We start from the raw sequence: 57,671 nt of genomic DNA, 5'->3' as shown, positions 1-57,671 counted from the left end.
TTATGAGCGGTTTACCGACCGGGTCGAACCGTTCGGCATCGATGAATCCTGGCTGGATGTCACCGGTACGCTGCACCTGTTTGGCGGCGACGCGAAAGCATTGGCCGACACCATCCGCCGGACGGTGCGCGAGGAGACCGGGCTCACCCTGTCGGTGGGAGTCAGCTTCAACAAGATATACGCGAAACTGGGCAGCGACTACCGCAAGCCGGATGCGACCACGGTCATTTCCCGAGAAAATTACCGGGAGATCGTCTATCCGCTGCCGGTGACCGATCTGTTGTATGTGGGCCGCTCAGCCGCGCAGACCCTGCGGGCATTGGGTATCCGCACGATCGGCGAGCTGGCGGGGTTCGACCGGGCGCTGCTGGCGCGGCGGCTGGGCCGGATGGGGGAAGCGCTGCACGACTATGCCGCCGGGCTAGACGATTCCCCGGTGCGCTCGGCTTACGACGAGCGGGAGGTTAAGAGCGTTGGCAACGGCATGACCTTCCGCCGCAACCTCGTCAGCGAGCGGGATGTGCGCGCCGGCGTGATGGCGCTGTGCGACAGCGTGGCCACCCGCCTGCGCCGCGCGGGGCTCGACTGCCGGGTGCTCCAGATCCAGGTGCGCTCGCCCGATTTCCGCACCATTTCCCGCCAAAAGCAGATGGCGCGGCCCACCCATCTGGCGGCTGAGCTGTTCGATGGGGCGATGGAGCTGATCCACGCCTCCTGGAAGGAGGGAACGCCCATCCGGATGCTGACCGTGACGGGGGAGTCGGTGACGCCCCAGGGTGAGGCGGAACAGCTTTCCCTGTTCGACGGGTGGGAGGACGGCCGGCGGGAGCGGCTCGACCGGCTGGAGCACGCAATGGACCATATTCGGGACAAGTTCGGCCGTGAGGCCATCCAGCCGGGCAGCGCCATCGGGAACGACCTCGGTTTGGAACACCGCAAGCCGATCAATAAAACCAAACGATATGAAGGAGGAACCGCGGAATGAACCGCAAAAAACTGCTGGTGATCGTGGATTATCAAAACGACTTTGTGAGCGGAAGTCTGGGCTTTCCCGGGGCGGAAGCGCTGGAGGGGATTCTCTGCGCCAAAATCGACGACGCGCACGCCAATGGGGACGACATCATCTTCACAATGGATACCCATCTGGACGACTACCTCTACACCCAGGAGGGGAAGAAACTGCCGGTGCCGCACTGTATCCGCGGCACGCAGGGCTGGAACCTCTACGGCAGGGTCGCGGAGCTGGCGGAGCCCCACCCGCTGCTTGAGAAAAACACCTTTGGCAGCAAGGTGCTGTTTGGATACCTGCTGCAGGCGCCCACCTACGACGAGATCGAGCTGGCGGGCCTGGTCAGCAACATCTGCGTGATCTCCAACGCGGTGATCGCCAAGGCGGCGCAGCCCGAAGCGCGTATCGTAGTGGACGCGCGGGCGACCGCTGCGCCGGATAACGCGATGAACGAAAAGGTGCTCGACGTGATGGAGGGGCTGCAAATCGAGGTGACCAACCGGGCGTGAGACTGGGGCAAAAAAACGGGGCGCTTGCCGCCGCGCACGGCGATGGGCGCCTCGTTTGACAATCGAAGGGAGCGATATTTTATGAGACTGCTGAAGAAGGAACTCGATTTGGAGGGCTGCGAAACCCTGTACCATCGCGCCTTCTCCGAACAGATGCTGCGGGAGGACTTCGAGGTGCGGGCCGGCCGATGGTGGGTTGAGGACGGCTGGCTGGTCGGCCAGAATCGGGACAATTTTGCCGCCATGATCATCTCCAAGGCCGATTATTTCGGCAATGTGATGCTGGATTTCAAGGCGTGCACCGTGCTGCCCTGTACGCACGATATCAATGTGATGTGGAACGGAAGTTGGAATGAACAGACCAACACACGGGATATCGCCTACGTGGCGGGTTTGCAGGGGTGGTGGCACGGCAAGGTTGGCATCGAAAAATCGCCGGAATACAAGCTGAACGCCGCCAACCCCCTGTTTGCGTTTACGCCGGGCCAGGTGTACCATGTCCAAACCGGCAGCATCGACGGCCATGTGTTCGTCATCATCGATGGAGTGCTGGTATTGGAGCTCACCGATCCTGACCCCATCGACAACACCAAGTATGGCCGAGTGGGCTTCGAGGCGTACTGCTCTTATCTGAAATTCACCGACTTTTCGATTAAGCGCGTGGCCTACCGCGAGGTGGAGGAGGCGTATCAGCCCGAGTTTTAGTATTCTTTCCACTGCGGTATCTGTGCGAGCAGCGCGTCGCGGTCGTTTTCGCACGCACCGTCCAGCACCAGGTCCAACAGCCGCTGCAGTTCCTGGCCGACCGCGGGACCTGCTGGTATGCCGGCGCGCAACAGGTCCGTCCCATCGACCGCGAGGTCCTTCAGGGAAAAACAGCGCTGTTCGGTCAAAACCCGTTCCAGAATCGGCTCGATTTCGCGCACTGTGCGGGTCCAGCCCTGCGCGTATTCGCTCTGAGCTGCGTTGTCGGCCAGCTTGACCAGCAGCAGCTCGCGAAATACCTCTTCGCCGAGCCGGTTGAGCTGGCGCAGCACGCACCGCTCGGTCGGCTCCAGATTGCAGTCGTGAATTTCGACCAGCTTTACAACCCGGGCGATGGTGGCGTTGTCAAACCGCAGGCGGTGCAGCACTTCACGCGCCACCGCCGCGCTAACCTTCGGATGCCCGTAAAAATGCCGGCGGCCGTCCGCATCCTCGGTGCAGGTAGCGGGCTTGCCGGCGTCGTGCAGCAGCATGGTCAGGCGAAGCTCCGGCCGGGGCGCAACCGCAGCAACCGCATGTGCGGTGTGTTCATAGACTGTGTAGATGTGATAGGGGTTGTTTTGGTCGAATCCCACAGTGGGGGTGAGCTCAGGGATCACCTGTGTGATGACGGGGACATAATCCAGCAGGATGGGGAGCACCCCGGCCCCGCACAGCAGTCCGACGAGCTCGTCACGGATGCGCTCGGAGGCGATACGGCCGAGCAGGGCGCGGTTGCGGGTGAGGCTGTCAGCGGTGTGCCGTTCCAGCGAAAAGCCGAGTGCGGAGGCGAAGCGCAGGCCGCGCAGGATGCGCAGCGCGTCCTCGTGAAAGCGGCGGTCGGGGTCGCCCACGCAGCGGATCAACCGGCGCCGCAAGTCCTCTTCGCCGCCGAAACAGTCCACCAGCCCGCTTCCTGGATGATAGGCCAGGGCGTTGATCGTAAAATCGCGGCGGGCAAGATCCTCCCGCAGGCTGGGGGTGAAGCGGACCTTGTCCGGCCTCCGGTTGTCCGAATAGGCGCCGTCCACCCGGTAGGTGGTCACCTCCACCGGCCCGTCGTCAGTCAGAACGGTGATCGTGCCGTGTTGTAGCCCGGTTTCAAACATCCGGTGGCCTTCGAGAGCGGCCATCGCCTGGTGGGGCAGGGCGGAGGTGGTCACATCCCAGTCGTGCGGCATCCGGCCGAGTATGCTGTCGCGCACGCAGCCGCCCACCACATACGCCTCGTATCCGTGCCGTTCCAGCCGGTTCATCAGGGCCCGTACACCCCGTGGAATGGCAAGCTCCATCCGTTCACCTCCTCGTCTGTTATTGTTCCTTATCATAATACAAAATTTATCTGATTTCAAATGGCGCTGTTGTTTTCAGCGGAAAGGGGCTCCGCCCACAGGGCGGACAATCGTTTGTGACGATTGCAAAAGCGGAGTTCCGCTTTTGGCCCGATTTATGCTATAATAAATCCATCAGGACTTTATGGAAATCTCTGCCTGATAAAAAATTTTTCATTTAAAGAAGTGGAAAGGGGCGTTTACCATGAATTTTGCTTATTACATGCCGGCCCGGCTGTTTTTCGGCAAAGGGGCCATCGAGCGCTTGGGGACGGAGCGTCTGCCCGGCAAGAAGGCGCTGATCGTCATCTCCGCGGGTACCTCCATGCGGAAGTATGGTTATCTCGACCGCGTAACCGAGCAGTTAGAGAAAAATGGCGCGAGCTATGTATTGTTCGATAAGATTCTGCCCAACCCCATCAAAAGTCATGTGATGGAGGGCGCGGCTCTCTGCAAAGCAGAGGGGTGCGACTTTGTCATCGGCCTTGGCGGAGGGAGCAGCATCGACTCGGCCAAGGCGATCGCCGTCATGGCGGTCAATCCGGGTGACTACTGGGATTATATCTCGGGCGGCAGCGGCAAGGGACAGCCGGTGGAGAAGGCGCTGCCGGTCATCGCAATCACCACCACAGCGGGCACTGGCACCGAGGCTGACCCCTGGACGGTGATCACCAAGGAGGACGGCGGCGAGAAGATCGGCGGCGGATGGGACTGCACCTTCCCTTATTTTTCGATCATCGATCCCGACCTGATGATGACGGTACCTGCGCACCTCACCGCTTACCAGGGGTTTGACGCGCTGTTCCATTCCACCGAGGGTTATATCAACAAAACTGCCAACACACTGAGCGATCTGTATGCGCTCAAAGCGATCGAATTGATCGGCAGCTACCTGCCCCGCGCGGTGAAGGACGGCAGCGACGCGGAGGCGCGCGAGATGGTGGCGCTGGCCAACACCCTTGCGGGTATGGTGGAGACCGCCTCGGGCTGCACTTCCGAGCATTCGCTCGAGCACGCGCTGAGTGGCTTCCATCCCGATCTGCCGCACGGCGCGGGCCTCATCATGGTCTCGCTGGAGTATTACCGCCTGTTCTCCGCCAAGGTTTGCCCTGAGCGCTTTGTGGCGATGGCCAAGGCGCTGGGCAAGGCCGACGCCGATAAGCCCGAGGATTTTGTCGAGGCGCTGGCCGACCTGCAAAAGGCCTGCGGGGTCGACAACCTCAAAATGAGCGATTACGGCATCCAGGCGGACGAGATGGAGAAGGCGGCGCATCACGCATTGGATACAATGGGCGGTCTGTTCGAGGTGGACCGCTATCAGCTTTCGGTCCCTGAGATCGTCTCTATCCTGGAAAAATCCTATCGATAATGAAAAGACGCCCCCGCTGCGGCAGGGGGCGTCTCTTATATTGTTTTATTTTACCGCGATCGCTTCGATCTCGAACAAAGCGCCCTTGGGCAATGCGGCCACCTGTACACAGGAACGAGCGGGGCAGTCGGCTTTGAAGTAGCCGGCATAGATCGCGTTGATCGCTGCAAAATCGTCCATGTCGGCCAGAAATACCGTGGTCTTGACCACATCGCAATAGTCCATGCCGGCGGCAGCGAGCACCGCGCCGAGATTTTTCAGCGCCGCTTCCGCTTGGGCGCAAACACCTTCAGGCAGCGCCCCGGTGGCGGGGTCCAGGCCCAACTGGCCGGAGGTGTAAAGGGTGTTGTCTGCGAGCACGGCGTGGGAATAGGGCCCCACTGCAGCGGGCGCGTTTTTGGCTGTGATGACCTGATTTGCCATGATTGATTCCTCCTGAGCATAATTTTGAGCATGGGTTATTTCCGCTGGTGCTCCTGCTCGCAGTAAATGCAGCGGTAGACCCCCTTTTCTGCGTCGGCCAGCTTAAAAATGTGCTGTATTTCCTGTTCCACTGAAGTGATACAGCGGGGATTTTTGCATTTGATCACGTTGATTACCTGTTCGGGGAGTTTGAGCTTGCGCTTTTCGATGAGCCCTCCCTCGTTGATGATGTTCACCGTGATGTCCGGATCGATGAATCCGAGCACATCCAGATTGATGTCGATATTTTCGTCGATTTTGATGATGTCCTTCCGACCCATCTTGTGGCTGCGGGCATTTTTGATGATCGCCACGCTGCAATCGAGGCGGTCGAGGTTGAGGTAACGGTAGATTTCCATCGCCTTTCCCGCGTGGATGTGGTCGATGACCACGCCTTTGTTTAGACTATCCACATTGAGCATCTCAGTCCACCTCCAATCCCAAAAGTTTGAGGATCAGCGCCATGCGCACATACACGCCGTACTGCGCCTGTTTAAAGTAGGCAGCGCGCGGGTCGTTGTCCACCTCGGTGGAAATTTCGTTGACGCGGGGCAGCGGATGCAGGATAAACATCTCCTTGCTGGCCAGGCTGAGCTTCTGGCGGTCGAGGATGTAACTATCCTTCAACCGGACGTAATCCTCCTCGTTGAAGAAGCGTTCGCGCTGCACGCGGGTCATGTAGAGGATGTCCAATTCCGGCAGGACCTCTTCCATCCTCTCTACCTCCACAAAGGGGATGTTCTTGGCGCGCAGCACCTCCTCGCGGATGTAGTCCGGCACCCGCAGCTCCTCAGGTGAAATGAGGACGAAGCGGATATCGGAATAGCGGGCGAGAGATTTGATGAGGGAATGCACCGTGCGGCCAAATTTGAGGTCGCCGCACAGGCCGATGGTGAGATGATCCAGCCGGCCTTTGAGGGAACGGATGGTGAGCAGGTCGGTCAGGGTCTGGGTGGGATGTTGATGGCCGCCATCGCCTGCGTTGATAACCGGGATGCCTGCATACGCGGACGCGACCTTGGGCGCGCCCTCCTTGGGGTGGCGCATCGCGCAGATGTCCGCATAGCAGGACACCACGCGGATGGTGTCGGCCACGCTTTCCCCCTTGGAAGCGGAGCTGGAATCAGCCGAGGAAAAGCCCAGGATGCTGCCGCCCAGGTTGAGCATGGCCGCTTCAAAGCTCAGGCGGGTACGGGTGCTGGGCTCATAAAACAGGGTCGCCAGCTTCTTGCCGCGGCAGACTTCGGCGTACTTTTGAGGATTTTTTTCGATGTCGCTCGCCACATCGAGCAGTTCGGCGATTTCTTCCACCGAGAGGTCCAGGGGATCGATCAGATGCTTCATGTTTTCTCCTCCGATAGCTTGCAGCAAAATCCTTTTTACCGCCTCTGATTATAACATGTTTTGATGGATTTTTCCTGCGATTTTTTCATCCCGGAAAATTTTTACGTAATGACAGATTCGGTTTGTCAATTCCGCGGCTTTTTTGTTGATTAATCTGCGCGTCGCCTCCTTTTGGCCGGCGGCAGTCACTGCGTGGGGCAGGCCGGCTGGATCTGCACGCTTCCCTCCTTTTTCGCGGAATTGGTTGTAATTTGTATGACTTTAGACTATAATGGAGAAAAAGGCTGAAGCCGCTGACTCCATCGCAGCGGAATTTGGCTGAAAGTCATACCAATTGTAATTCTATCTTATCGCATTTCCAGGGTTCTGATAAGAACCGTTTGAACCGATGGACGCAAAGGGGGATCGGGACGATGGCGGATCATTATGAGCTGCCCCATTTTGGCGGCAAGCTGATGTCGGCACAGGTGAGCGCCCTGCTGATGAAGGAGATAAAGCAGGGGATTTTTGCAAACAGCGAAAAACTTCCCTCTGAGGTGGAGCTTGCGGAGCGCCTCGGCGTATCGCGCACGGTCATCCGCGACGCGCTCTCCGATATCGAGCGGGAGGGCTTTATCGAGCGGGTGCGGGGCATCGGTACGGTCATCTGCCGGGATATCGTCAACCTCACCAACCGGTTCGACCTCAAGCTGGAATACAACGAGCTGATCGAGAACTCCGGATACCGCCCACATTCGGACAGTATCCGCCTGCGGCTGGAGTATGCCGATGAGAAGACCGCCGAGCTGCTGTGTGTGGACGAGGGCTCGCGGCTGATCGTCTGCGAAAAGCGGGTGCTCGCCGGTCAGACCCCCTGCATCTACTCGATTGATTACCTGCCTTACGAGCTGTTCGGCAAGGTCGATTACACCGACCTCGACTGGTCGCAGCCGGTTTTTGACCTGCTGGATAAATATTGCGGATTGATCATCACCACCAGCATCTCCAAGGTGTCGGCCACCAATGCGGATGAATTTATCCGTTCCAAGCTGAACGTGCAGCCCAAACAGGCGCTCATCCTGCTCGACGAGGTGGGGTACTGTAAGCTGAGCCGTCCGGTGATGCGGTCGCTGGAGTTTTACACCGACTTTTTCGACTTCACCATGCTGCGCAAAAAATTCTAAAATGGAGAGGTCCGCCCATGAAACTGCTCCAAACTGTTTTTGTTGCGGGACTGTCGGCGCTGCTGTGCGCCGGTTGCGCCCGACCGCCGGAATCGGCCGCCCCTTCCGCACTGCGGGAAGAGGCCGCCGGGCCGGCTTTCTCTTTTTCGGAGGCATCCCCCTCGCCGGAAGAATCGCTTCAAGAGGAAAGTAACTGTGTCCTGGAGGCTGCCCGGGCGGTTGCAGAGCAGATTGAGCGGGAGCATCCGCCCGGAATCGAGCGGATTTGCGCGGCGTATGAGTATCTGATCGTCAACACCGTGTTCGGCCCGCCGGTGGGGTTGGATGCCTGGCGCTACCGCGAGCCGGTGCCCGATGCACCGCTCGACTACCTGCACAACCGCGCCCTCAGCCCGCTGCTGTTCGGGGTGGGTTCCTGCGAGGATTACGCGGCGGCGTTGACGGTGCTGCTGCGCGAGCTGGGATACGAAGCGGAGTACCTGCCGGGGTTGACCATATCGGTGTACGGCGGATTTGTGGATCACGCCTGGACGATGGTGCGCCTCGATGGGCGGTGGTATCATCTGGACCCGCAGTTGGAGCAGAACGTGATGCGGGGCGGTACCATCACTTACCGCTACTTTCTCAAATCGGACGAGACGATGATGGCGGATCACCGCTGGGGGGAATCGATGATCCGCTACGGCGGTCTCACCGAAGAGCAGGTGGAAGAGGTTGAAGCGGACTATCTCATGCACCCATGTCCGGTGGACGGCCCGGCGCGCGCCCCAAAGCAGCTGCCGCAGCCCGGCCGTCCTGACCGCTTCGCACTGGAACGGCAGTTGGCCGCAGAGAGGCGCAGCTACGAAGCGGAGTATGGACCGCTGCCCGACCTCGAGCTTGAGGTTATCCCGCCGGTGTTCGGCGAGGACGGATACGGCATCAACGACGATTTCTAACCGCCGCAATCACCGTGGAGCTTGGATCCACGGTGATTTTTTGTCCCTAATTTGAAGATACTGGAAGGTTTTCGTCGTCTTATAAAAAGAAAAATCGTAAGAATATCGTAAGAAAGGCCGCGCCCCGCTCGTAAGAAAGATCCGGTATGATGATAAAAATGCGGCCCTGCATGTTTTGCACACTGCGAAAGGACGGGATACCATGGAACAACAGGAAAAGAGACGGAAAGGATGGAGCCTGAAGGGATGGCTTTCCTCCTTTTCTGGGATTCATCCCCCAAAAGGCGGGCGGGCGGAAGAAAAAGCGGCCTTTTTGGGGGAACAGGAGACGGGAAGCGGCGTCTTTGGAACCCATTCGCTGCTCACGATGGTGGCGGTGGTCACACTGTTTTTGCAGTTGATCTCCTTCATTACCACCTGGAACGGCGCACGGGTCTATTTGGGGGGCGTCTTCTTTTTGGCGCCGCTGTTGTTTGCGCTCGCCATTCAATGTACGGTATATTTCTTGAGCAATTCTCTGCGCGATAAAATTGCTCCGATGCGGGTGGTGGTGCTGTTGATCGCTACGGCATGCTCCACCTATTACAGCTACATCGGCGTTTATAACACGGTCAACCCGCCGCAGCACTATCTGGAGACCCGCTACGAGGAGATCAGCCGCGATCTGACCGGTCGCTATGACCAGATTCAGGCGGGGATCACGTCGGATGTGCGAAACCGGATGGATGCGCTGTTTGACACCTTGACACGCGGCCAGACCGAGCTGGCGATGGAACAGGCGAGACTGGAGAGCTGCCAGGAGGAGCTTTCGGGGGTGGGCGCGGGGCTGTCCAGCCAGATCAGCACCCCCAACCGGGCCAATTACAGCCGCTATGAGGATTATGTGGCCGCTTACAACGCCTACCTGTCGAGCGTCGCCCAGAACAGTGGGATAGAATACTCCGCCAACCAGCAGGCGATATTGGGCAAGTATGGCTTTGAGAGCCAGGCGGAGTTTGCCGAGGCGCTTGCGTCCTGCACCAGCCGACTGAATACGCTGGAATCCACCGTGGGAAAACTTGCGGATCAATATGCGGGCGGCGCGGGGGAGGACTTTGCGGCGTCGGCTGGGGCGCTTCGAGCAGCGCTTGAGGAAAGGTTCGCCGATGCGCTGGAGAGCGGTAGCCTGCCCGACAGCACAGAAGCGGTTTTCTCCCAGCTCGGCATGATCGGACGGGAGCTGGGCTATGCCGGAGGTGATCTTGGGGAGGCGTTGGCGCGTCTGCGTGTGGGACTCACCTATGTGGGACAACCCCTGCTCCAGCCGTTTGAGCGGATCGCCGAGGAACTGGATGGGGGAAAGGCGACCGAGGAAACCGCGATGGAGCTTAAAAGCGAGCTGGATACCCAGGTGCTGCGGGCGATATCAATCATCAATACCCTTTCGCCGGAAGCGGACCTCTCGGCAGACGCCGCTGAGTATCTCATCCACGATCTTTACCTGCTTCCTTTGGTGAATCTGACGGCGGCGGATACCGCGGGTATGGCGCGCTTCTGCCTGTTGATGGCGGCGCTCATCGACCTGCTCACCATCCTGTTTTCCCTGGTCACCCGCCGCGAAAGGCCGGTGCATACGCTGACCCGAACCAAGCAGGTGGTGAACAACGAGGCGCTGTTCGCGCGGCAGGTGTACGGCTGCCTGATGTTCTGCCCCGGCGAGGGCGGCGCGACCGAGCGGCTGGGCGCTTTTCTGCGGCGTTTTAGCGTTTCTGAGGTGACCGCGGACAACGGGTATTCCCTGTATGCGACGAAATCCTCGCTGGAAGGCCATGGCCAACTGCTCGCGCTGCTCTGTCAGCTCAATTATGCCAGGATAATCCCTGCGGAAAGCTACGACGAATTGCGGCGGGACCGCTGCCGTGCGGCGGACGGAGAACCGCTCTGCACCTTTATTCCCGGGTTTGACGACCCGCGGGAGGAGATCATCCTGCTGCGCAGCAGCTTTCAATACTGGGCGAACGAACAGCTGTCCCGCTGGGAGGATCTGCCCGATGCGCAGGAGGAAACCGTTTTGGAACCGCTGTGGACAGGAGGCACATTATGATTGGATATTGGATGATTGCTTTGATCTTTTTGGCTGCAATGGCAGTGTATCATTTTGTGAACTTGCCGATGAAGGGGCGAAAGCTCTACGATCCCGGCGCTCTCTACTGGTTTACCGTGTTTCTCGCGTCGTCCGTCGCAGCCGTGTTGTTTTGGGGGATGTGGCCGCTGGTTCTTCCCCTGACGGTCGCAATCCGATTTATTTTGCTGGTGAGCTGTGTGCTGGTTCTGGCGCTGATCTGCCAGTTGATCTCCCCATCGGGTATCTTTCGCAAGCAGGAAGCGGGGGAGGGGCCCCAGCCGCTGAGCCAGCGGCAGCTAGGTTACAATGAAGAGCGCTTCGACCTCTTTCTGAGATCCGCCAGCCGGGTGATGATCGGCGCCGTCATCGTCTGCCTGCCTGCAATTTCAGCGCTCACAATTCTCGCTCACACGTTTTTGCCGTCTGTGGTGCAGGCGGCGCAGCCCTACCAGGAACCACTTGGGTTGGCGCTCGCCGGATTTGTGAATCTCTGTCTATTCCTGCTGCTTCCAGTTGCGCTGCGGCAGACAGTTTGGAAACTCCGCTGTGTACGCCGTAAGGGTGTATGCACCGAGCAGATACTGGCGCACAAGCGTCAGATGGAGTTGACAAACCTCTTAGAAGGGAAAAATAGAGTATTATAGTAGGATAAAAGAGATGTTTCCCCTGCACTTTGCACAAGGAAACGTCTCTTTTATTGTGCACTGAGGGGGACAGGCCGCAACTGCGTATGGGAAAATATACATAAACCCAGAAAATACTGGAATATCGTTTTCATTTTGTTCATAAACCAGGCACGATTAGGTCATTATTACAGTTTTTCGGTCACATATAAGCAATAAAATTTACACTTACTGGCCATTTTTTTGGAACAAAATGTAGACTTTTTTTGTTGTTTCGTCTATAATAAAACCATACGTATAAGCCGGTACAAAAGTTGGATGAGAGAAATCTTTATCTTTAAATGGAGGCGGCTAAAAACAGTCGTCGCTCAAATATTTGTGCGGCGGCTTTCTGTTTTGGGACAACTTGGTTTTATCGCCGTAGTGTTTAAGGGCAAATCGTTTCAGAAGATTCAGTCGAAACAAGGGAGGGCTTTCAGTATGCATGGAAATGCAAAAAAGGTCATGCTGTCGGTATTTTCGGTTTTGGTTGTACTGGCAATGGTGTCGGGCGCCACGTTTGCATGGTTCACAGATGCTGGATTTGCAGATATTAACTTTGAGGCCGGTGTGCTGGATATCAGCGTGAGCGACGAAATGGGCGGGATGTCGCCGCTCAAATTTGATAACCTGCGGCCGCTGACGTTGGAGCAGTTTCAGGCTGAACTCGGCCCTGACTTGACCAATGTCAATCAGGACGGGTTCGACCCCGCGCCCAACTATTTTTGCAAGGTGGTCATCACCAATGAGGGGACCCTCCCCGCGCGTTTAAAGCTGACGGCGCAGTCCATCGCGGTTCCCGAGGGATGCGAAGTCCTCAACATGCAAACCGATGGAATCAGCGTGTGGCAGGATGGGACGGTCGCCTGCCACAATGAGCTGGAAGATGTGCTCAAAATTTATGTATACGAAGAAGATGCCAATGGCGATTGGATGTTCGTCGAGGGCGTCAACCTGAATGCGAAGAACAAAGAGGACGGCGAAGCGAGTGAGTTCCTCCCGAGCGAACATCTGGGGGCAAAGGAGGAGCGCGCATATGTCATCGCGGCGCATCTGCCCGAAGATGTCGGCAATACATATCAGGCTAAGCATTTCCACGGCGCGCTGTTCGTGAGCGCTGCGCAGGCCGATGATGGGACCGGATGGCCGGTTCTGCCCGACGATGGCAGCGAGCTCGATCCCGATCAGCAGCAGGTGAGCATCCCGATCTCCTTTGAAGACAAGGATACAGGCGATGAAGTTGGAGCGACGACGCTTGCGGTGTCCAAATCGAGCTTCGCGGAAGGCGTCTACAATGTGACCACTGAGATGGTGAAAGCTCCGAAGGGGTATCGTTTCGATCCCGCGGAGCAGAACGGGGACTCCACTTTGACCGAAAGCACAGCGTCCAAAGTGACTTTCACGGTGGTTGCCGATGAGGCGACTTCGGATGAGGTGGAGATCACAGTCAACTTTGAGGCGGCCGGCGTCAACGTCGGTTCCACGAAAGTGACGGTCGCTAAGGCTGATTTTGTCGAGAACGTTTACAACGTCACAACCGAGATGGTGAGCGCGCCTCAAAATTATCACTTTGATCCCACGTCGCAGACGCAGCCCTCCACCTTGACCGGCGATAGCGCATCGGCCGTAACCTTCACAGTGGCCGCCGATGCAGCCTCCACTTATGAGTATACGGTGGAGTACAAAGTGGATGAAACGGTCATCAAGACCGACACGGGGAGCGGCCCTGCGGGTGAGTTTACCTATACGCCCGATTCGGTGATTGCCTACAATGGCAAGAATTATGAGCCGAAGGCCGCGAGCTACCGGTTCACCATCTCAGCGACCGAGGCGAACGAGTTTGTCGTTCCCTGCGAAGAGGTGCTGGTCAGCGGCGACGGCAGCAGCTGGGAGCAGGCGATTGTGATCAATACGCCGGAGGAGCTGAACGCTGTCCGCAACGGGCTGGACAAATATTACATCCTGAACAAAGATATCGATCTGAGCGGATACGCCAACTGGACCCCCATCGGCAATACCGCTTGGGCGAGCGGTTGGTTTACCGGCGGCCTGGACGGCAACGGACGTACAATCAGCAATGTGACCTCCACCATTGCGTCGGCGACTTCCGGCACAAACTATGCGACTTATAATGGTTTGTTTGGATGCGCATACGGCGCGGAGTTAAAGAATATCACCATTATCAATGCAAATATCAACACGAACTTCAATAATACGCAGGCATATACAGGAATTTTGGTCGGCAGCAGTTACAACACCACGATTACCAATGTCCATACGAACGGTTCTGTCACCAGCAAGAGCTCAGGAACCGGCGGCGTCGTTGGCTCCACCTGGGGCAGTTCTACGGGTTCGTCCAACAGCGGGTCGATCAGCAACTGTTCCTCCACAGCAGAGATCAGCACGTCGGCAGGTCAGGTCGGCGGCATTGTGGGCAACTGCAATCGTCCGGTGAGCGGCTGCTGGTTTAATGGCAGCGTGTCCAACACTTATAGCGGCACAGCGGGCGGTATTGTGGGCCAGATGTCCTCTTCGCTGAGCAATTGCTGGTCGGCGGGCTCAGTTGAGGGCAAACAGGGCCAAAGCAACGGTGTGGGCGGTTTGGTCGGTCATTTGAACGGCGGCACATTGAGCAATTGCTTCACTGTGGCGAAGGTCAATGCGCTGAACACCTTTAATACCACTGCAGCCGCCAACCGTACAGCGCAGCCGGCAGTCGGCAGCGCTACTACCGCTGCAAATTGGAATTCGGTCTATTTCCAGACAGGTAATTTCTATGTCAATAATGTGCTCAACACTTCATGGGACAACTATTCTTCGGGGTCTTACCTGTTCTGTTTCAAAAAAGATACCAGCGAAATGCGCACGGCGACGACCTTTGCCAGCTGGGAGGCCGCTGTATGGAAGATTGAGGATGGCAAACTGCCTGAGTTGATTGCCAATCCGACGGTTGGTTAATTTCTTCGCACTCTCCCGCCGCTAGTGGGAGTTTAGATATACAAATTTTAAAACGGGGTGAAAATTGTGAGCAATCAAAAGAAAAAAATCGCACTTTCGGTACTTTCGGTTCTGGTTGTATTGGCGATGGTGCTTGGCACCACATTTGCTTGGTTCACAGATGTTGAAACCGCAGACCTTAACTTTAAGGCAGGCGTGCTCAACATTACGGTGACCGATCCCACCAATCCGGAATCGGCCGAACTGACCTTTGACAATCTGCGCCCGTTGACGCTCGAGCAGTTCGATGCGGAGCTCACGGATGAGATCAAAAACCTTAACACCGAAGGGTTTGCTCCCGAGCCGGTGTACTTCCGTGCGGTGAAGATCGCCAACGAGGGTACGCTGCCGGCCAAGCTGCAGCTCTCCCTGACAGCTGTTACGCCGAATGATACGGTGAAAAACATCCTGCGCACGGACGACGGCCATGTGGAGCAGGTTGCTGATCCTGCAACCGTAGCTTGCACCAACAAGCTGGCTGAAGTGATCAAAGTGTTCTTGTATGAGCTGGACGATGAAACCGGCAAGTGGACCCGCGTGGAGGGCGTCAACCTGAACACTGTGACCGCTGGTGACGACGCGACATCTTATGAGCCCGCCGCGATGCTGGGCGCGGGCGAAGATCGTACCTACGTGATCGGCGGCTATCTGCCTGAGACTGTCGGTAACGATTATCAGGCGAAACATTTCCATGGCGCTCTGTGGGTTGGCGCTGGCCAGCTCGACGAAGGCGCGCCTATCGGCAAGCCCGACGGCAGCGGCGATCCCGATCCGGACCCGCAGGATATGACCATCAAGGTTATTTTCAATGACAAGGCGACCGGCACGAAGGTTGACGAAACAACTCTCACGGTTAAGGATAATCAGTTCCCCTACACTGTGACGACTGCGATGGTCGCTGCGCCTACTGGTTACCACTACGATCCCGCCGAGCAGAGCCGGGTTTCGACTCTGACCGAGGGCGTTGCTTCTGATGTGACCTTTACGGTGACGGAGGATGCCGATCCGGATCCGCAGGATGTGACCATCAAGGTTATTTTCAACGACAAGGAGACCGGCACGAAGGTTGACGAAACAACTCTCACAGTTAAGGATAACCAGTTCCCCTACACTGTGACGACTGCGATGGTCGCTGCGCCTACTGGTTACCACTACGATCCCGCTGAGCAGAGCCAGGTTTCGACTCTGACTGAGGGCGTTGCTTCTGATGTTGTCTTCACTGTGACCCAGGATAGCACAGTTGATCCCGATCAGGATTACAACTATACGGTGACCGTGCAGTATAAGGAAGGCGATACTGTAAGAAAGGAACAAACCCTGAATCTGACTGAGAAAGGGAATGTTACTTCCTATACTGTAAATGCAGATATGTCTTGGGTAACTGTCCGAAATAATAATTATACGAGTAGCGGTAAGGACTATGATTATGAACTGGCTTCCGGTGAATCCTCGAGTAAAGTGGTTACCCTGAATCCCGAGGATGGTACTACTTCCCCTGAGCCGGTAATCTTCAAGATTAAAACTGGCCTTTATGCGAGTGGTACCGGTTCTGTCGATGACCCGTATATGGTGAGCAACGCAATCGAGTTTGATAATATTCGCTATGCGGTCAATAAGAATTTCAAACTCGCAAATAGTATTAGCTTGGCTGGCGGTAACACTAGAGGCTATTTTGATACCATTGGTTTGGGTGAGAGTGCTGATGTGCCGTTTACAGGAACACTCGATGGTGATGGAAATACTGTCAGCGATATAAAGATCGATTATGGCACCGAATACAACAATGTTGGCATCTTTGCAGAGAATGCTGGTACGGTCAAAAATATTACCTTGAAAACAAATACTGCAACTGATGCAGACGGGGTATGTGGTGGTAATACTGTTGGCATACTTGCAGGAACAAACTCTGGTTTAGTCTCGAACGTGCATGTTTCCGGTGCATCTTCTGGTATTGGTAGTGGGTCTGGTGAATTGAGTAAGGTCGGCCTTTTGGTGGGTGTCAACGCTGACTCTGGTACAATTGAATATAGCAGTGCTACCAATGGGTCGGTTACTGGCTATAGTTATGTAGGCGGTTTGGTAGGCCAAAATTATGGTGCGATTAAGGAATCGTATTCCACCGCTGATGTAAATGATTTAGTAACGGCTTATACCTTGGCTAACACTGATAAGTATTTTATGTTTATCGGTGGCTTTGTCGGTGGTAACGCTGGCACTATTGAAAATAGTTATGCGGTTCCTGAGGCTGCGATCAAAGGCAACGGTGGCATCGGTGCTTTCGCGGGCTTGAATACCAGCAATGGCATAATTAAAAATTGCTATACAAATGCCAGTGGTAAAATTACGTATAATGACTGGAATAACTATGGATACATAACGCTTGGAGTTGGCAAAAACTCGGCTACCGTTACTAATTTCTATTATGTTGGGAGCACGGCGACTTCTGCAGGCACAATTATGACCGAGTCGGCTCTGAAGAGCGCTACCTCCTTGACTGGCTTCTCCACCTCGGTATGGAATTTTGGAACCAGCAGCCAGTACCCCGACCTCATCAACAACCCCCGCTAGTTTTTAGCATTCGTGTTTTGTCCCCGCGGGAGGGGGATAGTTCATAAATTTGCGCCCTCTCTCAACATATAAAAATTTATGGAGGTACTTATCATGACAAGCAAGAAAAAGATTACACTGTCCGTTATCGGCATTCTGGTCATTCTGGCGATGATGCTGGGTATCACCTATGCGTGGTTCACCGACGTTGAGACCATTGGCACCAAATTTGAGGCCGGCGTTCTGGATATCACTGTCGGCGACGATGTGGAGCTCACCTTTGAGAACCTGCGCCCCATGGCTTCCGAAGATGCTTTCATGAACTGGATCAACACCTATGAATCGGATATTGCCCTCTCCTCCAGCCATGCTCCTGAGGGCTACGACCCCACCCCCGTCTATGTGCAGGAGTTCACCATCAACAACGAAGGCACCCTGCCTGTCAACCTGAAGCTGGCGCTTGTGGATGCTGAGGTCCCCGCCGATTGCAAAATCCCCAACATCGTTGATAACGGCGTGGGCGGCGTTAAAGTCGGCGATCCCGCTGAGATCGCTTGCGACAACGGCCTGGGCGTTGATGGCGTTCTGGAGCTCGTTCTCCTGAAAAAAGTGGACGGCGCTTGGGAAAAAGTTACCACCCTGGGCGTAGATGCGCTGAAAGAGGGTTACATCGTCCTCGATGGCGAGGGCAACGAAGTTGTTCTCCCCGCTGGCGAGAGCACCACAACCTCCTATGCGCTGGGTGCTTATCTGAATGCTGATGCTGGCAACGAGTATCAGGGAAAACACTATCATGCCACCCTCAAGGTTCTGGCTGCCCAGACCGATGAAGGCGCTACCTTTGCGGCGTAATCATTGAACCCTTAGCGCAGTTTTTTAGGCAATGTTTTTGATGTGGGGCTGCGGTCGTATTGACCGGGCCGCAGCCCCACACCTTATTAATCTCACCAAAGGGGGCGTCAATGTGTCCCAACTCCTGAAGAAAATTGTTTTAAATTGCATGACGATATTTGTAATATCAGCTTACCTGTGCTTGACATTTGCGTGGCAGGCTGATGTTGCCGCGCTCAATATCGAAGCTGTCGCAGCGCATGTCGATATTGAGGTGGCTGACCTCAATCAGATTGAAGTAAATCTGGAGGAGCTCAAAACAGAACCTTATGAGCAGAATTTTACAGTCGAAAATAAATCCACGGTTCCGTCCGTGATGATTTTTCAGTTGAACGCATCGAATGAAGCGGCGCAGACCTTGTTAGAAAACAACGAGATCGAGTACGAAGTGCTTGATGAGCTGGGCGGCAGCCTGACGACAGTCGAGCTCATGCCTGGGATGGACGCGTTAAATTTGACATTGAAGATTACCCTGTCGGGAGAGCCGGATCTATCCAGCGATACGGCTGATTTCTTATTTCAGGTAACGGCACAGCAGACTGATAACCTCGCCACCAGCCAAAAGGCTGTGGTGGTGTTTGATGTTGCGCCTCAGACAGCCTCCGGAAAAAAGGATTCTGAATCCGTTCAGACCGACAGAGACGACATAGTGACATCCAAAGATGAATCGGAAAATTCTTCCGCCGATGCTGATCTGGTCCAACCTTCTGTAGCGGATCAGCAGTCTGGGGATTCCGATAAAAATGGGGAAGAAAAAGATTCTGCGCAGCCGCCGGTGACGGCTGACACGGAAGGTACGTCCTCGGATGCGGGGGATGGAGTAACCTCCAATGAGTAGGACGAAGCGCTTCCTTCATGTGCTGAACCGTTGTATCAGTGTGGTGTTAACGGTTTTGTTGGTCGGCCTTTTTCTGGTGATGGTTTATTTGATTATTGCTTCCAATACCCAATCGATGCCTTTTTTTAATCAGTATTCCATTTATACCGTCACAACCGGCAGTATGACAGGCACTTTGGATGTCGGCAGTGTGATTGTAGTGAAAAAGGTGGATCCACAGACATTGGAGGAAGGCGATATCATCACCTTTCTCTCTAACGACCCCATGTTTAATGGTAAAGTGGTCACACACCGGATCGTTGAGGTGACCGAAGGAACCGGCGGTAAGATGTTTATCACCAAAGGCGATGCGAACGAGGACCGCGATGGAGCAGCAGCTTTGCCCAGCAATGTATTGGGAAAAGTGGTCTTGCATATCCCTTGGTTGGGTTATTTATTGGCATTTTTGAAGACGAAGCAGGGCTATTTTTTGATCTTAATCCTGCCTTGTTTCGCACTTTTGGTAGTTGAAGTGATTCAGTTAATTAAAAACATCTGCCGTTATGTGGATGAAAAGGATCAAAAAAAGCTCGATTCTGAATCTCAAACCGGGGAAATTTCGGATGAAAAGAATTCTCAGGACGATCAGACGCGGGAAAAGTCTCCTGTGACAGAGGAAGCGGAAGGCGATTCCACGAAAGAGGCGGCGGGTCAAGATAACACAGACGAAGAGAACGCTTAGTGACATCTAGCGGCAACTAGTTGCTTGGATCAATCCAATATCGGCTTTTTGGTTTTGCTTTGTTCTTATTGGGCGAGACTGGAAAGAAGAGGGGGAAAATCATGAAATTAAAAAGAATAGCATGCTCCTTATTGACTTTGCTTTTTCTGTTGACTTCCACAGGAGTGATTGCTTTTGCGGAGGATGCCAGAATCCGCCTCTCCGCTTCGTCAGGCGTGGTGAAGGAAGAGTTTACTTTTTCTGAAACGATGCCGGGGGATACGCTGTCGAAAGAAATTTTCTTGGAGTGTGTTTCGTCCAAACGCGCGTACCTACAAGTTTCTGCATCGGTGAAAGAAGATCAGCTCGATTTGCTCAAACAGTGTGAGGCTGTGCTGAAACTCAAATATGCAGATCAGGCGGAGTATCAGGCGAGCAATACATTTCTGCTTGAGGATCTGTTTAGAGGGACAAAGCACAATTTTGGCTTGAGAAGTGACACCACAAATTTGGTGGATATGTATCTTGAGGTAAAAGTACCGACCTCTTTGGATAATACCTATCAAAATGCTTTGGCTGCCTTTACTATCAATGTTTCGTTGATGCGGAACAGCAGCGGCGGCGGTGGCAACCATAGTGGTGGGTCTTCCGGTTCCCAGGTAGACTTTGATTACTCCAAAGAGCTGCCGGATGCGGGCGCTGATTACACCTGGGTGCACTTTCTCTGGATTATCGGCATCGTCGCAATATTGATGGCGGCGGTTCTTTACGTAGTAATCCGCAGAAAGGAGAGAAGCAGGCATGCGTAAATCTACAACAAAAAAGAAGCTCATTTTATCTTTGATTACCTGTATTGCGGTGCTTGCATTCCTGGTTGTAATCGTTTATGCGGTGACTTTATCGCAGTATCAAGCGGTGGTAACCTATCAGATGGGCTCCATCGACATCGGTCTCTATGCGAATCGAGATACGGATATTCCGCTGGATCAGCTTATCGGGCTGGAGAATTTGGCCCCTGCATCCTCTCCAGCGTCAGATTCTGTAGCGGATGGTACCATGGTGGTAAGAAATCTGGACGAACAGCCTGTGTATTGCCGCATGTTTTTTGGCAAAGACGATTTGAAACATCCTTTGGCAGATGTGCTGCATATCGCCATTCGGGAGGAAGGCGCTGAGGAGTATCTTTACAATGGGTTGGCAAAAGAGCTCTTAGATGGCGATATCTTTTCGGATGCGGTATATCTCTCTGCTGCTGAAACGGAAGGATCGATGAAGACCTTGGTCTTTTATGCCTGGTTGGATGCCTCCGCAGACAATACTTATAATGCGGTCGATTCTGAAAAAATCAGCGACGACATGAGCCTAGTGGTGGAAGCTGTTCAGGCAAAGAATCAGGACGTCAATAATCTGCAATTCCGAAATGAATAAAAGGGGGGAGCCGTTATGAAATTATCGGCAAAAGTATCCGGTTTCCGGTTGTCGATTTTCGCTTTGGGCATCGCTGTTCTCTGCTTGGCGATGTTATTGGTTTCCAGATTGGTGCTCCCTTCGGGCGCTTATCTGGAAGATACGGTTACAACACAAATAATAATTACAAATACCACAACATCCGCAAATAATGCAGACAATGATATTACGTCCTCATCATCGGAGAATGAAGCAACATCGTCTTCTCAGAGCAGCGCAACTGAATAACAGTTTGCCAGCGGTTTTGACAGGTTAACAGGAAGAATCGACATAAAAAGTTGCCCTCAAGTAGTCAACGCTTGGGGGCAACTGTTTTAAAATTATTCTAAAATTGTGAAGTGGCGCTGATGAAAAGAAAAAAACTCTGTAGAATCATATTGGTAATTCTGCTGATTCTGGCATTGCTCTGTGGGATATTGCTTGGAGTCCATTATTGGCGGCTGAATAAGGCACAGCAAGAATTTAGAGAAGTAAAGCCGAGCCTCATCACCTCCATACTGATTCCGGAGGATGAAACTGATTCCAATGAGCAGACAGGGGAGCCCGAGGGAGAGCCTTACGATATCACCCAAAATCCCGATTATATCGGTTGGATTTTGGTTCCAGGGGTAAACATCGATTATCCAGTGATGTATACTCCGCGGGACCCCGAATTCTATCTGCGCAGAAACTTTAAAGGGAATTACTCTTACAGCGGAACCCCTTTTCTTGATGCGGATTGTTCGGTTGATCCAATGAGCAGCAATCTAATCATTCACGGGCACAATATGAAAAACGGCACGATGTTCAGTAATCTGCCCCGCTATGCAGAACCGGATTATCTGGCGCAGCACTCTGTCATCTGGCTGGTTTTGGGCTCGACGCAATATCAGTATGAAGTGGTTGCTGCAATCCCCTTTGCGGAATTGCAGGAAGATGAGGAATTGGACAATCGATACAATTTCATGTTGCAGCCGGATACGGAGGACACCTATCGCTTGATGATGGAGTGTGTGGAATCCTATCGCTGCTTTGACACCGGGGTGGAAACCTCCTTTGGCGATCGATTCATTACCCTGGTGACCTGTGATTACGCTGTAGAACATGGCCGTTTTGCGGTGATCGGCCGCCTGGTATCCTAAAATCTGCTTAAAGATCTTCATCGGCTGTCAATTTGTCGGTTAGTAGCCCTTCTGCGTGTTTTTTCCTTGCACATGCCTTTTCAGCGGGATTTCCGACACAATGCCAGTTCTAAATAAGAAATATAAAAGCGCATCGACTGTAGTTCGATGCGCTTTTATCGTGAAACTAAATATTATTTTGCCAGCAGATCGGCCACATACAGGCCGTTTGCCGCGGCCTGAGACAAGGAGCGCGTAAAACCAGCGCCATCGCCGATCGCATAGATCTCCTGACAACCGACAATTTGAAAGTTTTCGCATTCGGGGCGTGCCGAATAATATTTGCATTCGATCCCGTAGAGCAGTGTATCGTAATTGGAGGTGCCGGGCGCGATGTGGTCTAAGGCCTCCAACGTCTCCAAAATGTTATCAAGCTGGCGTTTCGGCATACACAGACTCAAATCCCCCGGGACGGCATCCAAGGTGGGACGCACGGTACTTTGTTTAAGGCGCTTCTCATCGGTGCGCCGGCCGAGCTTCAGGTCGCCCAATCGCTGCACCAGGACGCTTCCGCCGCTGATTAAGTTGGCGAGGCTCGCCACGTGACGGGCATATTCAATCGGATTGTTGAAGGGTTGGGTAAAACGAATGGTGGAAAGCAGTGCGAAATTGGAATTTTGTGTCTTGCGCGCCTGATCGCGATAGCTGTGGCCATTGACCGTCAAAACGCCGTCGGTGTTTTCCGTGACCACCTGTCCGCCCTCATTGAAGCAGAACATGCGCGTGGTATCGCCGTATCCCTTGCTGCGATACCAGATTTTGGGTTCGTAAATCTTTTTGGAGAAATCCTCCCAGACGATGGCGGGTAACTCTACACGGACCCCCACGTCCACCTGGTTATTTTGCAAAGGGATGTGGTTTTTTTCGCACCATTTGACGAAGAAGCGGCTGCCCGCCCGCCCGACAGCAAAGATGACGCGATCAGCGGTCAGGGTATGCTCGCCGTCCTGATCCAAAACGGTGACAACGCGGGTGTTTCGGTCCACATCCAGAACCTCGGTGCAGGTGGCAATCTCACAACGCGTACTGAGATCCTCGATCAGCTTATGCATCGTTTCAAAATTGGAGTCTGTTCCCAGATGTTTGAGTTGCGCCTGGCTCATGTGCAGATCATGCTGGGTGCAAAGCTTTTTGAGCTCATTGCTCGGTTGAAACCGCTCTGTGGTCGCGCCAAAGCGAACCAAAATCTGATCCGCCTGCTCGATATAGCAAAGGACTGTGTCCGGCGGCAGAAAATCGGTGAGCCAGCCGCCGTACTCGGTGGAGATCACATATTTGCCGTCGGAAAAAGCGCCCGCTCCGGCCATACCCTCCATGATGGCGCAGGATTTGCACTTGATGCAGTGGTTAACTTTTTTGGTGACAATCGGGCAGGACCGCTCGGTGATGGCATTTCCTTTCTCAAGAATACAAACAGAAAGGGAGGGGTTGATTTCCAGCAAGCGATAGGCGGCCATGATTCCGCCGATTCCACCGCCTATAATTGCCACATCATAGAGTTTTTTTAATGGCATAATTGTTCTCTCCTTTTTATGATGGGGTCACTGCCCCAAAGAACCGGTTGGAACACGCAGACCGGTCCGCTGAACCCAAAAGCATGGGCTGAACAAAAGTCGTACTATTTCTGCCCAAACTCATTTATTATAAGGGAGAGAAGCAATTTTGTCAAGGTTTGCGGCGCGTCCGCGCGATAACCTGCATTCTTTTGATGCGCTTCATCAGTTCAGCGGGTCTCATAAAACGGATTTTATCGGTCACAGATGCCGAGCCTTCCTTGTCGCTCAACCCGTGGTACACCGAGAGCATGTAGTTGGCCAGATCCTCCGCGCCGCTGCGCTTCACCGACGCGATGACCGACCGCTTGAGAATTGCCAGCTCCTCGGGTGTTTTTTGCTTGACCATGCGCAGTTTCTCGGCCATCTCTTGGGCTCCATTGAAGACAAAACCGTTGATTCCGTCGCGCACCTGATCGGCGTTGAGCGGATCGAGGCGCTGCAGAACCGGCAGGCCGGTCGCCATTCCCTCCAGCATCGAAATCGAGTTGGTGTCGGAGAGGGACGCAGTGATATAGACATCGCAAGAAGCGAGATAGGGGGGGAGCTCCTCGTGGGGCACCATGCCGGTGAAAGTGACCATATCAGAGATGCCAAGGCGTTCCGCCTGTTCCTCCAGCTCCTCCTTGCAGGGGCCGTCCCCGATGACGATCAGGTGAATTTTGTCCTCGCGTGTGATGCACGCAGCCCAATTGTCCAAGATGACATCCACACTTTTCTCGCGGCCCAGCCGCCCGACAAAGCAGGCGATCATCTGGTCATCAGCGATATGATATTTTGCACGGAAAGCTGCTTTGCGCTCTTCGCTGATATTCTCCGGTTTGAACGCATCCAATTCCACTGAGTTGGGGATGACATTGACAGTCTTATCGACGCCGGCCTGTTTAAAATATTCTGCGCACTTCTGCGACGGACCGGTGAGGGTGGAGGCTGATTTTGCCAGGATGCGGATATAGCGGTGGCTGAACCGGGTCATGGGCCCGACAAAGAGCGGCGGGGCCACATAGTAGATATACTCGTCGTACATGGTGTGCAGGGTGTAGACCAGCGGTTTTTTAAGAATTTTGGCAGCCATCACGCCTGAAATACCGATGCCGAATTCGTTGTGAATGTGGATGATGTCGGGGTTGAAGTCACGGATAAATTTCAGCCGCCGTTCGCTGATGGGCGCTGCGGCGCCGAAGTTGTAAAAGCGGCGCATCTGTTTGGCGGGACAATGTAAAACGCCATCCTTGATATAGTGCTTGCGCGTATTGTAATCGGCTGTCACCACTAGCACTTGATGGCCCAGTTTTTCCAGCCCTTCCTTCAAAATTTTGACATGGGTGACGACCCCGTTGATGTGGGGCAGGTAGGTCTCTGTAAATAATGCAACTCTCATAACGTCCTCCAAATTAAAACAGTTTGATGATGTATCAAGTGTTTCATAAATAGTATAACACAACTTCAGTGTCTTTCAAACCTATAGACGATGTGGAAGAAGTAAAATCTTCAAGAAGTTGTCAATTTTTGGGGATTACAACGGAAAAGCAGGCTTTGATCGCGTTGACTGAAAACAGTCGGTGGGGTATAATAATGAATAGATCATTGGCGACGCACAGCCACTGAATATGCGAAAAGGACTGATAAAATGGATCACAATTTTTCGGTTTCCCTGGAAAAGGTTGCAAAGACGCTCTCGTTGGAGACGATTTACGCCCCGAATGAGCTGAGCAGCATCCTGATCACCTGCGCCGATCTCAACCGGCCGGGCATTCAATTGGCAGGTTTTTACGATTTCTTCGATCAGGATCGCATACAGATCCTAGGAAAAGCGGAATTTGGTTATTTGGAGCTGTTTACACAGGATAAGCTGGGCAAACGGCTGGATAAATTCTTTTCGCTCAAACCGCCCGCGGTAATCATCTGCCGTGAGCTGGAAGTGTTGCCCAAAATGGTGGAGTGCGCAAAAAAGTACGAAGTCGCGCTGATGCGCACGCCGGAGGCCACCACAAACTTTCAGACGCTGCTGGGTTCCATGCTTGGAATTGAGCTGGCGCCGCGCATCACCCGCCACGGCGTGCTGGTGGAGGTTTACGGCGAAGGTATCCTCCTGTTGGGAGAAAGCGGCGTTGGAAAAAGCGAGACTGCGATCGAGCTGGTCAAACGAGGACACCGCTTGATCGCAGACGATGCGGTGGAGATCAGGCGTGTCTCCAACAAGTCGTTGGTGGGCACCTCCCCCGAAAATATCCGCCACTTTGTCGAACTGCGCGGCATCGGCATCATCAACGCGCGGCGCATCTTTGGTATGGGTGCGGTCAAGGTGACCGAGAAGATCGATATGGTCATCCAGCTTGAACCGTGGGATACCAACAAGGTGTATGACCGCATGGGGATGGAAAATGAACAGACCGAGATTTTGGGCAATAAGGTGCCGTCCTTGACCATACCGGTCAAGCCGGGGCGCAACCTGGCCGTCATCATCGAGGTGGCAGCGATGAACAACCGCCAGAAGAAGATGGGATATAACGCGGCGCAGGAGCTGCTGCAAAAGCTGGGGATGCTGGAGAACAAAGATTCAACCAGCACCGCCGACTGGGACGCGTTTTAAAGCGGAAGTGTCCAGTGGGCGGTTGATACGAATGACTGCCCCTCTCATAGGGATAATAACATTATAATCTGAAGAAATACTCGATGATATTCTTACGATTTGGATATCGAAAGGGGAGATATACGGATGCAGCATTATCTGGGAATCGATTTGGGCGGTACCAATATCGCCGTCGGCGTGTTGGATGAATCCTACCGCATAATCGCACGCGCCCGGCTGAAGACCCGCGCAATCCGTCCAGCGGCTGAAATCTGCGACGACATGGCCAAAGCTGCCCGCATGGCGGCTGAACAGGCCGGCATTTCCATCGCTGACCTGCCCTGGGTGGGCGTGGGCTCGCCGGGCAGCGTCAACCCAAAGGCCGGCGTAGTCGGCTATTCTGGCAACTTGGGTTTTCGTGACGTGCCGTTGGCGGCCATGATGCAGGAGCGGCTGGGCGTCACGGTTTATACAGAAAACGACGCGAATGCGGCTGCCTACGGCGAGGCATTGGCTGGTGCGGCAAAAGGGGTGAGCAATGTGCTCGCCATCACCTTGGGCACCGGTGTGGGCGGCGGCGTTATCCTGGATGGGAAGATCCTTTCCGGCAGGGACGGTGCTGCGGGTGAGTTGGGGCATATGGGAATCGTTGTGGGAGGACGCCCCTGCTCCTGCGGCAGAAATGGATGTATCGAGGCGTATGCCTCAGCTACAGGATTGATCCGGTTGACCCGGGAGGCGATGGAGCAGCACCCCGAGAGCCGCCTGTGGGAGCTGGCGCCATCCCTGGAACAGGTGGACGGCAAGACGGCGTTCGACGCATTGCGCCTGGGCGATGCCGTTGGCACCGCTGTTGTGGACGAATATGTGGAATATTTAGCCTATGCGCTCGTAAACTATATTAACATCTTCGCACCGGAACTGATTGTATTGGGCGGCGGCATCAGCCACGAGGGGGAGCCCTTTTTAGAGCGTATCCGCCGGGCGATGGAGGGCAAGGTGTTCGGCGGCGTCAACCACACCCGCCTCGCCTGCGCTACACTCGGCAACGATGCCGGTATTATCGGCGCGGCCCTTCTGGGGAAAAATGCCATCGGTAACCCGTGAGCTCCCCATCATTCTGCGCCGACTGCGCCATCAAGGAGGCTTTCCATGTTGACAACCAGCCAGCTCGAACAGATATGCGCCGCGGCGGGAATTCCCATGTTAGCCGGGCAGCCGATGAGCGAATTTACCACCTTTCGCATCGGGGGACCGGCGGAACTGATTTTACAGCCCGATTCGATCGAACAGCTCGCGGGGGCTATGCGCGCCTGCAAGGAGGAAGGAGTCAGACCGCTGCTGATGGGGAACGGCTCCGACCTGCTGGTCTGCGACGAAGGAATCCGGCGGCCGGTGATCCAACTGGGCAGGCAATTTGCCCGCATGTGGGTAGAGGACGGCGACCAGTTGGTGTGTGAGGCGGGCGCTTCCCTCGCCAAGGTTTGCACCTTTGCCTGGGAAAACGCACTGACCGGCTTGGAGTTCGCATACGGCATCCCCGGCAATGTGGGCGGCGCTGTCTATATGAACGCGGGCGCTTACGGAGGCGAAATCAAAGATGTGGTGGCCTGCGTCACCCATGTGACCCCGGAGGGAGAGGTGGAAACCATCTGCGGGGAAGCATGTGACTTCGGGTACCGGCACAGCGCCTATACCGACAACGGCTGTTGTATCGCCGAGGTGCGTTTTCAGCTTCAAAGGGGCGATCCGGCGGTGATCCGCGCCCGCATGGACGACCTGATGGAGCGCCGCAGAAGCAAGCAGCCGCTCGAATATCCCAGCGCGGGCAGCACCTTCAAGCGTCCGGTGGGCGGTTATGCCTCGGCGCTGATCGACCAATGCGGCCTCAAGGGGCGCAGAGTGGGCGGCGCGATGGTCAGCGAAAAACACGCGGGTTTTCTCATCAACTACGATCATGCCACCTGCGCGGATATGCTGGAGCTGATTCGAGTGGTGCAGGAGGAGGTCAAAAAGCAGACCGGCTTTGAGCTGGAATGTGAGATCAAACATATTGTGGGATAGACTGTGAGATGCAATGCTGAGGACGAATGGAGAAAAGACATGGAATTTTTGATTGTGACAGGAATGAGCGGCGCAGGCAAATCGGGCGCTGCCAATGTGCTGGAAGATATGGGTTACTATTGCATCGATAACATCCCGCCCGCCCTGATCGCCAAGTTCTCGGAAATTTGTATGCAGAGCAAGGGGAAGATCAGCAAGGTCGCGATGGTGGTTGATTCGCGCGGCGGCGACCTATTTGGCGATCTTTTGGAGAGCCTGGACCGCCTGAAGGAGCGCGATAACTGCTATAAAATTTTATTTTTAGACTGCGATGACGATGTACTCATCACCCGATATAAGGAGACGCGCCGCAAACACCCCTTGTGTGAAGGGGCGGCCGTCACCCTTCAGGAGGCCATCCGGCGGGAACGCGAGCTGTTACAGCCGGCGCATCAGCGCGCCAATTACATCATCGATACCACGTTGCTCACCGCCGCTCAGCTGCGCGACAAGATTTATCAAATTTTCCTGGATGGCGGCTCCCGTATGCTCATCAACTGTATGTCCTTCGGCTTCAAATATGGGCTGCCCAGCGATGCCGACCTGGTGTTCGACGTGCGTTGTCTGCCCAACCCGTTTTATATCCCGGAACTCAAGGAGAAAACAGGCCGGGACCGGCCGGTGGAGGACTATGTCCTCAGTTTTGAACAGTCCACAACCCTGCTCGACAAGCTGAAGGACCTGTTGGGCTACCTTGCACCGCTCTATGTGGAGGAGGGAAAGAGCCAGTTGATGGTCGCCATCGGCTGTACCGGCGGCAAGCACCGCTCGGTGGTGTTCACCGAGCATCTGGGCGCTTTTTTGACAGAACAGGGATACCGTGTGGTGTGCAACCACCGCGACATCCTCAAAACGAAAAAATAGGGGGCTTGCATCCGATGTCGTTTGCCCACCAACTAAAACAGGAGATTTACGAAGCAAGACCGACCGAACGCGAGCTGAGGCTTGCCCAGGCCTATGGTCTTTTGCTTTTTTCCAAGGGATTTTCTCGGTCGTCGGTGTCGATCCAGACCGAGCACGAACAGACCGCAAGGCTGTTTTGCAGCGAGATCATCGACCTGATTGGGATAAAAACCAGTATTTTATACAGCGAGTTTGAAAAGAAGAACGGCAGTACCGTGTTTACCGCGGCGGTGGAGGCGGAGGAGGATCGAGAGAATATCCTGCGCTTTTTCGGGCACGATCCGGACGAGCTCAGCCTCCGCATCCACGAGAAGAACCTGCATTCGGAGCGGGCTGCGGCTGCCTTTGTGGCGGGGGCTTACCTCGCCTGCGGCAACGTCACCGATCCGCAGAAGGATTACCACCTGGAATTTGTTACCCCGCACCGCGGCCTCTGTCGCGATTTGATCGGGCTCCTCTCCGGGCCGTTGGAGCCGCCGCGGATGACCACACGGCGATCCTCCTGCGTGGCGTATCTCAAGGAGAGCGAGGCCATCGAGGACATGATGACCTATATGGGGGCGCCCAAATGTGCGCTGGCCATGATGGAGATCTCCATTTATAAGGACATGCGCAACAAGGTAAACCGCGTCACCAACTGTGAGACAGCCAATATCGAAAAAACGGTGACCGCAGCGGCAGCCCAATGTGAGGACATCCGCACCATCATCGCGGCCCGTGGGCTGGAATCCCTCCCCGATGAGCTGCGCGAGATCGCCGAGCTGCGGGTGCAAAACCCGGATATGAGCCTGCGCGAGCTGGGGGAGGCGCTTTCTGAGCCTCTCTCTCGCTCCGGGGTCAACCACCGGCTCAAGCGGCTGTCAGCCATCGCCGATCAGATTCGTGGGACAAAATAGCCGGTCAGTCAACTGGAAAGGGGACGAATCATTGGAACAGTTTGTGCATCTTCACGTACATACCGAATACAGCCTGCTCGACGGCGCCTGCCGCATTCCAAAGCTGGTGGAGCGGGTAAAAGAACTGGGGCAGCCCGCCTGCGCAATCACCGATCACGGCGTGATGTACGGCGTGGTCGACTTCTATAAGGAGTGCAAAAGGCAGGGGATCAAGCCGGTGATCGGCTGCGAGGTCTACGTCGCGCCGCGCACCCGCTTTGATAAGGTGTTTAAGATCGACAACAGTCCTTACCACTTGGTGCTGCTTTGCAAAAATGAGACGGGCTACCGCAACCTGATCAAAATGGTGTCGCAGGGATTCACTGAGGGCTTCTACTCCAAGCCGCGCATCGACTGGGAGCTGTTGCAGGCTCACCATGAGGGGCTAATCGCACTCTCCGCCTGCCTCGCGGGCGAAATCCCGCGCCGGCTGACCCAGGGGGATTACGAGGCGGCTAAGGAGACCGCGCTGCGCTACCGCGACCTGTTCGGCAGGGAGAACTACTACATCGAGCTTCAGGATCACGGCATCCGCGAACAGAAGATGATCGTTCCCCATCTGATCCGTCTGGCGGAGGAGGTCGGCGTCGAGCTGGTGGCCACCAACGACGCGCACTACATCCGCAAGGAGGATGCGAAGATGCAGAACGTGTTGGTCTGCATCCAGACCAACCGCACGGTCAACGACCCCTCCGACATGGAATTTGCAACCGAGGAATTCTACATCAAGTCGCGTGCGGAGATGCTGGAGGCGTTTCCGCAGCTGGAGCGCGCCATGGATAACACCGTCAGGGTAGCGGAGCAGTGCAACCTCGATTTTGAGTTCGGCGTGACCAAACTGCCGTTTTATACCGCTCCCGACGGCCGCGACAACGACGAATACTTTACCTCCCTTTGCTGGGACGGCCTGAAAAAGCGATACGGCTCGTCCCCAGACCCCGCAATTGTGGAGCGTCTGGAGTACGAGCTCAGCGTCATCCGCAAGATGGGTTATGTCGACTATTTTCTGATTGTATCCGACTTTGTCAACTATGCGCGCAGCCACGACATTCCGGTGGGACCGGGGCGCGGTTCGGGTGCGGGCAGCATCGCCGCTTACTGCATCGGAATCACCGGCATTGACCCTATCCGCTACAACCTGCTGTTTGAACGCTTCCTCAACCCTGAGCGCGTCTCGATGCCCGACTTCGACATCGATTTTTGTTACGAGAAACGGCAGCAGGTGATCGACTACGTGGTGGACAAATACGGCGCGGATCACGTGGCGCAGATTGTCACCTTCGGTACCATGGCGGCGCGCGGCGCGCTGCGCGACGTGGGACGAGCCCTTGCGATCCCCTATCAGACGGTGGATGCAGTGGCGAAATCGGTGCCGATGGAGCTGCACATGACCCTGGACAAGGCCCTGGCGGTTTCGGCCGAGTTTAAAAATTACTATGAATCCGACCCACAGCTGCACGAGCTGATCGACACCGCGCGCAGCCTCGAAGGGATGCCGCGCCATTCCTCCACCCATGCGGCGGGGGTGGTGATTACCCGGGACCCGGTGGACACTTATGTGCCGCTTTCTAAAAACGACGAGTCGGTGGTGACGCAGTTCCCCATGACCACGTTGGAGGAATTGGGCCTGCTGAAGATGGATTTTCTGGGCCTGCGCACCCTCACGGTGATCGACGACGCGCAGCGGATGATCCGCCGCCGCACCCCGGATTTTGACATCAACGAGGTTTCCCAGGAGGATCCGGCGGTGTTCGCGATGCTCACCAAGGGCGAGACCGAAGGGGTGTTCCAGTTTGAATCGGCGGGCATGTGCCGCACCCTGGCCGGCCTCGGCCCGCAGTCGATCGAGGACATGATCGCGGTGATCTCACTCTACCGACCCGGCCCGATGGAGTCGATCCCGCGGTACACCAAAAACCGCCACAACCCTGAACTGGTGACCTACAAGCATCCCCTGCTTCAGCCGATTTTGGATGTGACCTACGGCTGTATCGTCTATCAGGAGCAGGTGATGCAGATTTGCAGGCAGCTGGCCGGGTACTCCTACGGGCGCGCCGACCTGGTGCGCCGCGCCATGAGTAAAAAGAAGGCCGACGTGATGGAAAAGGAGCGCCACAACTTTATTTATGGCCTGCAAAATGAGGACGGGACCTGGGAGTGTGAGGGCGCGGTGAGGCACGGCGTGCCCGAGGCTGTGGCCAACGATATTTTCAACGAAATGAGTTCGTTTGCTGCCTATGCGTTCAATAAATCGCACGCCGCAGCTTACGCTGTGGTGGCTTATCAGACTTCCTACCTCAAATGCCATTATCCGCGTGAGTTTATGGCCGCGCTGATGACCAGTGTGCTGGATAATACCGACAAGATCATCGAATATATCGATGAATGCAGCCGGCTGCAGATCCGGGTGCTGCCGCCCGATGTCAATTTCAGCGACGAGGGCTTCACGGTGGTGGGGGACGACATCCGCTTCGGGCTGCTCGCAGTGAAGAATCTCGGCCGCGGGTTCATCCGCGACCTGCTCGCTGAGCGGCAGAATGGACGCTTTGAAAACTTCACCGATTTTTGTGAACGGATGCACGGCAAGGATCTCAACAAGCGAACGATCGAAAGCCTGATTAAATGCGGGGCGCTCGATTCGTTCGGAGCCAACCGCAGGCAGATGCTCACCGGCTATGAGGCGGTACTGGGCAATCTGGACGAAATTAAAAACAAGAACGTGGCAGGTCAGGTGAGTCTGTTTGAGACCGTCTCAGCCGGGGCGCCCAAGGAGGAATACCGCCTGCCGGACGTGACGGACTACTCATCGGCTGAGCGCCTGGCAATGGAGAAAGAGACCACCGGCCTGTTCCTTTCCGGCCATCCGGTGGGGGAGTATCAGGCGGCGATCAAGGCGATCGGCGCCAAGCGAATTTTGGAGGTGGCCAACGAGGGCTACGATAACCTGCCCGTGGAGATTGTCGCGATCATCACCGGGAAGTCGGTCAAGACCACCCGCCGCAATGAGACGATGGCGTTTCTCACGATCGAGGACACCACCGGCTCGATGGAGGCGATGGTGTTCCCCAAAACGCTGGAAAGCTACGGCTCGCTGTTGCAAAAGGGCGCTGTGTTGGCGTTTGCGGGACGGATCAGCGTGCGCGAAGAGGAAGCTGCCAAGCTGCTTTGTGAGCGCGTATCCGCCGTCAGTACAAGCGGGGAGCGCAGCGAAGCAGGGGAGCCAGCGTCCGGTGCGCCGCGAGAAAAACGCCCCCAGCTCTATCTCAAAGCGCCTTCGGTAGGTGCGCCTGCGTTTGACCGCGCGAAAAACCTGCTCGAAATTTTTGAGGGGAACACGCCGGTGTTTGTCATGTTTGCGGATACCGGACGCCTGACCCGCGCCCCGCGCGCGCTGTGGGTCGACCTCAACGACGTGTTGGTGCGCCAGCTCCGCGTAGTTTTGGGGGAAGAAAACGTCAAAATCGTAGAAAAATGAATATAAAAGAAACATTTTTGACTAGCGCTCCGTTCTGCCATCGGGTATAATAAACGAGGATGTTTAAATTTTGTCAATTCCGTTTTTGAAACAGAATGTAGATAGGAGAGATTGTCATGGAAAATAAGCAGAAAACGATTGCAGTGCTCACGAGCGGCGGCGACGCCCCCGGCATGAACGCGGCGATCCGTGCGGTGGTTCGCACCGCCCTGCACCGCGGGATGCGTGTGCTCGGTGTAAGAAGAGGTTATAACGGGCTCATCAACGGCGATATGGTGGAACTCAATTATCTCTCAGTTTCCGATATTATGCACCGCGGCGGCACGATCCTTTACACCGCCCGCTGCGCCGAATTCCGCGAGGATGCCGGTGTGGAGAAAGCGAAAGAAACCTGCATCAAAATGGGCATCGACGGCGTTGTGGTCATCGGCGGCGACGGTTCTTACCGCGGCGCGCGCGATCTATCCCTGAAGGGGATCCCCTGTGTGGGTCTGCCGGGCACTATTGATAACGACATTTCCTCCACGGAATATACCATCGGCTATGACACTGCCATGAACACTGTATGCGACATGGTCGACCGCCTGCGCGACACTTCGCAATCGCACGACCGCTGCTCGGTGGTCGAGGTCATGGGTCGCAAAGCGGGCTATATCGCGCTCAATACCGGTATTGCCTGCGGCGCATCGGTCATTCTGATGCCTGAGGTTCCCTACGATCTGGAGAAGGATGTGCTCGACAAGATCCGCAACGCGCACAAGACCGGTAAGCAGCACTTTATCGTGATGGTGGCTGAGGGCGTCGGCGGCGTGGAAGAGCTGGCCAAGAAGATTGAGGCTGCCACCGGCATCGAGACCCGCGCCTGTGTTTTGGGCCATGTGCAGCGCGGCGGCGCGCCGTCCCTGACGGACCGTGTCGCAGCCACTAAGATGGGCTACCATGCGGTGGAGCTGCTTGAGCAGGGCATTGGCAACCGCGTGGTCGGTTTACAGTGCAACGAGGTGGTCGATTACGACATCCTCGAGGGCCTTGAGATGGTCAAAACCATCGACACCAATCTGGTGCGCATCGCGGAAGAGGTTTCTCTGTAATTGAGGAGTTTTTACATCTGAAAGAGCGGCAGACGGGGTTACCCGTCTGCCGTTTTTGATTGGTTTTGGACAGGGGCATATCTCTTTTCCGGGTCACATATATGTAAAATGGCGGATGCCTGGCAAAATTTGTTGCAATGAAGCGGTCGAATCGGTGCAATAAAAAGTCGGGAATTTGCTACTAAACTATTGATAATTTTTTACGTAAAGTATATGATGAAGATGATACTGAAAATGGGGAACTTTGTACATTTTTGCACTTTACATTACAATATGGAGAAAAACGGTTCAATATGGGGGTCAACATGAAAAAATTTCTTGCCATTTTTTTGTCGGCAGTGCTGATGCTTTCCGCCGCTGGCTGCTCATCCAACAAACCCAGTGTGCCCGAGGATATGATCAGCGGAGAGGACATCATCCTTTCGCGTGAAGATGAAGAACCGCTCGTCTCCCAGAGCGAATACCCCGATACGGATGATTCCGAGGCGTTGGAATCAAGCAGTTCGTCGGAATCCTCATCGTCCTCGCAGAGTGCCGCTTCGTCCGAATCCGCCTCCAGCTCACAGGCTCCGTCCAGTCAGGCCGAAAGCAGCTCCAGCTCTTCCCAGCCGGAGAGCGCGCCTGAGAGTTCTGAGGAGCCAGAACCAGAGAGCGCTTCGCCCACGATTTCGGGCGAAGTGCGCGCGATTTGGATTTCTTACCTCGATCTTGCGCCGATGATCAAGGGAAAAAGCAAGAGCCAGTTCCAATCCAACATCGGGGCGGCGTTTGACGACTGCGCCGACCTCGGACTGAACACCGTGATCGTGCAGGTTCGTCCGTTTGCCGATGCGCTGTACGATTCGGCTTATTTCCCCTGGTCGTACCTGGTCAACTCCGGCAATATAGAGGGGAAAAGCCCCGGCTACGACCCGCTGCAGGTGATGGTCTCGGCGGCGCATTCCCGCGGCCTGAAGATCGAGGCGTGGATCAACCCCTACCGTGTGCGTGCCAACGGCAGCAAGGTCTCGCTCTGCGACGACAACCAGGCGCAGCAGTGGCTGGATGAGGGCAGCGACAATGTGGTGGAGTTCAACGGCGGTATCTACTACAACCCCGCGCGCGAAGAGGTTCAGGATCTGATTGTAAACGGTGTGGAGGAGATCGTCTCCAACTACGATGTCGACGGCATTCACTTCGACGATTATTTTTATCCGTCCCCCGATAACAGCTTTGACAGCGCGGCTTACAAGGAGTATAAAAACGCAGGCGGCGGCAAGAGCCTGGGCGACTGGCGGCGGTCGAACGTGGATACGCTGGTCAAACGGGTTTACAAGGCGATCAAATCGATCGATAGCTCCTGCACGTTTGGCATCAGCCCCCAAGGCAACCGCAGCAATAACTGGAGTCATCAGTACATCGATGTGGAAAAATGGGTGACCAACACCGGTTATGTCGATTACATATGCCCCCAGATCTACTGGGGCTACAACAATTCCAGCGCCCCGTATCAGTCGGTTTTGGAGGAATGGAACGACCTGATCGGCGTGTCCAAGGTGAAACTGTATGTGGGCTTGGCGGCCTATAAAATCGGTAACTCCGAAAGTGATTTTATCAACAATTCCAATATGATGAAGCGGCAGGTGGTTTCCGCGCGCGAACAGAGCCGGTATCAGGGATTTGCCCTCTATCGCTACGATTCGCTGTTCAATCCGGATGCGGGGTGCCGGTCGCAGGTTGCCAAGGAACTGAAGAATCTGGAATCAATTTTAGATTGATCTCCGGTTGAGATGTAAAAATGTGGTGGGCCGGGGGCCCAGGGAAAGGTTGGATAGAGTGGCAAAAAATATATTTCACAATCGGAAAGTGATCGCGATCATCTTGTCGTCGATCTTTCTTGTGATCACCTTGACCACCGGCGTGCTCGCCGCGCTCAACACGGAGGCACGGATGAGCAGGTCTTCGGAGGAGGACAGCAGCGCGAGCGAAAGCCTGCCGGGGGAGGATTCCGGCGAGGAATCCTCCCAGGAGGACAGTGCAGTGGTCGCGCCGGTGACGTTCCAGCGCCCGCGGGAGCTGCGCGCGGTCTTTCTGGTGCCTGGCACCGATTTTCTTCGGAACGGTACGGACGAGGCGTCGGTCAAAGCGGAGGTGGACAAGTCCCTCGCGGACGCGGTCTCCTTCACCGCCAATGCCGTGGTAGTGGACACCATGTACGATGGCGAGCCGATTTACAAGGCGGACGGCTTTGACGCCCTCGGCTATCTGTGCGAAAAGGCCCAGGAGCAGAATCTGTTGGCTTACGCGACCCTTGACCTGCTCCACGGTCAGGACGATATCGACAACGCCCTGCTCGACGATCTGGCGGATGAGGCGGCCGATCTGGCGGGCAGTTATCCGCTCGCAGGGGTGTTTGTCCAGAACTTCTGCATGGACCAATCCTCGGGCGGTTTCGCGGCCTACCAGGCGAGCGGGACCGGCATGGGGTACGCTAACTATATGAAGTCGATGACCGCAGCGGCTTTCCGCGCGGTGTCAGAGGCGATCCGCGACGCCTCGCCAGAGACACAGGTCGGCATCTATACCCCGCCGGTGTGGGCCAACCAGTCGTCCGATGAAGCAGGCTCCAATACCAACTCCGGTTATCAGACGCTGATCGACGGCAATGCGGATACCAAGGCATGGGTGGAGGACGGCCTGGCCGACTTTGTGGCGGTACAGGCGACAGGATACACCAGCGACCCCAATCTGCGTTTTTCCAACGTGGTCTCCTGGTGGGGGGAGCTGTGCGATGCAAACGACATCCCCGTCTACCCGGTACATATGGCCACCAAGGTGGGCGACAACTGGGACGGCGAGGAGCTGGCCCAGCAGTATTTGGAGGCGCGCGACATCGCGGGCTTCGGCGGCAGTGTGTTTGACTCGCTTGCGGCCATCACTGCGAATGTGCAGGGCAGTACCGACCGCCTGCACCGCGCGATGAACGACGAAATCGACCTCAGCTACATCCTGGAGAAGCTGGAACTCACCCAGCCTTCTCAGATGAACATCACCACCACCAATCCCACCTATACCATCATGGGTGCGTCCGACCCCGACTTTCCGGTGCTGATGAACGGGGAGGAGATCGAGCGCAACGAGAGTGGTTACATCAACATCACGGTGGAGCTGGAGGAGGGTCCCAACACCTTCAATTTTAAACACAAGGAGCAGGACCTCACCTACACGATCACCCGCAAGACTGAGGTGCTCAAATCGATCACCCCGGCCGAGGCGTCCACCCTGGAGGGCGGCATGATTCTAACGGTGACCGCCATGGCTTATCCCGATGCATCGGTGACCGCCAAGATCAACGGCTCCACCATCAATCTGACCAAGGCGGAATCGAGCGAAGAGGACGATCAGACCGAGAAAAATGAGTCGTATGTAAAATATATCGGCACCTACAAGACGCCGGTGGTCAAGGGCAACACCAACATCGGCAGCGTCGTTGTGACTGCCTCTGCGGGCGGCGCGAGCCGCACGCTGCAAAGCGGCGCGATCACCCTCACCCCGCCCATCGAGATTGGGGACGGCGAGCTGATCGAGGTCAAGGTGCCGAGCGCTGAGACCTTCCCGGACGATACGCTCAACGACATTTCCAACAGCGCTTATTATCCGATCTGTCAGGGAGCCCGCGACTATACGGTGAGTAACAAGCTCGCCTATACCGACAGCACCGGCACCCACTACTACTATCTGCTTGAATCCGGCCGCAGGGTGTACGCCGACGACATCCGCGTCATTCAAGGCGGCGACGACCTGTACAACAACAAGGTCACCTCCGCCTCTATCAAAAGCAGCGGCGGATATACCTACGTCACCTTTGCAACCAACAAGCCGGTGTCCTATACCTTCGGCCATTCCAATGGAAAAATCACCATCAAGTTCCATTACACCGATTCGGTGCCGGGCAGTGCGAAGATCAGCAGCAACCCGATGTTCGCGTCGATGAGTGGTTCGGGCTCTACAGTCACACTCAACCTCAAGAACTCCAACGGTTTTATCGGTTATACGGCGGCCTATGAGGGGAACGACCTGGTGTTCAAATTTAAGAACTCGCCCGGTGGCCTTTCCGGCGCCCGCATCTGGATCGACCCGGGCCATTCGGCCGATTCGGTCGGCGCGAGCGGTTCTTATCCGGGGCAGCACGAGTACCACATCAATCTGGCGATCGCCAAAAAGTTGAAATCCATCTTGGAAGACAACGGCGCTACGGTAAAAATGCTCAACAACAGCAGTTTTGTCGAGTTGGAGGATCGTATGCAGCAGGCCAAGGACTTCAATCCCCATGTGTTGGTGAGCGTGCACGCCAATTCGGCGGGCAGCAACAGCTCTGTGCGCGGTTCGGAAGCCTACTATTTCTACGGATTCTCATCGGGGCTGGCAAGCCGGGTGTCCAGCGGTATGGCGAACGCGCTGAATACCACCAACCGCGGTGGCAAAAAGGGCCTCTACCATATGACGCGCACCTCCGAGTTTGCGACCACCCTGTCGGAGACCGGGTTCCTCACCAACAACACCGAATACGAGAAGATGCTCAGCAGCAGCTATCAGCGCTCTGTGGCGGCGGGCATCGCCAACGCGATCAACGATTACCTGGCAGCAGCGGCTGGCAGCTCCTCCGGCGGGGGCGTCGATTGGGATGACGAAGAGGAAGAGGACGAAGAGACCGTGCCGGTGACCGGTGTAACCCTCGACCGTTCCACCCTGTCCCTGGCGGTAGGCGAGAGCGCCACCTTGGAGGCCACGGTGAAGCCGAACGACGCGACCGATGACAAGGTGACTTGGACCAGCAGCAAAGAGAGCGTCGCCACAGTGAGCGCGAGCGGAAAGGTGACCGCAAAGGCCGTGGGAACAGCGACCATCACCGCGACCACACGCGACGGTAAAAAGACGGCGAGCTGCGTGGTGACGGTCACTGCCGAAGCCACCGGATCAAAGCTCACCTCGGTGAAGGTTGACGACTACGACGACGAGCTCGTGGTGGGGGACAATTATTCCTTCGAGGCGATTGTCACGCCGGGGGATGCGAGCAATGTCTCGCTCACCTGGTCGGTGGACGACACGAACGTCGCCACGATCAACAAGAGCAGCGGCATCCTGACGGCCAAGAAGGCGGGCAAGGTCAAGGTGACGGTGACTGCAAAGGACACCAGCACCACCAAGACCGATACCGTCACCATCAACGTCGTGGAGACCCCGTCGGCAACCTCGGTCCGGTTGGACAGCAGCTCCCTGACAATCAAAGCGGGCAGCTCCGAACAGTTGATTGCGACGATCCGTCCCTCCGGCGCCACCGCCAAGGTGACTTGGAGCATGAAGAAGGGCGGCCTGGGTATCAGCGTGGACTCGGACGGCATCGTCAGTGTGGATGAGGGGATCACGAGCGATGTCACCGATATCGTGGTTGCTACTATCAAAACTGCGGACGGCAACAAGACTGCCGAATGTGTGGTGACTGGTAAGGCGGATACGGGCGGCGGTTCGTCCTCCTCCGCGCCGGAGTCCGGCCCGGAGGAGGTGCGGCTCGACACCGATGAGCTCGACCTTGTGGTGGGGGAAAACGGTGTGCTGACCGCAGAGCTTTTGCCGGATGGTACGGGCGGATCGGTCACCTGGACGTCGAGTGACGACAAGATCGCTTCGGTGTCCGGCGGCAAGGTCACGGCCAGAGCTCCCGGCAAGGTCACCATCAAGGCGACTGCCAAGAACGGAAAATCGGCCTCCTGCACGGTTACAGTCGAAGAGGAATGACAACCATATCCCCAAATATATGAGAAAAAGCAATAAAAATTTATTAAAAAGAGCAGGGAATTTTTTATCGTTCCCTGCTTTTTTCTGTTGATAAAAGCAGGTATATCCGATATAATCATAGGTAGAAGTTCTAAAGAATTCTATATTTGGTGTTATTTTTTTATCAAGTTTAGAATTGTTCCAGTAATGAGCGCAAAAGGAGTGTTTGTTTTGTTTCAAATAGTGAAAAAGGAGCAGCTCAACAGCGCGGTGACGCGGATGGAAGTGGAGGCGCCGTTTATTGCCAAGAAAGCCAAGGCGGGCCAGTTCATCATCTTCCGCATCGACAGCCACGGGGAGCGCGTCCCTCTTACCATCGCAGATACCGACGCCCAGCGCGGCACAGTCACCATCATCTTTCAAGCGGTGGGCCGCTCCACCAAGATGCTCGCCCAGATGAACGAAGGCGATTTTCTGGCCGATTTTGTCGGCCCGCTGGGCAAGGCGACCGAACTGGAAGGCTATAAAAGGGCCTGTGTGATCGGCGGCGGCGTGGGCAATGCAATCGCATATCCCTCCGCCAAGGCACTGTACAATATGGACTGTGAGGTCGATGTGATCGCAGGTTTCCGCAGCAAGGACATCGTCATCCTGGAGGATGACTTCAAAAAAGTGTGCAACCACCTTTATATCACCACCGACGACGGTACATACGGTGAGAAGGGCTTTGTCACCAACAAATTGCAGGAGCTCATCGACGCTGGCAATCAGTATGACCTGGTCATCGCCATTGGGCCGATCCCGATGATGAAGTTTGTCTCCAAGGTCACAGAGCCATACGGCATCAAGACGCTGGTGTCGCTTAACCCGATCATGATCGACGGCACCGGCATGTGCGGCGGCTGCCGCGTTTCAGTGGGCGGCGAGATCAAGTTCGCCTGTGTCGACGGCCCGGACTTCGACGGCCACTTGGTGGACTACGACGAGCTGATGAAGCGCAACACATTTTATAAGGAGCAGGAGCGCCATGACGCGGAGCATTGCCGCCTGCTGAACCAAACGGTTTGATTGAAGGAGGTAGATTGCAATGCCAAACATGGCTCCCAAAAAGGTTCCGATGCCGGAACAGGAACCAGATGTGAGAAATCATAATTTTGAAGAGGTCGCTCAGGGCTACACCGAGAAAATGGCGGTGGAGGAAGCGACCCGCTGCCTGAACTGCAAGAATAAGCCGTGCGTGTCCGGATGCCCGGTGAATGTCCGCATCCCCGAGTTTATTGCCAAGGTAGCGGAGGGAAACTTTGCTGAGGCGTACAAAATTGTCACCAGCACCAATGCGTTGCCCGCAATCTGCGGTCGCGTCTGCCCGCAGGAGAACCAGTGCGAGGGCAAATGCGTGCGCGGCATCAAGGGCGAGCCGGTGGCAATTGGCCGCCTGGAGCGCTTTGTCGCGGACTGGTATATGGCAAACTGCACCGAAAAGGCGAAAAGGCCTCAGAGCAACGGCCACAAGGTCGCCATCATCGGCGCGGGTCCGGCGGGCCTTTCCTGTGCAGGTTCGCTGGCCCAGAAGGGGTTTGAAGTCACCATCTTTGAGGCGTTTCACACCGCAGGCGGTGTGCTGGTCTACGGCATCCCCGAATTCCGCCTGCCCAAGGAGAAGGTTGTCGCCAAGGAGATCGAAAAGCTCAAAGAGCTGGGCGTCAACATCATGACCGATATGGTGATGGGCAAGGTTCTCTCAATCGACGAGCTGTTTGACGAGATGGGCTTTGAAGCGGTGTTTGTGGGCACCGGCGCGGGTCTGCCGAACTTTATGAAAATTCCGGGTGAGGATCTGTTGGGTGTCTATTCCGCCAATGAGTACCTCACGCGCATCAATCTGATGAAGGCATATCAGGAGGGCTACGACACCCCGATCAGCCATTGCGACGATATCGCTGTGGTGGGCGGCGGAAATGTGGCGATGGACGCAGCCCGCTGCGCCAAGCGCATGGGCGCCAAAAATGTGTATATCGTCTACCGTCGTTCGATGGATGAGCTGCCCGCGCGTGCAGAGGAGGTCCATCACGCGATGGAGGAGGGGATCGAGTTCCGCCTGCTCACCAACCCGGTGCAGATTCTGGGCGACGAGAACGGCGTGGTGCGCGCCATCGAATGCGTCAAAATGGAGCTGGGCGAGCCCGATGCGTCCGGACGCCGCCGTCCTGTTCCGGTCGAGGGCAGCAACTTTGAGATCCCGGTCGAAAGTGTGATTATGTCGATCGGAACGTCCCCCAATCCGCTGATCCGTTCCACCACCCCGGGCTTGGAAGCCAACCGCCATGGCTGTTTGGTGGCGGACGACCATGCGGCGACAACCCGCGAAGGGGTGTTCGCGGGCGGCGATGCGGTAACCGGCGCGGCTACAGTCATCCTCGCGATGGGCGCGGGTAAGACCGCGGCGGAATCAATCGAACAGTACATCCTCAGCAAGCAGAACTAATTTGTAGACCTCTGAAGTTACCGGCGGGCGTTGCCTGCCGGTACTTTTTTGTTTGGCTTCGTCATATGCTTGTAACAGAGTGAAGAAGGGCGGAGGTCGATGACAGATGACAGGCTGGGAGGAACGCAGGCAGACAAAGGCACGGGCGGCGCGGGAGCGCAGCCGGGGAACAGGCCGTGGGGAGCGGTTGCAGCAGGATGCCGTGCTGTCCGCCATGCTCGCGCAGATTACGGTGTGTTTGATCCTGTTGGCGCTGGCTTGGTGCATCAAGCTGTCCGGTCTGCCATTTTACGAAAGTGCGAGGCAGGCGGCGGGGGAGGTGCTGGGACGCGAGCTCAACCTCGGATTTGTCGATGCGATGCTGGCACAGTGGAATTTGCAGCTTCCGGTTTGGTCGCCGGAGGAAAGCCCAGCCCAGCCAGAGTCGCTCCCTGCTTCCTCCTCCTCCGAACAGATTGAGCTGCCGGAAGAGGAAGTTTCCGCGGGGGGGATCATCGATGAAGAGTTGGCCGGGTACATCGAACAGTATCTGCCGCAGCCCCATGCTGAAGATGAGCTGAAGGACGAAGGAAGCGGCCCATCTGATGAACAACAGCCGCCTGGGGAGCTCTCCATCGATCCGGCTCCACAGGCTCAGACAGGCCAGGGTGGGGGAATCAACCCCATCCGGCTGATTCGGTCGGAAAAGAAGGTGAGCGCGCCGGACTCGGCGACGCTCGCGCCTTTTTTTATAACAGACAAGCCCTGCCTGCCGGTTGCACGAGGTACACTGACCTGCCGGTTCGGTTACCGTATCCATCCGATCACCGGAAAGGATGACTTCCATACTGGGGTGGATATCGCTGCGGCGGGAGGAACCCCCATCTCAGCCGTGTTGCCTGGGACGGTCAGCGAGGTGGGCTCCTCCGCCATCTACGGCAAATATATCGTCATCCGCCACAGCAAGACTCTGGAAACCGCCTACTGCCATTGCAGTGAAATTCTGGCGCCAGAGGGCGCCAACGTGCGCAAACGGGAGGTGATCGCGAAGGTGGGCAGCACGGGAATGTCGACCGGCAACCATGTGCATTTGGAATTTCGGGTAAACGGCTTGCAGGCGAATCCAGCCTGGGTGTACGATGAATTTTAAGCTGTTTGGTGCGACGGTGACAGTCAGCTACCCCTTTTTGGCGGTGCTCACCGTATTTTTTACATTGGACCGGACCGGGCTCGGCGGCCAGATGTTTTGCGCCGCCCTTCTGCATGAGCTGGGCCATCTGGTGGTGATGTACCGCTTTGGCCAGGCGCCGCGCAGTATCGATTTTGTGTCGTTCGGCATCCGCATCCAAAAGCGGCCGAGCACAGCGGTCTCCTACGGTAAGGAAATCGCCATCTATTTGGCCGGTCCACTGGTCAACCTGATGACAGCGGGCGTGCTGCTCTGTTTGGCGGGTGGGAGGTTTACACAGCTTTCCCTGATCCATCTCTTGATGGGGCTTTACAACCTCCTGCCGATCGGTGCATTGGATGGCGGAATGATTGTGCGCAATCTGGCGAGTTGCTTTTCCGACCCGCGCCGCGCAGAGAAAATCTGCCGTACCGTTTCGCTTCTGTTTTTGATTCCGCTGGCGGCGGCGGGCATCCTGCTGGGGTTACGGGGGCAGGCCAACATAACCCTGGCGGTGACTTTGATTTATCTCGCCTTTACGATATTTAGCAGCCGGCACTGACAGAGGGAGGTCCGGTTATTTGCTGGGCATGACAACGGAATATTTCTGTAGGATAGAGGCACAGTGTAATCGCTGCGCCTCTATCTTTATCATCATGAGCTTGACGGTATGAAAAGTTGGTGATACAATGGAAACAAAAAAGAAATGGAATGTTTCCAACATGAAGAGTAAAATTATAGAAGAGTCCATAAAGAGCTTACAGGCGGAAGGCCTGCGGTTTTCTGTAGATACTCTGGCTGAAAGGATGAAAATTTCAAAGAAAACAGTTTATAAGTACTTTTCGACCAAAGAAGCGCTTGCCTATGCAATCTATGAAAAGTTTTATACTGATTTAAAGGGGGAGATAGAAAAAATTATTCAGGCGGGTACTCCGAAGATAGCGGAAGAGCTATTACTGCGCTATTTCAGCTCCGCCAAAATGGTTCGCAAAGAGATTTTCAACAAGTATTGTTTGAACAATAAGATTGGGGATTTTGCAGTACAGGGCCATTTGGATGTTTGGGATACAATAAAACCCTATGTTTGTGGTAGCATGAACGATGACGAGGCTGGAATGTATCAATTGATTATAGATGGGGCGTTTGACAAAGCGATCGCTTGCAGCGCTGATTCTGCAATAATAGTTAGAATGTTGAGGCAAATAAAATGATAGTTGATATTTTAAGAGTATTCGCGATCGTATGTATTGCATTTGTTGTCGGCAAAATTGTGGCAAAAATCAAATTGCCGGCCATTCTTGGCTGGCTGATCACAGGCGTCGTATTCGGTCCATATCTTGTTGAAATTATAACTTTCGATATAATGGACGCAAATTGGTATAAAATTGCCATGAAGGCGTTTGAGTGTTTTGCTGGCGTTATGATTGGCAAGGAAATTGTTTTTAAAAAATTTGCAAAGACAGGAAAACAGATCATAGGAATTACCTTTGTGCAATCCATCAGCACTTTTTTATTTGTTTCGTTGGTATTTGCGCTGGTATTCTTCTGGATGGATATTCCCATATACTTGGCGTTTGTATTCGGCGGGATCGCCTTGGCGACCGCACCTGTCCCGGCGCTTTCTATTGTGAACGAATACCACACAAGCGGTCCAGTTACCAAAACGCTCATCCCTTTGGCGGCAATTGACGATGTCATAGGCGTTGCTGTGTTTTTTACCGTCATTTCCATCATCGGTTCCGCAATGGGTACTGGATCAGAATCGGTGTTCGTCATCGTTGCTTCTGTATGTTTTCCGTTTATCATCGGAATCGGTGTTGGATTGATTGCATCGATGATCATCAAAAAAGTAAAGAATGCAAAGATAAACTTTGCTTTGCTGCTGTTCTTCCTTTGTGTTTCCACAGCGATAGGGGTTCTAGTCGATATATTCTTGTTTCATTCATTTAGGCTGAATGATATCCTGATCGGTATGGCGTTCAGCGCTACGTTGGTCAACCTGATACCGGAAGAAAAAACAGAAGAGATATTTAAAAAGTATGACGGAATCCTGAATTTGTCCCTCGTCTTGGTCATTGTCAATTTGGGAGTGCCGCTTGACTATCGTTTAATTGCTGGAGCTGGCGTGTTTACTGTTGTCTATATCCTTTCCCGCGCGATGGGGAAAATCGGAGGCGCCTATATTGGAGGGAAAATAACAAAAGCTCTGCCCACGGTTACAAAATATCTCGGTTTTGCCCTTCTGCCTCATTCGGGCGTTTCTCTCGTATTCACAGGAATTGCAGCGGTTACATTAAATGGGATCGACCCGAATCTTTCCTCCATTGTACAGGGGACGATCGTAGCAGCCGCTATTATCAACGAGGTTATCGCAGTGATTATAGCCAAATATGCTTTTATATGGGCTGATGAAATCGGACAATAGTAACATAGGCGGCAAGAAAAATTTCTTGCCGCCTATGTTATTCATGAATGTAGGGCGGAAAAGAACGCAGTCACCTGCGCTCCGCCGCCGGGCCGATTGGCGGCCTGAAGATATCCGCCGTGTTTTTCGCAGAGTACACGGGCGATGTGCAATCCAAGGCCGAAATGCTCGCTGTCGCGCGCCTCTTTTTCCGCGCGATAGTAGGCGTCTGCGGCGTGCGAAAGTGCGTCTTGGGAAAAGCCGTGTCCATCGTCGCAGACGGTGAGCACAAGTCGATCCTTTTGAAGAGATAGAGAAACCTGAACCGAGCTGGTACAATAGCGAACCGCATTGGAAACGAGATTTTCAAACACCTCCGAGAGAAAAGCGGAATCGACGGTGAAGTTGCCGGAATCCCGACAGGATAGGGAAAAGGCGCGATCACGGCAGAGCATCTTTCCGGAGTATTCCAGATGTTCTACCAATACTGAAAGGTCGACAGGCAGGGGGGCCGGTTCGCGTTCCTCCAACCGCTGGATGGAGCTCATGCTTTGAATATAGCGCTCCAATCGGGCGATATGGTGATCCATTGTGTGCAGTGTGGTGAGAATTTTGTCTTCCGACAGGCGGCCTGAGGGATAGTATTGCAGCAAAAAGTCGTTGTAACCGCGCAAAATAGTCATCGGAGTTCGCAGGTCATGGGAGAAGGCGGCGTTGATTTGGCGTCGCTCTTCCATTGTCCGCCACATCGCGCGGTTGTTTTGTTCGAGTGCGGCGCGCATCCGTTCAAAGGACTGTGCGAGCCGATCCAATTCGTTGCGGCCTTCGGTGGAGATCGAAAAATCCAGATCATTTCGGGCGATCCGTCGGGCTGCATCGTCCAGCAATTGGAGCGGATGTTTTAATTTGCGGCGATAAAACAATAGGCTTGATGAAACGATGCAAATGATAAAGATAAGAGGCACCCCAAAGGTGGTCGCCCAGTCGCAGAAGCGATAGAGGAAGAGGTCCTGTGAACTAAAATAGTCGGTCAACGACTGGATTCCGATCAGAATAGTACCTTCCTGAATCACCTGACCGTCCACCAGGATACTGCCGCGGCGGTAGATTTCCTCCCCATACAGGGCCTGATACTTCTCGTTCAATTGGTCTTGCAGAAGGGAAGTGAAGAAACCCAATCCAGCAGATAGCATCAGCGCGATCAAAAGGCAGGACGTTACATAAAGGGCAAAACTCCATTTGAGGGAGATGTTCTGGATAAGGTGCGGGCGCGTTTTTATTTGATCCACTTATATCCCACCCCCCAAACGGTTTCGATCGGAGACTGTGCGCCCATCGCCGTCAGTTTGGCACGGATACGCTTGATGTGTTCAGCGACCACTGTGCTGCTTCCCTCGCTGTCGTATCCCCAAAGGTGCTCATAGATGCGTTCTTTATCAAAGATTTGGCCCCGATGTCGGGATAGAAATTCTAAAATCTCGAATTCTTTTTTGGTAAGATTCACCCGTCGGCCACAGAAAAAGGCCTCATGAGCGGTGTAATCGATTGTCAGGTCGTCCGCAAACCGGATCTGCGCCGGCTGCATCCCTCTTGCTTCACGCCGCAAATGGGCTGCTACACGTGCGCCCAGTTCATCGATGGAAAAGGGCTTGGTCACATAATCGTCGCCGCCAGCAGTAAACGCGGTGATTTTGTCTGCATCCTCCACCCTCGCGGTGAGAAACAGGATAGGACAGGAAATAAAGGGGCGAATTTTTGAGCAAACGGCGATTCCATCCATTCCCGGCATATTGATGTCCAACAGGATGATCTCCGGTTGGTGCTCCACTTGCTGGATAGCCTCTTCTGCTGTGATCGCTGTAAATACAAGGTAGCCGTTTATCTCAAAATAATCGCGCAAAAGTGCGACAACATCGGGTTCGTCATCTACAATTAATATTTTATGCTGCATACTCAGATCACCTCTTTTTCAGGATAGCAAAAAAATATAAATATTTCATCTATTGGGGATGGAATAAATTTAATTTTTAGGCGAAAAGGCTTGCATTTTGATCTAGGATGTGGTAAGATAATTGAGCGGGATTTGCTGAATTCCGTGTGAGTTCTGGGTATAGCGCAGATTGGTAGCGCGCTACCTTGGGGTGGTAGAGGCCGTGGGTTCAAATCCCGCTACTCAGACCAAAAAGTCATCAGTCTTTGACTGATGACTTTTTCTTTTGTTTTAGTCCTATGATATACTCCGACTAAAAAGGTCGCCAGCACAGCTGGCGGCCTTTTACATCTGTATCTCTGGGAATTTACTTGATGCTTACGTGAACCTATAGGGATCGGAGCATATCCCACAAGCGCTAAAAAATAGGGGTTGGAAATGTAGAGTGAGACTACATCTTGACAAGAAAAAATAACAACAAGATCTATCAATTAGTCGTCAAATTCTTTTTCACTTTGGTAAATCGTACCGCTTATGGTGTCGATTTCGTACTCATATTCGGTTCGGCCGACCTCGAATTCGACTTCATAGACCATCTGCCCGTCATCTCGGTCCAATTTGCACTGCATCTGGGTCGCGTCCTTAGAAGAGATGCCCGCATGGCTTAAAGCAATCGATTTGGCTTTCTGCTCGCCGATATAGCTGGTACTGGAGGAGTTCTTGCTGGAGGGCGGAGTATACGATTCGACATCGTAATCATAGCTGAGGATCGTGCCGCTTTCGGCGTCGATCTCGTAATCATACTCGGTGTTGCCTTTGAAAAACTCCACATCGTATTCAGCCCGGCCGTCGTCGTAATCCAGTTTGCAGCCGAGGAAGGTCACCGCTGACTCCTCGATCCCGGCGTGGTTCAGTGCGATGGATTTCGCTTTACGCTCACCGATGTAGTTGTTGGAGTTAGCGGAAGATGTCGGCTGAGTGGTTTCAGTAAAGCTGGGGCGGAGTTGCGCGGTGACATTTTTTTCTTTGTCGGATGCATCGCGAGAGATTTTAACGTTGACCGGTTTGGCGTACTGGACGGCAAATGCACCGGCGCTTATTGAGCAGAACAGTGTGACAGCCAACAACAGGAAAACGATGCGCTTTGTCAAAGCACTTTTATGGCAGATGTTTTTCATAAGAAATTTCCTCCAATCTTATTTTGCCTTTCTAACTTTCGCCTCAACGGCCGATAGGTTCCGCTTCCCAGCTTCGGATTGCGCCGCTATAAGCGTCGATTTCAAATTCATATTCCATGCCGTCATAGAGGATCTTGCCTTCGTATTCCATCCGGCCGTCGTCATGGTCTACCTCAAATTCCAAGATGTCGTTTGCAGTGGCCCCTGGAACCTGAGAGAGTGCAAGCTCCTTGGCTTTCTGTTCCGAAATGGTTTTGCCGGATGAAGGTGCGGTGTAATCTTCCGCGTCGTAGTCGTAAGAGATAATCTCGCCGGTGCGGGCGTCAATTTCATAGTCGTACTCCTTGTAATCTTTGGTGTAGAACTCCACTTCATACATCTGATATCCATCATCGTAGTCCAGCGCGCTTTTTACAAAGGTGACGTCCGCTTCTTTCAGCCCGGCATGGGACAGAGCGATCTCCTTAGCCCTCTTTTCGGTGATAATTTCACCGGAAGCAGTGGAGGATGCCTGTGAAGATTGCGACGGGGCGGTAAAGTGATCCACGTCGGTCTCCGGATGGCCTTCCTCTACACTGGAAGAGCTGCTCTTGCTGTCATCGCCCCCTTGTGGGATATCCGAAGCAGATTCCTCAATAATGAGGCCTGTCATGGCGTCAATATCGAACTGATAGGGTTGCCCATCTGCGGTGAATTCTACCCGGTAATAATCCACCCCGTTGCGGGTTCCCGCTGTAGCGGCAGTAAACTCCACCTCCGAGGCAGTCAGACCGGCCTGCTCCAGCGCTTTGATCTTCGCCGCCTCCAAGTCGATATGGGCTAATGCAGTCTGTTGGGCAGAACAGCCAGCCAGCAGAGCCAGGGATACGGCGAGGGCGGATAGTCTGTATTTCCATTGCATATTTCGTCACTCCTTTTTGTTTCTGAGGCCATCATAAAGGAAAAACCTGAAATGAATATGAAATTGCCAAAATTTTTTATACGAAATCGGAGAAAATCAAAAACAGACAGCCGGATTGCGCTATCATCAATCCGGCTGTCTGTTTGAAACGCCCTGTAATAATAAGGCGTAATGACGCCTCGGCATCTATATTTGGCCGGCTCCACTGCATCTTACCAGACGCAGGTTCGACAGCGCGCCTATTAAAAATTATAGCTGATCCGGCAGATGCAAAGTGAAAATACTACCCTTTCCGGGCGCACTCTTCAGCTCCATGTACCCGCCAAGAACCTGGGCGATCTGGCGCACCATCGAGAGCCCCAACCCCGCTCCGCCGCCGCTGCGGGACGGATCGGCCTGATAAAACCGCTCCCATATCTTCTCCTGCAATTCCAGCGGAATGCCGTCTCCCTCATCCCGCACCGAAAGCAATATTTCCCCTTGTTCCCGGCGGAGGAGGACCTCCACCGGTCCGTCCACTTTACCGTACTGCAACGCATTATCCACGAGGTTCACAAGCAGGCGGGACAGCAATACCGGATCGGCTTGAACCTGTATTTGCTCCGATAACTTTAGACGTAAACGGTCCTGATTGTAAGCCTTCTCCTCAAAGGTTGAGAGCACCAACTTTTTGACATCCACGGGCTCCATCCGAACAGACTCGATACCTTGATCCAGCCGCGTCATGCTCAGCAGCTGGGAGATCATCGCCGACATCTTTTCCGCTTGGCGGTGGATCATCTCGATGGTCTCCTGCCTCTCCTCTGGGGTTTCATCGAACTGTTCGGCATACTCACAGGCGCTCTTGATGACCGAAACCGGCGTGCGCAGTTCATGGGATGCATCGGCGGTAAACTGTTTTTCCGCCTCAAAGGAACGCTCCAGCCGTTCAAACATCTGGTTAAAGGTCTGGGCGAGACGGGAGAACTCGTCCCGTCCGGGCGGGAGGTCGATCCGTCCGGAGAGATCCTTCGCCTCATTGATTGCAGACGCGGTGGCAGTGATGCTGTCCAGCGGACGGAATGCCCGTTGGACGATGCGCCATCCGCCCAATGCCGCCAGCAAAGCGAAGGTCGGCAGAGAAATCAGGGCGATGCGCAGCATATTGTGGGTCACCTGCCGATGTTTGGGCGCCTCCAGCAACCCGCGCACCCAGACGCCGTTCTCCCAGTCCAGCTGCGCCCACAAATCCATGACCAGATATTCCCCATCTCCCACCTGCACCGAACGGGTAATCCCGTTCTGAAAGGGTTCCTGAGCGGTGAACGAAAGGGGAAGCTGTCCTGCCAGGAGCGCTTCACTTTGGCTGTAGATCAGGAGGGAAACGCCGTTTTGATAGAACTTGAAATCGTCTGCAAAAACCAGCCGGTCCTGCTGCCGGGATATATGCTTTAAGCTGCTCTGCACCGTCTGGGTCAACTGTGACATCGCGGTCCGCCGGGTGACGGAATTGCTGATCAGCAGCATAAAAGAGAGCAGAAAAATCCCCAACAGGATGAGCAGCAGGGTGACCCATGCAGTGATCTTTGCTTTAACCGGCAGCTTCCTCATGGCGGGCCCCCCGTTTTATCCTCTTTCAGCACCCAACCAGCACCGCGTATCGTGTGGAGCAGCTTGACAGGGCCAGGGCCGTCGAGCTTTTTGCGCAGCCGGCTTATGTATACATCGATGTTGTTCGAACTGCCGGAATATTCGTAGTTCCAGATCTGGTTTTCCAGTTGTTCCCGGGACAGAACAACGCCGGGATTGCGCGCCATATATTCGAGGATGGCAAACTCCTTGGGAAGCAAGGGGATCTCCTCGCCGTCGCGGATGGCGATGCGGCGGTCGATATCCACCGTCAGGCTGCCTACGGTGAGCTGGTTGCTGCGAACCCCTGCGTTTTTGCGGGTCATCACGCGGATGCGGGCCAACAATTCGTCAAAGGCAAAGGGCTTCACCAGATAGTCGTCCGCGCCAAGGTCCAGCCCCTTCACCCGGTCCTCGACGGCATCCCGCGCGGTCAGGAATAAAACTGGGGTATTCATTCCCTTGGCGCGCAGTTTTTGAAGCAGCTCGTAGCCGTTCATTTTGGGCATCATCACATCCAGCAGGATGGCATCGTACTGCGCGCCCAGCAGATGTAGCTGCGCCTCCTCGCCGTTGTAACAGCCGTCCACAGTATAGCCCGCCTTTTTCAGCGTTTTTACAATCAGGCGGTTCATATCGCGTTCGTCCTCGACCACCAGAATCTTCATATCGGTTCACCTCCTGATATTCAGAAGACCTAAAGCATCTTTTACGCGTTTGCAATACGCAGAGTTTTGTTTGCCATATTTTCCGGCGTTTCCCTTCTGTATCAGGCCCAGCGGTTGACAGATGTGACCTATATGATACAATATGCATCATATAGAAGAAGCATCATCCTGTCAAGAGGAGGAAAAGCGCATGATCTTTTATTTCAGCGGCACGGGAAACAGTCAACTCGCAGCAAAACAGATCGCAGAGACAGTCAAGGATGAGGTCGTGCCGATTAATAAGTTCCTGAAGGAAGGGAAGAACGGTACTTTTCACTCGGAAAAGCCCTTTGTATTTGTCACCCCCACCTATGCCTGGCGGATCCCAAAGGTCGTCGAGCGGTGGATTCAGGACAGCAGCTTTGCGGGAAATCTGAACGTCTATTTTATCCTGACCTGTGGAGAAAGCTGTGGGAACGCCGCCGCCTATGCCCAAAAGCTCTGTGGTGAGAAGGGCCTGCAATTTTGCGGGCTCGCCTCGGTCGCCATGCCTGAAAATTACATTGCGATGTTCCCGTCCCCAAATGAAACAGAGTGTCGGGCGATCATAGAACGGGCGAAACCGGCCCTCGCCGCCATTGCTGCGCAGATTGAAAGAGGGGAGCCTCTGCCCGCTCCGGCGAGCTCCTTCCGGGATAAGCTGTTGAGCGGCCCGATCAATGTCCTCTATTATCCGTTATTTGTCCACGACAGGGGCTTCGCCGTTTCAGATGCCTGTGTATCCTGCGGCAGGTGTGCGCAGCGCTGTCCTCTGAATAATATCGATATGATAAATGGGAAACCGGTGTGGAAGGGCAACTGCACCCATTGTATGGCTTGTATCGCCGGGTGCCCAGTCGGGACAATTGAGTATAAGACGGCATCGAAGGGCCGGCACCGCCACTATATTATGGAAGACTAGCGTTCTATCTGCTCCAAGTTGGCGCCTGAGTGTGGCTCATAACAGAATTGGCGTGAGAAAAGAAGGGGGGCCTTTCTTAACTTGCCGTTTCCATTGCGGAAAGGATCTCCCCGATATCGGCTTCAAGGCAGATGGACTGCTGTTTTAGCTGCGTGGGGCAAGCTGCTCCGCCTGAATTGATGGAAGCATATATCGCATGATGATTTTCCTCGGTCATCCGCCAAAAAGGATATTTGATGATCACCGGCGTGTGGTAGCCCACGCCCAGTTCTAAAAACAACACCCGCGCCCCTTCATGCCTGCTGAGAAAATCCACATAGCGAGATCGGGCGGCATACCACCCTGCATTCTGCACAAAGGTGTCATCCATACGCAAATTCATGGCCATAGGGCGTCCGCATCGGGGACACTTTGGAATCAGTTCTGTGGGAATGCGCATATTCTGCTGCTCCGCTGCCATGCGGCGAATCGCACTTTCGTTGTCATAAGTCTGTTGGCAGCAGGGTTGGCTGCACTGCCACAAGCCGTAATCCCCTTGCGTATAGAAGAGCCGCTTTTTATCAAAGCCCGCCAGTTGGAATTGATGATCCACATTGGTGGTGAGAACAAAGTAGTCCTTCCCAGCCATCAGGGCCAGCAGTTGATCATAAGTTGGCTTAGGTGCTTTTTCGTACCGGTTTAACATAATTTGGCGGCTCCACCATGCCCAGTATTCCCTTGAATCCTCAAAGGGATAAAAACCACCGGAATACATATCCTGGATGCCATACTTGTCCATAAAATCCCGGAAGTTTTTCTCAAAACGTTCCCCGGAGTAGGTCAAACCCGCCGATGTAGACAGACCGGAACCCGCGCCGACCACCACGGCCTCCGCCGCGTTCAGCGCGGATTTCAGCCTTTTAATTTGCCCTGAACAGGTTTCGATAGATGTTTGCGTCAGTATCTTTGAAAACATTGAAAATAACCTTTCTGATCGAGGTCGGTGCTTGCAGGGATTTGGTGACAGTATCCACTGCAATTTCCGCTGCCTCCCGGTTGGGAAAATGAAACTCTCCTGTTGAAATACAGCAAAATGCCACGCTTTCCAGCCCTTTTTCTGCCGCCAATTCCATACAAGAACGATAGCAGGATCGCAGATTCTCGCGGTCTCGCTCAGTCACGTTGCCTTGAACAATGGGGCCGACTGTGTGAAGGATATATTTTGCCGGCAGATGATAGCCACGGGTCAGCTTGGCACGGCCAGTGGGCTCCGGGCGGCCCTGGGCCGTCATGATCCGATTGCATTCGTCACGGAGTTGGAGCCCCGCCGCTGAGTGGATCGCGTTATCGATGCAGCCGTGACAGGGACAAAAACACCCCAATAGGGTGCTGTTGGCCGCATTTACGATGGCATCCACCCGCAGCCGGGTTATGTCCCCTTGCCAGATGGCGATCTTCGGATGAGCGGGGGAAGCGAGAAGAGCGCCGCCCTCTATGATCCCTTTTTCCTCGCGCTCAGCAGAGAGCAGGGCATCCTGTACTTCCAAGAAATCTTTATGCAAGGGCATAGGGGGGCGCAGGTTCATCAGGCTGCGGAGTAACCGCCGTTGGGCAGCCTCCTCTTGTGGAATTTGTTCTGCTTGGGAACGATATTCCGGCAGCTCTTCCAGCAAAATACGATTGAGATAGCGAATCTGTTCCATTCGGTTCATGTTGGATTCCTTTCGCTGATATTGGTTGTTACAGGCTGTACTCCTGGGGCGGATTGCCGGAAAAGTCGGCAATTACCGCATGGGCCTCCTCAAGGTAGAATACTTCGAAAATGGGATTATCAGCAGTTTGATACTGGCTTCTGACAATGGGGTTTTGGATGCACATTTCTTTAACGACCCTGTTGTTTTCAAACACCGCTCTGCCGTTCAGGCGAATCCAAGCGTAACTGGGGCTGGATACGGAAACCTCGATGTAGGGGTTGGACTGCATATCCTTGTAGACATCCTTCCGGTTGTTGGTACAAAACCACAGCCTGCCATCTTTTTCTCCTGCGAACATAAAGGGGCGGCATTTGGCTCTCCCATCCCGACCCATGGTGGCCAGATACTGGACAGGGTTTTCGTTTAGAAATTTGACGACTTCATTCATAGCAGTTACCTCCGAATTGATATAAAATATGTTTTGGGACAATTCCCTTTGACATCTTCATTGTAGCAGCGCCCTTCGGCGTTGTGAAGTACGCACAATATTGTGCTGTAGTTACCACAGAGTAACAAATGGGCATTACAGCGTCTGTAGCTTCCTTGACGAATCATTGCGTTTTGAGTAAAATAAAAGATGACTTAAAAATGGAGGATGCGCGATGGAAACAAAGACGTTGCCTGCCTGTCCGGTGGAAACAACGCTGATGCTAATCAGTGACAAATGGAAAGTTCTGATCCTCCGGGACTTGATGCCGGGGACAAAACGATTTGGAGAACTGAAAAAATCCATCGGCAGCGTGAGTCAAAAAGTTTTGACCGCACAGCTGCGGGAGATGGAGCACAGCGGTTTACTTGTCCGCACTGTTTATCCTGAAGTTCCGCCTCGGGTGGAATACACCCTTACTGACCTGGGCCGCAGCCTCAAGCCGATTTTAGACGCGATGCAGAATTGGGGAGAAGAATATAAAGCAAAAGCCAATGGGAGCGTAGTGAGCCAGACTTAAAATAAATATTCAATTATTGTATAACAAATGGTGCAGCGCATATTGCGTTGCACCATTATTTTGTAGGTAAAGGGCACAATGAGCTAGAAAACGATAAAATATTTTTCTCATTTATCATTCGGAAAGGGGACAGCGTCGAGGCGAAGGATGTTGATCGGACTCTAGCTGGTGGCGAAAGTGCCTCGGCCGCAATCTTGGGCCGTGTAGCCGCTAAGAAAATCGGCCTGCATGTGGAGATTTTCGGCAAAGAGTACCTGATGAAAAAGGAGATCGGATGACCAAAATCATCCGATCTCCTTTTTTAGGGGTTAGCCGTTTTTGTGTTTTCTCTTTAAGATGGCAAATGCCGCGCTGCCGATCGCAGCCGCCAATACCAGCAGCCACGGGATCGAACGCTTCTCACTTGCCTCCGGTGTCTCCGTCTGCACGCTGATGATTGTCTCGTTCAAGCTATCCGTTTCACCAGCGGGCTCCACCGGCTTCGGCATAGCCGTTTCCATGTTGGGCATTGCTGCTGCGACATCGCCGCCCGTCTCAGGGTTAGAGGCTTCTGCCTGGCTGTTTAACGGAGCGCTCTCCGGTTTGGCGGGCTCCCCGTCAGCCATCGCAATCAGATCGGACCCATTGTAGTATACGGCGGATGCGTCGGTCACGATGCTGCTGATCAGGTGATCCTTGCCGCCGATCTCTACATTCAGTTTGACTCCCTTAGCTTTCGCTTCATCCAGAACGATTGCGGGCATCATTTCTCCATCCTCCAACTTCACGTTGATCGTGTCGCCTTCAGACGCATTCTGAATCTTCTCGCGCACGCCATCCCAGTAATCGCTGTCCGCTACCTGGCCCGTGCTGCCGCCCTTCGAGCTCGAAGGTTTGCTCGGCTTCTCAATCGACACCAGCTTCACCGCGTTCAGCTTATTGGTCATCTCTACTTCCTGTTCCAGCGTCAGCTCGTCGGACTCCAGCAGCTCCTTCGCTTCCGCGATCACGGCTTCCAGTTCCTCGATGCTCGCCGCTGTGTACTTCGTCGCGTCGATCTCCGCCTCGCGCGTCTCGATCACCTTCGCCAGGCGCACCTTCGACATCGCCACTGTGAGCGCACTCGCCTT

At 54.5% G+C, this 57,671-nt stretch carries 51 protein-coding genes and 1 tRNA gene (1 of these 52 running past the window's edge); 36 read left to right on the top strand and 16 right to left on the bottom strand.

Annotated features, from left to right (window positions below):
- The 3 genes from dinB to H8711_RS07020 form a co-directional block, all read left to right on the top strand.
- Nucleotides 1-985, top strand: the 3' portion of a protein-coding gene (dinB, locus tag H8711_RS07030; RefSeq protein ID WP_249282764.1) for a DNA polymerase IV. Its footprint begins 284 nt before the window's first position; the window shows 985 of its 1,269 coding nt (coding positions 285-1,269); the start codon falls outside the window, past its left edge; it ends in the stop codon at nt 983-985.
- Nucleotides 982-1,518, top strand: coding sequence for a cysteine hydrolase family protein (locus H8711_RS07025; RefSeq protein ID WP_249282763.1), 537 nt, complete (start codon nt 982-984; stop codon nt 1,516-1,518). The genes dinB and H8711_RS07025 overlap by 4 nt, the downstream gene beginning before the upstream one ends.
- 81 nt (nt 1,519-1,599) lie before the next feature.
- Nucleotides 1,600-2,223, top strand: a complete 624-nt coding sequence (locus H8711_RS07020) for a hypothetical protein (protein ID WP_249282762.1) — start codon at nt 1,600-1,602, stop codon at nt 2,221-2,223.
- On the opposite strand, the gene H8711_RS07015 is transcribed toward H8711_RS07020, so the two are convergent.
- On the bottom strand, nt 2,220-3,554 hold the full coding sequence (locus H8711_RS07015; protein ID WP_249282761.1) for a CCA tRNA nucleotidyltransferase: 1,335 nt from the start codon (nt 3,552-3,554) through the stop codon (nt 2,220-2,222). The genes H8711_RS07020 and H8711_RS07015 overlap by 4 nt on opposite strands.
- Before the next feature lie 244 nt (nt 3,555-3,798).
- On the opposite strand from H8711_RS07015, the gene H8711_RS07010 reads away from it, so the two are divergent.
- Nucleotides 3,799-4,962, top strand: coding sequence for an iron-containing alcohol dehydrogenase (locus tag H8711_RS07010; RefSeq protein WP_249282760.1), 1,164 nt, complete (start codon nt 3,799-3,801; stop codon nt 4,960-4,962).
- 45 nt (nt 4,963-5,007) lie between these two features.
- Here the strand turns inward: H8711_RS07010 and H8711_RS07005 are convergent, their stop codons facing one another.
- The 3 genes from H8711_RS07005 to pyrB are packed head-to-tail and all read right to left on the bottom strand — an operon-like array spanning nt 5,008 to nt 6,768.
- Nucleotides 5,008-5,385 (bottom strand): RidA family protein, encoded by a 378-nt coding sequence (locus H8711_RS07005; protein ID WP_249282759.1) that lies wholly within the window; start codon nt 5,383-5,385, stop codon nt 5,008-5,010.
- A gap of 35 nt (nt 5,386-5,420) precedes the next feature.
- A complete protein-coding gene (locus H8711_RS07000; RefSeq protein WP_249282758.1) occupies nt 5,421-5,846 on the bottom strand; it encodes an aspartate carbamoyltransferase regulatory subunit in 426 nt (141 codons plus the stop codon).
- 1 nt (nt 5,847) lies between these two features.
- Complete coding sequence (gene pyrB, locus H8711_RS06995; RefSeq protein WP_249282757.1) at nt 5,848-6,768, bottom strand: aspartate carbamoyltransferase; 921 nt, start codon at nt 6,766-6,768, stop codon at nt 5,848-5,850.
- 413 nt (nt 6,769-7,181) lie between these two features.
- Here pyrB and H8711_RS06990 point away from each other — a divergent pair, with 413 nt between their 5' ends.
- From H8711_RS06990 to H8711_RS06930, 13 genes are all read left to right on the top strand, one after another.
- On the top strand, nt 7,182-7,931 hold the full coding sequence (locus H8711_RS06990; RefSeq protein ID WP_249282756.1) for a GntR family transcriptional regulator: 750 nt from the start codon (nt 7,182-7,184) through the stop codon (nt 7,929-7,931).
- 17 nt (nt 7,932-7,948) lie between these two features.
- A complete protein-coding gene (locus tag H8711_RS06985) occupies nt 7,949-8,869 on the top strand; it encodes a transglutaminase domain-containing protein (protein WP_249282755.1) in 921 nt (306 codons plus the stop codon).
- A gap of 202 nt (nt 8,870-9,071) precedes the next feature.
- On the top strand, nt 9,072-10,952 hold the full coding sequence (locus tag H8711_RS06980; protein WP_249282754.1) for a hypothetical protein: 1,881 nt from the start codon (nt 9,072-9,074) through the stop codon (nt 10,950-10,952).
- Nucleotides 10,949-11,617, top strand: a complete 669-nt coding sequence (locus H8711_RS06975; protein ID WP_249282753.1) for a hypothetical protein — start codon at nt 10,949-10,951, stop codon at nt 11,615-11,617. The genes H8711_RS06980 and H8711_RS06975 overlap by 4 nt, the downstream gene beginning before the upstream one ends.
- 459 nt (nt 11,618-12,076) lie before the next feature.
- The gene (locus H8711_RS06970; protein WP_249282752.1) at nt 12,077-14,593 is read left to right on the top strand and encodes a CalY family protein; all 2,517 of its coding nucleotides are present in this window, start codon (nt 12,077-12,079) and stop codon (nt 14,591-14,593) included.
- Nucleotides 14,594-14,659: 66 nt separating this feature from the next.
- Nucleotides 14,660-17,200: a TasA family protein gene (locus tag H8711_RS14210; protein WP_249282751.1), complete on the top strand. Its 2,541-nt coding sequence runs from the start codon at nt 14,660-14,662 to the stop codon at nt 17,198-17,200.
- Nucleotides 17,201-17,293: 93 nt separating this feature from the next.
- Complete coding sequence (locus H8711_RS06960) at nt 17,294-18,031, top strand: TasA family protein (protein WP_249282750.1); 738 nt, start codon at nt 17,294-17,296, stop codon at nt 18,029-18,031.
- 112 nt (nt 18,032-18,143) lie between these two features.
- Entirely contained in the window at nt 18,144-18,908 is a 765-nt protein-coding gene (locus tag H8711_RS06955) for a hypothetical protein (protein WP_249282749.1), read from the top strand.
- Entirely contained in the window at nt 18,901-19,629 is a 729-nt protein-coding gene (locus tag H8711_RS06950; protein WP_249282748.1) for a signal peptidase I, read from the top strand. Before H8711_RS06955 ends, H8711_RS06950 begins: the two co-directional genes overlap by 8 nt.
- A 101-nt stretch (nt 19,630-19,730) precedes the next feature.
- Nucleotides 19,731-20,417 (top strand): hypothetical protein, encoded by a 687-nt coding sequence (locus H8711_RS06945; protein ID WP_249282747.1) that lies wholly within the window; start codon nt 19,731-19,733, stop codon nt 20,415-20,417.
- A complete protein-coding gene (locus H8711_RS06940) occupies nt 20,410-21,036 on the top strand; it encodes a hypothetical protein (protein ID WP_249282746.1) in 627 nt (208 codons plus the stop codon). The genes H8711_RS06945 and H8711_RS06940 overlap by 8 nt, the downstream gene beginning before the upstream one ends.
- Nucleotides 21,037-21,051: 15 nt before the next feature.
- On the top strand, nt 21,052-21,303 hold the full coding sequence (locus tag H8711_RS06935; RefSeq protein WP_249282745.1) for a hypothetical protein: 252 nt from the start codon (nt 21,052-21,054) through the stop codon (nt 21,301-21,303).
- Between the two features lie 119 nt (nt 21,304-21,422).
- Nucleotides 21,423-22,196, top strand: coding sequence for a class B sortase (locus H8711_RS06930; protein ID WP_249282744.1), 774 nt, complete (start codon nt 21,423-21,425; stop codon nt 22,194-22,196).
- Nucleotides 22,197-22,369: 173 nt separating this feature from the next.
- On the opposite strand, the gene H8711_RS06925 is transcribed toward H8711_RS06930, so the two are convergent.
- Both H8711_RS06925 and H8711_RS06920 read right to left on the bottom strand, forming a co-directional pair.
- On the bottom strand, nt 22,370-23,749 hold the full coding sequence (locus H8711_RS06925) for an NAD(P)/FAD-dependent oxidoreductase (protein ID WP_249282743.1): 1,380 nt from the start codon (nt 23,747-23,749) through the stop codon (nt 22,370-22,372).
- Between the two features lie 151 nt (nt 23,750-23,900).
- Nucleotides 23,901-25,169 (bottom strand): glycosyltransferase, encoded by a 1,269-nt coding sequence (locus tag H8711_RS06920; RefSeq protein WP_249282742.1) that lies wholly within the window; start codon nt 25,167-25,169, stop codon nt 23,901-23,903.
- 249 nt (nt 25,170-25,418) lie between these two features.
- Here H8711_RS06920 and hprK point away from each other — a divergent pair, with 249 nt between their 5' ends.
- From hprK to H8711_RS06845, 15 genes are all read left to right on the top strand, one after another.
- Nucleotides 25,419-26,381, top strand: a complete 963-nt coding sequence (gene hprK, locus H8711_RS06915; RefSeq protein WP_249282741.1) for an HPr(Ser) kinase/phosphatase — start codon at nt 25,419-25,421, stop codon at nt 26,379-26,381.
- 126 nt (nt 26,382-26,507) lie between these two features.
- Nucleotides 26,508-27,467, top strand: a complete 960-nt coding sequence (locus H8711_RS06910; RefSeq protein ID WP_249282740.1) for an ROK family protein — start codon at nt 26,508-26,510, stop codon at nt 27,465-27,467.
- A 45-nt stretch (nt 27,468-27,512) separates the two neighbouring features.
- Nucleotides 27,513-28,424: a UDP-N-acetylmuramate dehydrogenase gene (gene murB / locus H8711_RS06905; protein WP_249282739.1), complete on the top strand. Its 912-nt coding sequence runs from the start codon at nt 27,513-27,515 to the stop codon at nt 28,422-28,424.
- Between the two features lie 39 nt (nt 28,425-28,463).
- Nucleotides 28,464-29,327, top strand: a complete 864-nt coding sequence (gene rapZ / locus H8711_RS06900; protein WP_249282738.1) for an RNase adapter RapZ — start codon at nt 28,464-28,466, stop codon at nt 29,325-29,327.
- Between the two features lie 14 nt (nt 29,328-29,341).
- Nucleotides 29,342-30,262, top strand: a complete 921-nt coding sequence (gene whiA, locus H8711_RS06895; RefSeq protein ID WP_249282737.1) for a DNA-binding protein WhiA — start codon at nt 29,342-29,344, stop codon at nt 30,260-30,262.
- Between the two features lie 31 nt (nt 30,263-30,293).
- Complete coding sequence (locus H8711_RS06890) at nt 30,294-33,776, top strand: DNA polymerase III subunit alpha (protein ID WP_249282736.1); 3,483 nt, start codon at nt 30,294-30,296, stop codon at nt 33,774-33,776.
- 116 nt (nt 33,777-33,892) lie between these two features.
- A complete protein-coding gene (pfkA, locus tag H8711_RS06885; RefSeq protein WP_249282735.1) occupies nt 33,893-34,867 on the top strand; it encodes a 6-phosphofructokinase in 975 nt (324 codons plus the stop codon).
- 305 nt (nt 34,868-35,172) lie between these two features.
- Nucleotides 35,173-36,624 carry a family 10 glycosylhydrolase gene (locus tag H8711_RS06880; protein ID WP_249282734.1) on the top strand — a complete coding sequence of 484 codons (1,452 nt, stop codon included), beginning with the start codon at nt 35,173-35,175 and terminating at the stop codon, nt 36,622-36,624.
- Between the two features lie 58 nt (nt 36,625-36,682).
- The gene (locus H8711_RS14205; RefSeq protein WP_249282733.1) at nt 36,683-40,642 is read left to right on the top strand and encodes an Ig-like domain-containing protein; all 3,960 of its coding nucleotides are present in this window, start codon (nt 36,683-36,685) and stop codon (nt 40,640-40,642) included.
- A gap of 210 nt (nt 40,643-40,852) precedes the next feature.
- Nucleotides 40,853-41,689 carry a sulfide/dihydroorotate dehydrogenase-like FAD/NAD-binding protein gene (locus H8711_RS06870; RefSeq protein WP_249282732.1) on the top strand — a complete coding sequence of 279 codons (837 nt, stop codon included), beginning with the start codon at nt 40,853-40,855 and terminating at the stop codon, nt 41,687-41,689.
- 19 nt (nt 41,690-41,708) lie between these two features.
- Nucleotides 41,709-43,106, top strand: coding sequence for an NADPH-dependent glutamate synthase (gene gltA / locus H8711_RS06865; protein WP_249282731.1), 1,398 nt, complete (start codon nt 41,709-41,711; stop codon nt 43,104-43,106).
- A gap of 106 nt (nt 43,107-43,212) precedes the next feature.
- Nucleotides 43,213-44,235 carry a M23 family metallopeptidase gene (locus H8711_RS06860; RefSeq protein WP_249282730.1) on the top strand — a complete coding sequence of 341 codons (1,023 nt, stop codon included), beginning with the start codon at nt 43,213-43,215 and terminating at the stop codon, nt 44,233-44,235.
- The gene (locus H8711_RS06855; RefSeq protein ID WP_249282729.1) at nt 44,225-44,815 is read left to right on the top strand and encodes a site-2 protease family protein; all 591 of its coding nucleotides are present in this window, start codon (nt 44,225-44,227) and stop codon (nt 44,813-44,815) included. The genes H8711_RS06860 and H8711_RS06855 overlap by 11 nt, the downstream gene beginning before the upstream one ends.
- A 127-nt stretch (nt 44,816-44,942) precedes the next feature.
- Nucleotides 44,943-45,464 (top strand): TetR/AcrR family transcriptional regulator, encoded by a 522-nt coding sequence (locus H8711_RS06850; protein ID WP_249282728.1) that lies wholly within the window; start codon nt 44,943-44,945, stop codon nt 45,462-45,464.
- Nucleotides 45,461-46,678, top strand: a complete 1,218-nt coding sequence (locus tag H8711_RS06845; RefSeq protein WP_249282727.1) for a cation:proton antiporter — start codon at nt 45,461-45,463, stop codon at nt 46,676-46,678. Before H8711_RS06850 ends, H8711_RS06845 begins: the two co-directional genes overlap by 4 nt.
- Before the next feature lie 41 nt (nt 46,679-46,719).
- Here the strand turns inward: H8711_RS06845 and H8711_RS06840 are convergent, their stop codons facing one another.
- Nucleotides 46,720-47,946: an ATP-binding protein gene (locus tag H8711_RS06840; RefSeq protein ID WP_249282726.1), complete on the bottom strand. Its 1,227-nt coding sequence runs from the start codon at nt 47,944-47,946 to the stop codon at nt 46,720-46,722.
- Nucleotides 47,934-48,608 carry a response regulator transcription factor gene (locus H8711_RS06835; protein ID WP_249282725.1) on the bottom strand — a complete coding sequence of 225 codons (675 nt, stop codon included), beginning with the start codon at nt 48,606-48,608 and terminating at the stop codon, nt 47,934-47,936. Before H8711_RS06835 ends, H8711_RS06840 begins: the two co-directional genes overlap by 13 nt.
- A 153-nt stretch (nt 48,609-48,761) precedes the next feature.
- Between H8711_RS06835 and H8711_RS06830 the strand changes: the two genes are divergently transcribed.
- Nucleotides 48,762-48,838, top strand: a tRNA-Pro gene (locus tag H8711_RS06830).
- 240 nt (nt 48,839-49,078) lie between these two features.
- Here the strand turns inward: H8711_RS06830 and H8711_RS06825 are convergent.
- The 4 genes from H8711_RS06825 to H8711_RS06810 form a co-directional block, all read right to left on the bottom strand.
- A complete protein-coding gene (locus tag H8711_RS06825) occupies nt 49,079-49,765 on the bottom strand; it encodes a PepSY domain-containing protein (RefSeq protein ID WP_249282724.1) in 687 nt (228 codons plus the stop codon).
- 43 nt (nt 49,766-49,808) lie between these two features.
- Entirely contained in the window at nt 49,809-50,666 is an 858-nt protein-coding gene (locus H8711_RS06820; protein WP_249282723.1) for a PepSY domain-containing protein, read from the bottom strand.
- Between the two features lie 249 nt (nt 50,667-50,915).
- Nucleotides 50,916-52,256 (bottom strand): sensor histidine kinase, encoded by a 1,341-nt coding sequence (locus tag H8711_RS06815; RefSeq protein WP_249282722.1) that lies wholly within the window; start codon nt 52,254-52,256, stop codon nt 50,916-50,918.
- Nucleotides 52,253-52,942, bottom strand: coding sequence for a response regulator transcription factor (locus tag H8711_RS06810; RefSeq protein ID WP_249282721.1), 690 nt, complete (start codon nt 52,940-52,942; stop codon nt 52,253-52,255). Before H8711_RS06810 ends, H8711_RS06815 begins: the two co-directional genes overlap by 4 nt.
- Nucleotides 52,943-53,132: 190 nt before the next feature.
- On the opposite strand from H8711_RS06810, the gene H8711_RS06805 reads away from it, so the two are divergent.
- Nucleotides 53,133-53,882 carry an EFR1 family ferrodoxin gene (locus H8711_RS06805; RefSeq protein WP_249282720.1) on the top strand — a complete coding sequence of 250 codons (750 nt, stop codon included), beginning with the start codon at nt 53,133-53,135 and terminating at the stop codon, nt 53,880-53,882.
- Nucleotides 53,883-53,958: 76 nt separating this feature from the next.
- Here H8711_RS06805 and H8711_RS06800 read toward each other — a convergent pair whose 3' ends face one another.
- From H8711_RS06800 to H8711_RS06790, 3 genes are read right to left on the bottom strand one after another with little or no spacing between them, the layout of a single operon-like run.
- Nucleotides 53,959-54,837 carry an SIR2 family NAD-dependent protein deacylase gene (locus tag H8711_RS06800; protein ID WP_249282719.1) on the bottom strand — a complete coding sequence of 293 codons (879 nt, stop codon included), beginning with the start codon at nt 54,835-54,837 and terminating at the stop codon, nt 53,959-53,961.
- Nucleotides 54,782-55,573, bottom strand: coding sequence for a protein-ADP-ribose hydrolase (locus H8711_RS06795; RefSeq protein ID WP_249282718.1), 792 nt, complete (start codon nt 55,571-55,573; stop codon nt 54,782-54,784). The genes H8711_RS06800 and H8711_RS06795 overlap by 56 nt, the downstream gene beginning before the upstream one ends.
- A 28-nt stretch (nt 55,574-55,601) precedes the next feature.
- Nucleotides 55,602-56,003: a pyridoxamine 5'-phosphate oxidase family protein gene (locus tag H8711_RS06790; RefSeq protein WP_249282717.1), complete on the bottom strand. Its 402-nt coding sequence runs from the start codon at nt 56,001-56,003 to the stop codon at nt 55,602-55,604.
- A 214-nt stretch (nt 56,004-56,217) separates the two neighbouring features.
- Here H8711_RS06790 and H8711_RS06785 point away from each other — a divergent pair, with 214 nt between their 5' ends.
- Nucleotides 56,218-56,562 carry a winged helix-turn-helix transcriptional regulator gene (locus H8711_RS06785; RefSeq protein ID WP_249282716.1) on the top strand — a complete coding sequence of 115 codons (345 nt, stop codon included), beginning with the start codon at nt 56,218-56,220 and terminating at the stop codon, nt 56,560-56,562.
- A 47-nt stretch (nt 56,563-56,609) separates the two neighbouring features.
- Complete coding sequence (locus H8711_RS06780) at nt 56,610-56,840, top strand: hypothetical protein (RefSeq protein ID WP_249282715.1); 231 nt, start codon at nt 56,610-56,612, stop codon at nt 56,838-56,840.
- A 30-nt stretch (nt 56,841-56,870) separates the two neighbouring features.
- On the opposite strand, the gene H8711_RS06775 is transcribed toward H8711_RS06780, so the two are convergent.
- The coding region (locus tag H8711_RS06775) for a hypothetical protein (RefSeq protein ID WP_249282714.1) at nt 56,871-57,671 on the bottom strand (801 nt) is incomplete at its 5' end.

Origin of the sequence: Ligaoa zhengdingensis (assembly GCF_014384885.1) — a bacterium.
Taxonomy (GTDB): domain Bacteria; phylum Bacillota; class Clostridia; order Oscillospirales; family Ruminococcaceae; genus Ligaoa; species Ligaoa zhengdingensis.
Note: the sequence above shows the minus strand (reverse complement) of the source record. Positions and strands in the feature narration are given on the sequence as shown.

Excerpts from the sequence above, each read along its gene's own strand:
- H8711_RS06970 (WP_249282752.1), top strand. The coding sequence starts at position 12,077 with ATGCATGGAAATGCAAAAAAGGTCATGCTGTCGGTATTTTCGGTTTTG.
- H8711_RS06960 (WP_249282750.1), top strand. The coding sequence starts at position 17,294 with ATGACAAGCAAGAAAAAGATTACACTGTCCGTTATCGGCATTCTGGTC.
- H8711_RS06910 (WP_249282740.1), top strand. The coding sequence starts at position 26,508 with ATGCAGCATTATCTGGGAATCGATTTGGGCGGTACCAATATCGCCGTC.
- H8711_RS06845 (WP_249282727.1), top strand. The coding sequence starts at position 45,461 with ATGATAGTTGATATTTTAAGAGTATTCGCGATCGTATGTATTGCATTT.
- H8711_RS06925 (WP_249282743.1), bottom strand. The coding sequence starts at position 23,749 with ATGCCATTAAAAAAACTCTATGATGTGGCAATTATAGGCGGTGGAATC.
- pyrB (WP_249282757.1), bottom strand. The coding sequence starts at position 6,768 with ATGAAGCATCTGATCGATCCCCTGGACCTCTCGGTGGAAGAAATCGCC.
- H8711_RS07015 (WP_249282761.1), bottom strand. The coding sequence starts at position 3,554 with ATGGAGCTTGCCATTCCACGGGGTGTACGGGCCCTGATGAACCGGCTG.
- H8711_RS06825 (WP_249282724.1), bottom strand. The coding sequence starts at position 49,765 with ATGAAAAACATCTGCCATAAAAGTGCTTTGACAAAGCGCATCGTTTTC.
- H8711_RS06880 (WP_249282734.1), top strand. The coding sequence starts at position 35,173 with ATGAAAAAATTTCTTGCCATTTTTTTGTCGGCAGTGCTGATGCTTTCC.
- H8711_RS07025 (WP_249282763.1), top strand. The coding sequence starts at position 982 with ATGAACCGCAAAAAACTGCTGGTGATCGTGGATTATCAAAACGACTTT.
- H8711_RS06975 (WP_249282753.1), top strand. The coding sequence starts at position 10,949 with ATGATTGGATATTGGATGATTGCTTTGATCTTTTTGGCTGCAATGGCA.
- H8711_RS06810 (WP_249282721.1), bottom strand. The coding sequence starts at position 52,942 with ATGAAGATTCTGGTGGTCGAGGACGAACGCGATATGAACCGCCTGATT.
- murB (WP_249282739.1), top strand. The coding sequence starts at position 27,513 with ATGTTGACAACCAGCCAGCTCGAACAGATATGCGCCGCGGCGGGAATT.
- H8711_RS06850 (WP_249282728.1), top strand. The coding sequence starts at position 44,943 with ATGGAAACAAAAAAGAAATGGAATGTTTCCAACATGAAGAGTAAAATT.
- H8711_RS06835 (WP_249282725.1), bottom strand. The coding sequence starts at position 48,608 with ATGCAGCATAAAATATTAATTGTAGATGACGAACCCGATGTTGTCGCA.
- H8711_RS06800 (WP_249282719.1), bottom strand. The coding sequence starts at position 54,837 with ATGTTTTCAAAGATACTGACGCAAACATCTATCGAAACCTGTTCAGGG.
- H8711_RS06935 (WP_249282745.1), top strand. The coding sequence starts at position 21,052 with ATGAAATTATCGGCAAAAGTATCCGGTTTCCGGTTGTCGATTTTCGCT.
- H8711_RS07005 (WP_249282759.1), bottom strand. The coding sequence starts at position 5,385 with ATGGCAAATCAGGTCATCACAGCCAAAAACGCGCCCGCTGCAGTGGGG.
- hprK (WP_249282741.1), top strand. The coding sequence starts at position 25,419 with ATGGATCACAATTTTTCGGTTTCCCTGGAAAAGGTTGCAAAGACGCTC.
- H8711_RS06855 (WP_249282729.1), top strand. The coding sequence starts at position 44,225 with ATGAATTTTAAGCTGTTTGGTGCGACGGTGACAGTCAGCTACCCCTTT.
- H8711_RS06945 (WP_249282747.1), top strand. The coding sequence starts at position 19,731 with ATGAAATTAAAAAGAATAGCATGCTCCTTATTGACTTTGCTTTTTCTG.
- rapZ (WP_249282738.1), top strand. The coding sequence starts at position 28,464 with ATGGAATTTTTGATTGTGACAGGAATGAGCGGCGCAGGCAAATCGGGC.
- H8711_RS06790 (WP_249282717.1), bottom strand. The coding sequence starts at position 56,003 with ATGAATGAAGTCGTCAAATTTCTAAACGAAAACCCTGTCCAGTATCTG.
- H8711_RS06980 (WP_249282754.1), top strand. The coding sequence starts at position 9,072 with ATGGAACAACAGGAAAAGAGACGGAAAGGATGGAGCCTGAAGGGATGG.
- H8711_RS07000 (WP_249282758.1), bottom strand. The coding sequence starts at position 5,846 with ATGCTCAATGTGGATAGTCTAAACAAAGGCGTGGTCATCGACCACATC.
- H8711_RS06950 (WP_249282748.1), top strand. The coding sequence starts at position 18,901 with ATGAGTAGGACGAAGCGCTTCCTTCATGTGCTGAACCGTTGTATCAGT.
- H8711_RS06940 (WP_249282746.1), top strand. The coding sequence starts at position 20,410 with ATGCGTAAATCTACAACAAAAAAGAAGCTCATTTTATCTTTGATTACC.
- H8711_RS06795 (WP_249282718.1), bottom strand. The coding sequence starts at position 55,573 with ATGAACCGAATGGAACAGATTCGCTATCTCAATCGTATTTTGCTGGAA.
- pfkA (WP_249282735.1), top strand. The coding sequence starts at position 33,893 with ATGGAAAATAAGCAGAAAACGATTGCAGTGCTCACGAGCGGCGGCGAC.
- H8711_RS07020 (WP_249282762.1), top strand. The coding sequence starts at position 1,600 with ATGAGACTGCTGAAGAAGGAACTCGATTTGGAGGGCTGCGAAACCCTG.
- H8711_RS06815 (WP_249282722.1), bottom strand. The coding sequence starts at position 52,256 with ATGAGGAAGCTGCCGGTTAAAGCAAAGATCACTGCATGGGTCACCCTG.
- H8711_RS06985 (WP_249282755.1), top strand. The coding sequence starts at position 7,949 with ATGAAACTGCTCCAAACTGTTTTTGTTGCGGGACTGTCGGCGCTGCTG.
- H8711_RS06820 (WP_249282723.1), bottom strand. The coding sequence starts at position 50,666 with ATGCAATGGAAATACAGACTATCCGCCCTCGCCGTATCCCTGGCTCTG.
- H8711_RS06920 (WP_249282742.1), bottom strand. The coding sequence starts at position 25,169 with ATGAGAGTTGCATTATTTACAGAGACCTACCTGCCCCACATCAACGGG.
- H8711_RS06990 (WP_249282756.1), top strand. The coding sequence starts at position 7,182 with ATGGCGGATCATTATGAGCTGCCCCATTTTGGCGGCAAGCTGATGTCG.
- H8711_RS06860 (WP_249282730.1), top strand. The coding sequence starts at position 43,213 with ATGACAGGCTGGGAGGAACGCAGGCAGACAAAGGCACGGGCGGCGCGG.
- H8711_RS06930 (WP_249282744.1), top strand. The coding sequence starts at position 21,423 with ATGAAAAGAAAAAAACTCTGTAGAATCATATTGGTAATTCTGCTGATT.
- H8711_RS06785 (WP_249282716.1), top strand. The coding sequence starts at position 56,218 with ATGGAAACAAAGACGTTGCCTGCCTGTCCGGTGGAAACAACGCTGATG.
- H8711_RS06805 (WP_249282720.1), top strand. The coding sequence starts at position 53,133 with ATGATCTTTTATTTCAGCGGCACGGGAAACAGTCAACTCGCAGCAAAA.
- whiA (WP_249282737.1), top strand. The coding sequence starts at position 29,342 with ATGTCGTTTGCCCACCAACTAAAACAGGAGATTTACGAAGCAAGACCG.
- gltA (WP_249282731.1), top strand. The coding sequence starts at position 41,709 with ATGCCAAACATGGCTCCCAAAAAGGTTCCGATGCCGGAACAGGAACCA.
- H8711_RS07010 (WP_249282760.1), top strand. The coding sequence starts at position 3,799 with ATGAATTTTGCTTATTACATGCCGGCCCGGCTGTTTTTCGGCAAAGGG.